The 51,455-nt window shown below is 66.7% G+C and carries 82 protein-coding genes and 1 pseudogene (1 of these 83 running past the window's edge); 6 read left to right on the top strand and 77 right to left on the bottom strand.

Going from position 1 to position 51,455, the window contains the following annotated elements:
• Both AB0B94_RS30720 and AB0B94_RS30715 read right to left on the bottom strand, forming a co-directional pair.
• A protein-coding gene (locus tag AB0B94_RS30720) for a carbohydrate binding domain-containing protein (RefSeq protein WP_357288546.1) crosses the window boundary here: on the bottom strand, nt 1-696 show its start. The gene continues 1,038 nt to the left of window position 1, outside the view; 696 of the gene's 1,734 nt are visible here — the first part of the coding sequence; the start codon lies at nt 694-696; the stop codon falls past the left edge of the window.
• A 115-nt stretch (nt 697-811) separates the two neighbouring features.
• Entirely contained in the window at nt 812-3,106 is a 2,295-nt protein-coding gene (locus AB0B94_RS30715; protein ID WP_357288543.1) for a hypothetical protein, read from the bottom strand.
• 57 nt (nt 3,107-3,163) lie between these two features.
• Between AB0B94_RS30715 and AB0B94_RS30710 the strand changes: the two genes are divergently transcribed.
• A complete protein-coding gene (locus AB0B94_RS30710; protein ID WP_357288540.1) occupies nt 3,164-3,550 on the top strand; it encodes a hypothetical protein in 387 nt (128 codons plus the stop codon).
• A gap of 1,267 nt (nt 3,551-4,817) precedes the next feature.
• On the opposite strand, the gene AB0B94_RS30705 is transcribed toward AB0B94_RS30710, so the two are convergent.
• The 24 genes from AB0B94_RS30705 to AB0B94_RS30590 form a co-directional block, all read right to left on the bottom strand.
• Complete coding sequence (locus AB0B94_RS30705; RefSeq protein ID WP_357288536.1) at nt 4,818-5,432, bottom strand: hypothetical protein; 615 nt, start codon at nt 5,430-5,432, stop codon at nt 4,818-4,820.
• A gap of 26 nt (nt 5,433-5,458) precedes the next feature.
• Complete coding sequence (locus AB0B94_RS30700; protein WP_357288533.1) at nt 5,459-5,959, bottom strand: hypothetical protein; 501 nt, start codon at nt 5,957-5,959, stop codon at nt 5,459-5,461.
• Between the two features lie 398 nt (nt 5,960-6,357).
• Nucleotides 6,358-6,681 (bottom strand): hypothetical protein, encoded by a 324-nt coding sequence (locus AB0B94_RS30695; protein ID WP_357288530.1) that lies wholly within the window; start codon nt 6,679-6,681, stop codon nt 6,358-6,360.
• Complete coding sequence (locus AB0B94_RS30690; RefSeq protein WP_357288527.1) at nt 6,681-7,127, bottom strand: hypothetical protein; 447 nt, start codon at nt 7,125-7,127, stop codon at nt 6,681-6,683. Before AB0B94_RS30690 ends, AB0B94_RS30695 begins: the two co-directional genes overlap by 1 nt.
• Nucleotides 7,120-7,479, bottom strand: coding sequence for an HK97-gp10 family putative phage morphogenesis protein (locus AB0B94_RS30685; protein ID WP_357288524.1), 360 nt, complete (start codon nt 7,477-7,479; stop codon nt 7,120-7,122). The genes AB0B94_RS30690 and AB0B94_RS30685 overlap by 8 nt, the downstream gene beginning before the upstream one ends.
• A gap of 12 nt (nt 7,480-7,491) precedes the next feature.
• Nucleotides 7,492-7,938, bottom strand: coding sequence for a DUF6093 family protein (locus tag AB0B94_RS30680; protein WP_357288521.1), 447 nt, complete (start codon nt 7,936-7,938; stop codon nt 7,492-7,494).
• Nucleotides 7,939-7,943: 5 nt separating this feature from the next.
• A complete protein-coding gene (locus AB0B94_RS30675) occupies nt 7,944-8,582 on the bottom strand; it encodes a hypothetical protein (RefSeq protein WP_357288518.1) in 639 nt (212 codons plus the stop codon).
• Nucleotides 8,583-9,035: 453 nt separating this feature from the next.
• Complete coding sequence (locus tag AB0B94_RS30670) at nt 9,036-9,365, bottom strand: hypothetical protein (protein WP_357288515.1); 330 nt, start codon at nt 9,363-9,365, stop codon at nt 9,036-9,038.
• Nucleotides 9,366-9,374: 9 nt separating this feature from the next.
• The gene (locus AB0B94_RS30665; protein WP_357288512.1) at nt 9,375-10,193 is read right to left on the bottom strand and encodes a hypothetical protein; all 819 of its coding nucleotides are present in this window, start codon (nt 10,191-10,193) and stop codon (nt 9,375-9,377) included.
• A gap of 2 nt (nt 10,194-10,195) precedes the next feature.
• Nucleotides 10,196-10,816 carry a hypothetical protein gene (locus tag AB0B94_RS30660; protein ID WP_357288509.1) on the bottom strand — a complete coding sequence of 207 codons (621 nt, stop codon included), beginning with the start codon at nt 10,814-10,816 and terminating at the stop codon, nt 10,196-10,198.
• A 9-nt stretch (nt 10,817-10,825) separates the two neighbouring features.
• The gene (locus AB0B94_RS30655; RefSeq protein ID WP_357288506.1) at nt 10,826-11,104 is read right to left on the bottom strand and encodes a hypothetical protein; all 279 of its coding nucleotides are present in this window, start codon (nt 11,102-11,104) and stop codon (nt 10,826-10,828) included.
• 9 nt (nt 11,105-11,113) lie between these two features.
• Nucleotides 11,114-11,566 (bottom strand): hypothetical protein, encoded by a 453-nt coding sequence (locus AB0B94_RS30650; protein WP_357288503.1) that lies wholly within the window; start codon nt 11,564-11,566, stop codon nt 11,114-11,116.
• Nucleotides 11,566-12,810, bottom strand: a complete 1,245-nt coding sequence (locus AB0B94_RS30645; RefSeq protein WP_357288500.1) for a Mu-like prophage major head subunit gpT family protein — start codon at nt 12,808-12,810, stop codon at nt 11,566-11,568. Before AB0B94_RS30645 ends, AB0B94_RS30650 begins: the two co-directional genes overlap by 1 nt.
• Before the next feature lie 13 nt (nt 12,811-12,823).
• A complete protein-coding gene (locus AB0B94_RS30640) occupies nt 12,824-13,171 on the bottom strand; it encodes a DUF2190 family protein (protein ID WP_357288909.1) in 348 nt (115 codons plus the stop codon).
• A 1-nt stretch (nt 13,172) separates the two neighbouring features.
• On the bottom strand, nt 13,173-14,780 hold the full coding sequence (locus tag AB0B94_RS30635; protein ID WP_357288497.1) for a hypothetical protein: 1,608 nt from the start codon (nt 14,778-14,780) through the stop codon (nt 13,173-13,175).
• Nucleotides 14,781-14,813: 33 nt separating this feature from the next.
• On the bottom strand, nt 14,814-15,902 hold the full coding sequence (locus AB0B94_RS30630; protein ID WP_357288494.1) for a hypothetical protein: 1,089 nt from the start codon (nt 15,900-15,902) through the stop codon (nt 14,814-14,816).
• 4 nt (nt 15,903-15,906) lie between these two features.
• Nucleotides 15,907-17,562, bottom strand: a complete 1,656-nt coding sequence (locus tag AB0B94_RS30625) for a hypothetical protein (protein ID WP_357288491.1) — start codon at nt 17,560-17,562, stop codon at nt 15,907-15,909.
• 110 nt (nt 17,563-17,672) lie between these two features.
• On the bottom strand, nt 17,673-19,001 hold the full coding sequence (gene terL / locus AB0B94_RS30620; RefSeq protein ID WP_357288906.1) for a phage terminase large subunit: 1,329 nt from the start codon (nt 18,999-19,001) through the stop codon (nt 17,673-17,675).
• Nucleotides 19,002-19,215: 214 nt separating this feature from the next.
• Nucleotides 19,216-19,812: a hypothetical protein gene (locus AB0B94_RS30615; RefSeq protein ID WP_357288488.1), complete on the bottom strand. Its 597-nt coding sequence runs from the start codon at nt 19,810-19,812 to the stop codon at nt 19,216-19,218.
• A 101-nt stretch (nt 19,813-19,913) separates the two neighbouring features.
• Nucleotides 19,914-20,273, bottom strand: a complete 360-nt coding sequence (locus AB0B94_RS30610; protein WP_357288484.1) for a hypothetical protein — start codon at nt 20,271-20,273, stop codon at nt 19,914-19,916.
• A 76-nt stretch (nt 20,274-20,349) separates the two neighbouring features.
• Complete coding sequence (locus AB0B94_RS30605; RefSeq protein ID WP_357288481.1) at nt 20,350-20,559, bottom strand: hypothetical protein; 210 nt, start codon at nt 20,557-20,559, stop codon at nt 20,350-20,352.
• Between the two features lie 434 nt (nt 20,560-20,993).
• Nucleotides 20,994-21,791, bottom strand: a complete 798-nt coding sequence (locus AB0B94_RS30600) for a hypothetical protein (RefSeq protein ID WP_357288479.1) — start codon at nt 21,789-21,791, stop codon at nt 20,994-20,996.
• Between the two features lie 357 nt (nt 21,792-22,148).
• Nucleotides 22,149-22,406 carry a hypothetical protein gene (locus AB0B94_RS30595; protein WP_357288476.1) on the bottom strand — a complete coding sequence of 86 codons (258 nt, stop codon included), beginning with the start codon at nt 22,404-22,406 and terminating at the stop codon, nt 22,149-22,151.
• Nucleotides 22,403-22,591, bottom strand: coding sequence for a hypothetical protein (locus AB0B94_RS30590; RefSeq protein ID WP_357288473.1), 189 nt, complete (start codon nt 22,589-22,591; stop codon nt 22,403-22,405). Before AB0B94_RS30590 ends, AB0B94_RS30595 begins: the two co-directional genes overlap by 4 nt.
• 372 nt (nt 22,592-22,963) lie before the next feature.
• Here AB0B94_RS30590 and AB0B94_RS30585 point away from each other — a divergent pair, with 372 nt between their 5' ends.
• The gene (locus AB0B94_RS30585; RefSeq protein WP_357288470.1) at nt 22,964-23,281 is read left to right on the top strand and encodes a hypothetical protein; all 318 of its coding nucleotides are present in this window, start codon (nt 22,964-22,966) and stop codon (nt 23,279-23,281) included.
• A gap of 290 nt (nt 23,282-23,571) precedes the next feature.
• Here the strand turns inward: AB0B94_RS30585 and AB0B94_RS30580 are convergent, their stop codons facing one another.
• The 11 genes from AB0B94_RS30580 to AB0B94_RS30530 form a co-directional block, all read right to left on the bottom strand.
• Nucleotides 23,572-23,808, bottom strand: coding sequence for a RyR domain-containing protein (locus AB0B94_RS30580; protein WP_357288467.1), 237 nt, complete (start codon nt 23,806-23,808; stop codon nt 23,572-23,574).
• A gap of 233 nt (nt 23,809-24,041) precedes the next feature.
• Nucleotides 24,042-24,362 carry a hypothetical protein gene (locus tag AB0B94_RS30575; RefSeq protein ID WP_357288464.1) on the bottom strand — a complete coding sequence of 107 codons (321 nt, stop codon included), beginning with the start codon at nt 24,360-24,362 and terminating at the stop codon, nt 24,042-24,044.
• Nucleotides 24,359-24,613, bottom strand: coding sequence for a hypothetical protein (locus AB0B94_RS30570; RefSeq protein ID WP_357288461.1), 255 nt, complete (start codon nt 24,611-24,613; stop codon nt 24,359-24,361). The genes AB0B94_RS30575 and AB0B94_RS30570 overlap by 4 nt, the downstream gene beginning before the upstream one ends.
• 23 nt (nt 24,614-24,636) lie before the next feature.
• The gene (locus AB0B94_RS30565; RefSeq protein ID WP_357288457.1) at nt 24,637-25,395 is read right to left on the bottom strand and encodes a hypothetical protein; all 759 of its coding nucleotides are present in this window, start codon (nt 25,393-25,395) and stop codon (nt 24,637-24,639) included.
• The gene (locus AB0B94_RS30560) at nt 25,392-25,913 is read right to left on the bottom strand and encodes a hypothetical protein (protein ID WP_357288454.1); all 522 of its coding nucleotides are present in this window, start codon (nt 25,911-25,913) and stop codon (nt 25,392-25,394) included. Before AB0B94_RS30560 ends, AB0B94_RS30565 begins: the two co-directional genes overlap by 4 nt.
• A gap of 206 nt (nt 25,914-26,119) precedes the next feature.
• Entirely contained in the window at nt 26,120-27,736 is a 1,617-nt protein-coding gene (locus AB0B94_RS30555) for a DNA methyltransferase (RefSeq protein ID WP_357288451.1), read from the bottom strand.
• 344 nt (nt 27,737-28,080) lie between these two features.
• A complete protein-coding gene (locus AB0B94_RS30550) occupies nt 28,081-28,413 on the bottom strand; it encodes a hypothetical protein (protein ID WP_357288448.1) in 333 nt (110 codons plus the stop codon).
• 16 nt (nt 28,414-28,429) lie between these two features.
• Nucleotides 28,430-29,770 (bottom strand): replicative DNA helicase, encoded by a 1,341-nt coding sequence (gene dnaB, locus AB0B94_RS30545; RefSeq protein WP_357288445.1) that lies wholly within the window; start codon nt 29,768-29,770, stop codon nt 28,430-28,432.
• A complete protein-coding gene (locus AB0B94_RS30540; RefSeq protein WP_357288442.1) occupies nt 29,767-30,438 on the bottom strand; it encodes an ATP-binding protein in 672 nt (223 codons plus the stop codon). The genes dnaB and AB0B94_RS30540 overlap by 4 nt, the downstream gene beginning before the upstream one ends.
• Nucleotides 30,419-31,357 (bottom strand): hypothetical protein, encoded by a 939-nt coding sequence (locus tag AB0B94_RS30535; protein WP_357288439.1) that lies wholly within the window; start codon nt 31,355-31,357, stop codon nt 30,419-30,421. The genes AB0B94_RS30540 and AB0B94_RS30535 overlap by 20 nt, the downstream gene beginning before the upstream one ends.
• 97 nt (nt 31,358-31,454) lie before the next feature.
• Nucleotides 31,455-31,652: a hypothetical protein gene (locus AB0B94_RS30530; RefSeq protein WP_357288436.1), complete on the bottom strand. Its 198-nt coding sequence runs from the start codon at nt 31,650-31,652 to the stop codon at nt 31,455-31,457.
• Between the two features lie 128 nt (nt 31,653-31,780).
• On the opposite strand from AB0B94_RS30530, the gene AB0B94_RS30525 reads away from it, so the two are divergent.
• Nucleotides 31,781-31,984, top strand: a complete 204-nt coding sequence (locus tag AB0B94_RS30525) for a hypothetical protein (protein WP_357288433.1) — start codon at nt 31,781-31,783, stop codon at nt 31,982-31,984.
• Nucleotides 31,985-32,790: 806 nt separating this feature from the next.
• Here the strand turns inward: AB0B94_RS30525 and AB0B94_RS30520 are convergent.
• The 24 genes from AB0B94_RS30520 to AB0B94_RS30405 all read right to left on the bottom strand — a co-directional run bounded on the left by AB0B94_RS30520 (nt 32,791) and on the right by AB0B94_RS30405 (nt 43,543).
• Nucleotides 32,791-33,555 (bottom strand): hypothetical protein, encoded by a 765-nt coding sequence (locus AB0B94_RS30520; protein WP_357288430.1) that lies wholly within the window; start codon nt 33,553-33,555, stop codon nt 32,791-32,793.
• A complete protein-coding gene (locus tag AB0B94_RS30515; protein ID WP_357288427.1) occupies nt 33,552-33,767 on the bottom strand; it encodes a hypothetical protein in 216 nt (71 codons plus the stop codon). The genes AB0B94_RS30520 and AB0B94_RS30515 overlap by 4 nt, the downstream gene beginning before the upstream one ends.
• Before the next feature lie 82 nt (nt 33,768-33,849).
• Nucleotides 33,850-34,065 (bottom strand): hypothetical protein, encoded by a 216-nt coding sequence (locus tag AB0B94_RS30510; RefSeq protein ID WP_357288424.1) that lies wholly within the window; start codon nt 34,063-34,065, stop codon nt 33,850-33,852.
• Entirely contained in the window at nt 34,065-34,550 is a 486-nt protein-coding gene (locus AB0B94_RS30505) for a single-stranded DNA-binding protein (RefSeq protein ID WP_357288421.1), read from the bottom strand. The genes AB0B94_RS30510 and AB0B94_RS30505 overlap by 1 nt, the downstream gene beginning before the upstream one ends.
• Before the next feature lies 1 nt (nt 34,551).
• Nucleotides 34,552-34,716 carry a hypothetical protein gene (locus tag AB0B94_RS30500; RefSeq protein WP_357288417.1) on the bottom strand — a complete coding sequence of 55 codons (165 nt, stop codon included), beginning with the start codon at nt 34,714-34,716 and terminating at the stop codon, nt 34,552-34,554.
• 296 nt (nt 34,717-35,012) lie between these two features.
• A complete protein-coding gene (locus AB0B94_RS30495; protein ID WP_357288414.1) occupies nt 35,013-35,678 on the bottom strand; it encodes a hypothetical protein in 666 nt (221 codons plus the stop codon).
• Between the two features lie 173 nt (nt 35,679-35,851).
• Nucleotides 35,852-36,388, bottom strand: coding sequence for a hypothetical protein (locus AB0B94_RS30490; RefSeq protein WP_357288411.1), 537 nt, complete (start codon nt 36,386-36,388; stop codon nt 35,852-35,854).
• A complete protein-coding gene (locus AB0B94_RS30485) occupies nt 36,385-36,756 on the bottom strand; it encodes a hypothetical protein (protein ID WP_357288409.1) in 372 nt (123 codons plus the stop codon). The genes AB0B94_RS30490 and AB0B94_RS30485 overlap by 4 nt, the downstream gene beginning before the upstream one ends.
• On the bottom strand, nt 36,753-37,070 hold the full coding sequence (locus AB0B94_RS30480) for a WhiB family transcriptional regulator (protein WP_357288407.1): 318 nt from the start codon (nt 37,068-37,070) through the stop codon (nt 36,753-36,755). The genes AB0B94_RS30485 and AB0B94_RS30480 overlap by 4 nt, the downstream gene beginning before the upstream one ends.
• Nucleotides 37,067-37,249, bottom strand: coding sequence for a hypothetical protein (locus tag AB0B94_RS30475; protein ID WP_357288404.1), 183 nt, complete (start codon nt 37,247-37,249; stop codon nt 37,067-37,069). The genes AB0B94_RS30480 and AB0B94_RS30475 overlap by 4 nt, the downstream gene beginning before the upstream one ends.
• On the bottom strand, nt 37,246-37,572 hold the full coding sequence (locus AB0B94_RS30470; protein ID WP_357288400.1) for a DUF4326 domain-containing protein: 327 nt from the start codon (nt 37,570-37,572) through the stop codon (nt 37,246-37,248). The genes AB0B94_RS30475 and AB0B94_RS30470 overlap by 4 nt, the downstream gene beginning before the upstream one ends.
• A complete protein-coding gene (locus AB0B94_RS30465) occupies nt 37,572-37,823 on the bottom strand; it encodes a hypothetical protein (RefSeq protein WP_357288397.1) in 252 nt (83 codons plus the stop codon). The genes AB0B94_RS30470 and AB0B94_RS30465 overlap by 1 nt, the downstream gene beginning before the upstream one ends.
• Nucleotides 37,820-38,266, bottom strand: a complete 447-nt coding sequence (locus AB0B94_RS30460; RefSeq protein WP_357288394.1) for a RusA family crossover junction endodeoxyribonuclease — start codon at nt 38,264-38,266, stop codon at nt 37,820-37,822. The genes AB0B94_RS30465 and AB0B94_RS30460 overlap by 4 nt, the downstream gene beginning before the upstream one ends.
• Nucleotides 38,263-38,703, bottom strand: a complete 441-nt coding sequence (locus AB0B94_RS30455; RefSeq protein WP_357288391.1) for a hypothetical protein — start codon at nt 38,701-38,703, stop codon at nt 38,263-38,265. Before AB0B94_RS30455 ends, AB0B94_RS30460 begins: the two co-directional genes overlap by 4 nt.
• Nucleotides 38,700-39,227: an SLOG family protein gene (locus tag AB0B94_RS30450; protein WP_357288388.1), complete on the bottom strand. Its 528-nt coding sequence runs from the start codon at nt 39,225-39,227 to the stop codon at nt 38,700-38,702. The genes AB0B94_RS30455 and AB0B94_RS30450 overlap by 4 nt, the downstream gene beginning before the upstream one ends.
• A complete protein-coding gene (locus tag AB0B94_RS30445) occupies nt 39,224-39,688 on the bottom strand; it encodes a hypothetical protein (RefSeq protein WP_357288385.1) in 465 nt (154 codons plus the stop codon). The genes AB0B94_RS30450 and AB0B94_RS30445 overlap by 4 nt, the downstream gene beginning before the upstream one ends.
• Nucleotides 39,685-39,999 (bottom strand): hypothetical protein, encoded by a 315-nt coding sequence (locus AB0B94_RS30440; protein ID WP_357288382.1) that lies wholly within the window; start codon nt 39,997-39,999, stop codon nt 39,685-39,687. The genes AB0B94_RS30445 and AB0B94_RS30440 overlap by 4 nt, the downstream gene beginning before the upstream one ends.
• A 164-nt stretch (nt 40,000-40,163) precedes the next feature.
• Entirely contained in the window at nt 40,164-40,463 is a 300-nt protein-coding gene (locus tag AB0B94_RS30435; RefSeq protein WP_357288379.1) for a hypothetical protein, read from the bottom strand.
• 68 nt (nt 40,464-40,531) lie between these two features.
• Nucleotides 40,532-41,575, bottom strand: a complete 1,044-nt coding sequence (locus AB0B94_RS30430) for an AAA family ATPase (RefSeq protein ID WP_357288376.1) — start codon at nt 41,573-41,575, stop codon at nt 40,532-40,534.
• A gap of 39 nt (nt 41,576-41,614) precedes the next feature.
• Nucleotides 41,615-41,884, bottom strand: coding sequence for a hypothetical protein (locus tag AB0B94_RS30425; protein WP_357288373.1), 270 nt, complete (start codon nt 41,882-41,884; stop codon nt 41,615-41,617).
• Entirely contained in the window at nt 41,881-42,573 is a 693-nt protein-coding gene (locus tag AB0B94_RS30420; protein ID WP_357288370.1) for a hypothetical protein, read from the bottom strand. The genes AB0B94_RS30425 and AB0B94_RS30420 overlap by 4 nt, the downstream gene beginning before the upstream one ends.
• 229 nt (nt 42,574-42,802) lie before the next feature.
• The gene (locus AB0B94_RS30415) at nt 42,803-43,051 is read right to left on the bottom strand and encodes a hypothetical protein (protein ID WP_357288367.1); all 249 of its coding nucleotides are present in this window, start codon (nt 43,049-43,051) and stop codon (nt 42,803-42,805) included.
• A gap of 4 nt (nt 43,052-43,055) precedes the next feature.
• Entirely contained in the window at nt 43,056-43,280 is a 225-nt protein-coding gene (locus AB0B94_RS30410; protein ID WP_357288364.1) for a hypothetical protein, read from the bottom strand.
• Nucleotides 43,277-43,543 carry a hypothetical protein gene (locus AB0B94_RS30405; protein ID WP_357288361.1) on the bottom strand — a complete coding sequence of 89 codons (267 nt, stop codon included), beginning with the start codon at nt 43,541-43,543 and terminating at the stop codon, nt 43,277-43,279. Before AB0B94_RS30405 ends, AB0B94_RS30410 begins: the two co-directional genes overlap by 4 nt.
• A 183-nt stretch (nt 43,544-43,726) precedes the next feature.
• On the opposite strand from AB0B94_RS30405, the gene AB0B94_RS30400 reads away from it, so the two are divergent.
• Nucleotides 43,727-43,912 (top strand): hypothetical protein, encoded by a 186-nt coding sequence (locus AB0B94_RS30400; RefSeq protein WP_357288358.1) that lies wholly within the window; start codon nt 43,727-43,729, stop codon nt 43,910-43,912.
• Nucleotides 43,913-44,113: 201 nt separating this feature from the next.
• Here AB0B94_RS30400 and AB0B94_RS30395 read toward each other — a convergent pair whose 3' ends face one another.
• From AB0B94_RS30395 to AB0B94_RS30325, 15 genes are all read right to left on the bottom strand, one after another.
• On the bottom strand, nt 44,114-44,503 hold the full coding sequence (locus AB0B94_RS30395; RefSeq protein WP_357288355.1) for a hypothetical protein: 390 nt from the start codon (nt 44,501-44,503) through the stop codon (nt 44,114-44,116).
• Nucleotides 44,500-44,847 (bottom strand): hypothetical protein, encoded by a 348-nt coding sequence (locus AB0B94_RS30390; protein ID WP_357288352.1) that lies wholly within the window; start codon nt 44,845-44,847, stop codon nt 44,500-44,502. The genes AB0B94_RS30395 and AB0B94_RS30390 overlap by 4 nt, the downstream gene beginning before the upstream one ends.
• The gene (locus tag AB0B94_RS30385; protein ID WP_357288349.1) at nt 44,844-45,242 is read right to left on the bottom strand and encodes a hypothetical protein; all 399 of its coding nucleotides are present in this window, start codon (nt 45,240-45,242) and stop codon (nt 44,844-44,846) included. Before AB0B94_RS30385 ends, AB0B94_RS30390 begins: the two co-directional genes overlap by 4 nt.
• The gene (locus AB0B94_RS30380) at nt 45,239-45,532 is read right to left on the bottom strand and encodes a hypothetical protein (RefSeq protein WP_357288346.1); all 294 of its coding nucleotides are present in this window, start codon (nt 45,530-45,532) and stop codon (nt 45,239-45,241) included. Before AB0B94_RS30380 ends, AB0B94_RS30385 begins: the two co-directional genes overlap by 4 nt.
• A complete protein-coding gene (locus tag AB0B94_RS30375; protein ID WP_357288343.1) occupies nt 45,529-46,176 on the bottom strand; it encodes a hypothetical protein in 648 nt (215 codons plus the stop codon). Before AB0B94_RS30375 ends, AB0B94_RS30380 begins: the two co-directional genes overlap by 4 nt.
• Entirely contained in the window at nt 46,173-46,439 is a 267-nt protein-coding gene (locus AB0B94_RS30370) for a hypothetical protein (RefSeq protein ID WP_357288339.1), read from the bottom strand. The genes AB0B94_RS30375 and AB0B94_RS30370 overlap by 4 nt, the downstream gene beginning before the upstream one ends.
• A complete protein-coding gene (locus AB0B94_RS30365; RefSeq protein WP_357288335.1) occupies nt 46,436-46,624 on the bottom strand; it encodes a hypothetical protein in 189 nt (62 codons plus the stop codon). Before AB0B94_RS30365 ends, AB0B94_RS30370 begins: the two co-directional genes overlap by 4 nt.
• Entirely contained in the window at nt 46,617-46,946 is a 330-nt protein-coding gene (locus tag AB0B94_RS30360; RefSeq protein ID WP_357288332.1) for a hypothetical protein, read from the bottom strand. Before AB0B94_RS30360 ends, AB0B94_RS30365 begins: the two co-directional genes overlap by 8 nt.
• On the bottom strand, nt 46,943-47,275 hold the full coding sequence (locus tag AB0B94_RS30355; protein WP_357288329.1) for a hypothetical protein: 333 nt from the start codon (nt 47,273-47,275) through the stop codon (nt 46,943-46,945). Before AB0B94_RS30355 ends, AB0B94_RS30360 begins: the two co-directional genes overlap by 4 nt.
• On the bottom strand, nt 47,272-47,490 hold the full coding sequence (locus tag AB0B94_RS30350; RefSeq protein WP_357288326.1) for a hypothetical protein: 219 nt from the start codon (nt 47,488-47,490) through the stop codon (nt 47,272-47,274). The genes AB0B94_RS30355 and AB0B94_RS30350 overlap by 4 nt, the downstream gene beginning before the upstream one ends.
• Nucleotides 47,491-47,590: 100 nt before the next feature.
• Nucleotides 47,591-47,851 (bottom strand): hypothetical protein, encoded by a 261-nt coding sequence (locus AB0B94_RS30345; RefSeq protein WP_357288323.1) that lies wholly within the window; start codon nt 47,849-47,851, stop codon nt 47,591-47,593.
• A complete protein-coding gene (locus AB0B94_RS30340) occupies nt 47,848-48,108 on the bottom strand; it encodes a hypothetical protein (protein WP_357288320.1) in 261 nt (86 codons plus the stop codon). Before AB0B94_RS30340 ends, AB0B94_RS30345 begins: the two co-directional genes overlap by 4 nt.
• An 83-nt stretch (nt 48,109-48,191) precedes the next feature.
• Nucleotides 48,192-48,974 carry a BRO family protein gene (locus tag AB0B94_RS30335; RefSeq protein ID WP_357288317.1) on the bottom strand — a complete coding sequence of 261 codons (783 nt, stop codon included), beginning with the start codon at nt 48,972-48,974 and terminating at the stop codon, nt 48,192-48,194.
• Nucleotides 48,971-49,168, bottom strand: a complete 198-nt coding sequence (locus AB0B94_RS30330) for a hypothetical protein (protein WP_357288313.1) — start codon at nt 49,166-49,168, stop codon at nt 48,971-48,973. The genes AB0B94_RS30335 and AB0B94_RS30330 overlap by 4 nt, the downstream gene beginning before the upstream one ends.
• A 1-nt stretch (nt 49,169) precedes the next feature.
• The gene (locus AB0B94_RS30325; RefSeq protein WP_357288310.1) at nt 49,170-49,442 is read right to left on the bottom strand and encodes a hypothetical protein; all 273 of its coding nucleotides are present in this window, start codon (nt 49,440-49,442) and stop codon (nt 49,170-49,172) included.
• Between the two features lie 205 nt (nt 49,443-49,647).
• Here AB0B94_RS30325 and AB0B94_RS30320 point away from each other — a divergent pair, with 205 nt between their 5' ends.
• Nucleotides 49,648-50,061: a helix-turn-helix domain-containing protein gene (locus tag AB0B94_RS30320; RefSeq protein WP_357288306.1), complete on the top strand. Its 414-nt coding sequence runs from the start codon at nt 49,648-49,650 to the stop codon at nt 50,059-50,061.
• Nucleotides 50,062-50,071: 10 nt separating this feature from the next.
• On the opposite strand, the pseudogene AB0B94_RS30315 reads toward AB0B94_RS30320, so the two are convergent.
• Nucleotides 50,072-50,257: pseudogene (locus AB0B94_RS30315) on the bottom strand (MBL fold metallo-hydrolase); the annotation flags it as partial.
• 32 nt (nt 50,258-50,289) lie between these two features.
• Here AB0B94_RS30315 and AB0B94_RS30310 point away from each other — a divergent pair.
• Nucleotides 50,290-51,455, top strand: a 1,166-nt coding sequence (locus AB0B94_RS30310; protein ID WP_357288303.1) for a recombinase family protein, incomplete at its 3' end; no start/stop codon positions are given.

Below are 51,455 nucleotides of genomic sequence, written 5' to 3'. Positions count from 1 at the left end.
CTCCACCTCAGTCCACGTGGTCGCCGCGAGCGACGTAGCCACAAGGGTTGACGACACGAACGCCCCGGCTGCGGTGTACCAACCGATCCCAACCGACACCGACCGGGCGGCGGCGCACCGCTGCCACGCCGACGCCCGATACACCACCCCAGCTGTCACCGGGACCAGTTCCGATTGGGCGGTCACAGTAGCCGTCACACCATCCGGAGTGAGAAGCAGAGACCCGGTGCCCTCGTGTGCTTGGCCCGGATCACGGGCGACTGTTCCACCCGTACCAGTCCACCCCGACGCGCTCAACGACGTAGTAAAGAACGGGTTGGAGTTGAGAGTCGTTCCCTCCGCCGGGTCGTTGTAGACGATCACCGGCGGCAGGTCAACCCGAAGCCCAAGAGCGAACGGTTCCGCCGGGACCTGCGCGGTCACTACCCGCTGAACCGGATCCCAGGTGACCGCATCAGGGGTGGTTCGGAAGGTGCGGAAGTGCACCCCCACGGAGGTACCAGGCCGGTACCGGAGGATGTTGCGAGGTCGGTCCAGTTCGCGGAACAGGGCTTGCAACGCGGCGGCGGTGTCGTCGTCACTGACGTCCCAGATTTGCAGGACCAGGGTGATGGTCCGGTTGGTGTACGCGGCGGCGGGGTACCGGTCCCCGTCAACCATCAACGTCGACACGACGGCGCGCCGCAGCTCGGCCATTCCGAACGTGGTTGCCCCTTGCGGTGCCCATGGTGCTGCCCGAAGATCGAGCCGCACCGTGGGGGTGGCCGAGATCGAGGACACGAATTGCAGGTCGTACGACACGGCCACCCCCTCAGGTTCGGTAGAACACGTCAGCCTCACGTCCGGTGATGTGCCCAACGGTGCGGCCGTCGAGCGTCACGGTCAGCCCGGACACCGCAGCCCTGACCGCCTGTGCAAAGTGCGCAGGTGTGTATACCGGGGAGTCCGGGGAAGCTGGCGCCGGTCGGGCCATCTGCATCGCCGCCTTCCACACGGCTTGCAGCGCACCCTTGGGTTGCACGTCGTACCCGTACCACTCCATTGCCTGCCTGCCGATACCCACCGACCGTTCCCGATCACCGAACCGGGGAATAAACGCCTCCCCGCCGGTGGCGGGCTCCGCGAACGCGTACCGGGCGACAGCGGCGGGGGAGTAGACACCTGCTTCGCGGAGATTCACAAGCCCCGTTTGGGCGTGTTCGTACACCCCACCCCACCGGTTCGCGACCCCACCAGCAGAGTTCTGCCCCGAGATACGCAACTCGCGGTAGACGCCGTTGATGTAGAACGTCTTGTTCGGGATCTTCCGCTGGTTGAGCTGCTGAATCGCCGACAGCGCCTGCGTTGTGTTCGCCGTGACCTTCGTCGTCACGTCCTTCGGCATCTCCGCGTAAGCACCAACCAGCCTGTCAACCTGGGCTTTGGTCAACCCAGACTGAGACAACGTCTTCCGCAACTGGGTGATGTACCCGTCGTACACCGCGTTCGCGTCCTTAACCGACCGGGTTTCTTCGTACTTCTTCGATGCGGCCTCAGCGGCAGCCTCAGCGGCACGACCAACCGCGATCCGGTTCTCCAACGCCGCAGCGGAGTTCCCTTCGATCTCCCTGCCGTTCTCCCGGAACGACTCCGCTACCGCGTCGATCGCCTCCTGCGTGGCAAGCATCTGCTCATCGGCGGTGAGCTGCACACCATGCAGGGCACGCCACGCCTGCGCGTACCCGCCCGTGACCTCAATCGCCTGCTCCATAGACCCGTTGAGCAGGTTCTGTTCACGGGTCAGACCATGCGCTTCGGCCTGGGCGTCCTTCATCCACTGCGCCGTAGCAGGCAACAACTTGTTCAAGGAGGCGACGTTGAGCCCAGACTTCAACAGGATCTCGTTGTACGCCCGCGACACCCCGTCAAGGTTCTTCGTTGACTCGGCCACGCTCAACAGTTCGGCGTCAAGCGCCCTGAATCGGTCCGCCGACCCGGTGAACGATCCCCCGGTCATCAACTCGTTCAGCGACTTGACCGGCGGGATGATCCCCTCGATTGCCCTCCCGAGCTTCGGGAACCAGCCGTCACTAGCACCAGCGGCGGCCTCGTTCAGCCGTTCCAAGTCGGTGCCGAATTGGCGGGTTAGTTCCCCGCCGACTTCGCCGCTGAGGGCGAGTTCCCGCAGCGACCGGTTCAACGCGTCGACCTTCACAGCCGAGTCGTCGAACTGGTCGAGGACCACCCCAGCGACCTGCAACCCGATCAGGGCGGTCGCGGCCTTGCCGGCGTAGTCAACCGTTCGAGACAGGCCACGTCCGGCGCGTTCGCCCGCCGGGCCCATCCGGTCCAGAGCGCCGGTCGCCCGGTCAGTCACCGTGGCGAGTTTCCCGCCGACGGTGTTGAGTTTGCCCCACAACAGTGCGAGCGCCGCACCGGCAAGGAGGACGGACTGTAACCCGTCGGGTAGGGCGGTGAACGCCCCGGCAACGTCCTGCACAACCTCGGCGCCAGCGGTGAGGACGTTGAAGAACAGTTCGACGGCGTCTCGGGTGCCGGGGTCGGCGAGGGTGTCTCGTAGGGTCGCGCCGAGGACGGTCAGGACGTCAACGGCGCCTCGGATCGCGGCGTTGCCGGTCTCGATAATCCCGGCCACGTCGCGGGTGGTTGACGCACTGTCGTTGAACCGCTCCAGCGCATCGGCCATGTCCCGGAAGAGCGTTGATCCTTGCTGCATCCCGCCGATCCGACCGACCAACACGAAGATCTCTTTGCCGATGTCGAGTAGCGCATCAGCCTGGCTGGCGGCGTCGGCGAAGAACCGTTCAAGGTCACCGTTCGCGGCTGCCTGGTCGATCCAGGTGTTGAAGTCGTCAAGGTACGACAGGAGACTGTCGCCGAACTGGTCCACGAACGGCGCGGAGCCGATAAACATGCGGCTGAGGGACTTGGATGTGGGACCGATCCGGGCGTTGACCTTGTCGAAGAACCGGTCGGACGAGTCGAACGCCACATCCAGCCCGGCGAGGAACTGCGGGTCGCGGCCAACTTTGAACAGTTCACGGAACGTTTGGTTCCAGGTGTCGCCGAACCTGATGACCTGCTTCCGGGCGAACGGCAGCGCCACCTCAGCGGTCTGCCGCAGCTCACGGTCCAAGCCGGCGAAGACCCGGTCCTGGGCGAGTTGCTGCAACCCGACCAGATCCGGGCGCAACCGCTTGATCTCGTCCACGAACTTCTTCGCGTTCTTGCTGAGCTTGTCGTACGCGGTCGCCGCCGCAGCAGCCCCACCGCCACCACCGGCGGCACCCGCAGCCATCGCCTCCTGCGCTGCGGTGACGGCGTCAGTGGCGTCCCGGACCTGGTCGGCTGCGTCGGCTTGCCGCCGCAACGCCGCCTGCACCAGCTCGGATCCCTCAACCCCAGCTTTGGCGGCTTCGGCCTGGTCCTGACGCAGATCCTTTGCCTGCGCCCCGACTTCCTTCACCGACTGCTTGGCCTGCTCATAGGCAAGCTGCGCCCGCTCCAGTTCGAGGCCGGTCACCGATGCCGGGTCAAGCCGGTCCTGTGAGATCAGCTTGTCGAGTTCGGCTTTCGCCTCACGCACCGACAGGGCGGCATCGCGTTCGTCGAGGCTGATCCGGCCGAGAGCGATACCCATGTCCCGGAGTTGCCGGGTGGCATCACGGCGGGCCCTGGTCACTTCCTGCTGGGCGAGGCGGGAATCCCGCTGGGCGCGGGTCAGGTTCCGTTCCGCTGCTTCGAGCGCCCTCGCGTTCGAAGCGGCCTGTGACGCACCGCCCCCACCACCACCGCCCCCACCGGACGACGGCGGGTCGAACACGTCGCCGATGGCGTCGCCGATACCCATTCCGCCGAGGGCGAGAGTGCCAAGAGCCCCAAGGGCGCCAGCGGCCAAACCGGGGATCGCGGCGAGGGCACCACCGATCGCGGCAATAACCGGCGGGACACCTTGGAGTGCGGCGGACGCGGCTGCCGCCCCACCGGCCAACCCCAGCAGCGGTGCAGGGCTGATACGGGACAGGCCACCGGCCACACCCGCTGCCGCGCTACCGCCGGCAGCCGCACCAAGACGACGCCCCTCGGCAACGAACCGGCCACGGGCGTCACGCAGACGCCCATCGGCACCACGGACGAACCCGTCACCGAACGCCTGCCCGCCGGCAGCACCAGCGGAAGCGAACTGGCCTCGGGCGTTACGCAACTGGGCGGAAGTACCACGGGCAACATCCTGTGCCGCCCGCTGCGACGCCACCCCAAGCCGGGCAACCTCCGTTTGGGCACCACGGGACTCATCCCGCAGCCGGCGGACGTCGTCGGCGCCGCCCTTCATGTCCCGGCGGAACCCGCCCACTTCGGCAACGAACTCAACAGCAACACGGCGACGGGCCACCGGGGTCACCCCCTGCGTTACCAGTCGATACGGGGTGCCGGATCTCCACGGCGCTGCTTGACAAGCTGCGGAATCAACGCCCGATGGTCATCCGCTTTGACCTTGGCCTGCCATTTACGGGTAGCTGTACCGACATGACACACCCGAGGTAGCTTCGGCCAATACACCCACTTCCCGAACGGGTTATCGGCGTCCGCATCCGGGGACTGGCACACTTCCGGGTCCCCACCGCAGACCGGACAACGGGACGCCTCCCAGTCCGCGTGGGCGAGGACCAGGCCGCGTTGTTCCTCGTCCCACTCCGACTGCACCCACTCACGCGACCGCACCAAACGGCCCTGGTCGTCGTACTCGTAGTCCGTGACCCGTTCCGGCACCCACCCGTCGAGCACACGGGGGGCGACACCAAGTTTGATTGCCGCCGCTACTCGTTCTCGGAGGGCCGGAGAATCCGAGAGGCGGCGTACGAGTTTGGGAGGGAAATCCGTCGCACGTTCAACGCCAACACAGCCTGGTACAGGTCGTTGAACTGCTTCGCGGTGAGTTTCCCTTCCTCGACCTCGTCTACCTTGCCGGCGGCAACGAGTTCGGCTTTCCTCTCCTCGGTATCACCCAGGAGTACCCGCCAGTCGTCGTCGTCCAACACCGGGTCAACGGCGCACGCTTGGATGGCGGCGTCGTAGAACGTGTCGATGTTGTGCCCAACAACCTGATCTTCTTCGTTGCCTTCACGGGGCGGGTGCTCCCGCAGCAGGTCATTCCACCTGCGCTGCCCGACCGCTTGCAACTTGAACGTGATGACGTAGTCCTGCATCTCGGCCCGCAGGGCTTCGATCTGCTCGGCAAGCTGCCGAACCTCCGCACCCGAACCAAGCCGCTTGTCCCGACTCGTTGCCGCCGACGCCTCGGCAAGTTGCTGCTCCAACACCTCGAACCGGTCCTGCAACTCGGTCTCAAGACACAGATCAACACTGCGGGTCGGACGCCGAGCCGAACGAATTTTGTCCTTGATGCTGACCGTCGTCGGCTGCTCGACCACAACACCCTCCCCAGGGATCTCGGACATCAGGCAGCTACCACCGCGTCGTCGATCGCCTCACCGGTGATGAACAGCTTCTGCGTCACCGTCAGGACCGCGTTCTCCGCCGGAGGGTTCTTCATCGGCTTCCCCGCCTGGATCGGGTACACGTCCGCGAGGTCGTCCTCCGCCCACGGCTGCTCGTACGGCACACCCCACCTCGCGACGACGAACCCCGTCACAAGGTAGGTCAAGGTCAGGTACATGACGTTGTTCGTCGGCGACGCCGGGTTGTGGACGTACGTGGTAGTCATGGTCTTCTGCCAGCGGCCCGGTCGCTCGTACGTGGCACGGGAACACAGCCGGTTGTCGGCAACAACCTGCTCATCAAGGCTGGTGGCGAAACCGTCACCGGTGATGTAGCAACTGAAGTCTTTACTGGTACCAGCGTTCAGTTCGGCGAGGGTGGGGGTGGTCGGGTCGGCGAGCGTCGCCACGTAGGTGACCCGGAGGTTACCGTCCGCTGGGATCGAGACCGGCTGCGTCACTGGGGTACTCCTTCACTGGTGGCCGTCGGCGCAGCCGTGGCCTTGTTGTTGCGGGTTCTGCGGGCACCGTCGCCGTTGTCGGTCTCCGGTTCACCGGGGGAGGCGCCTTGCTGTACTGCTGGCGCAGCCGTTTGCGGCGGGGTACCGAGCAGGCCACCGTTCGGCTTCGCCGGTCGGGGCGACTGGTTCGGCCCCTCGTTCACCGGGTAGTTCGGGATGACCTCAACAGCGCGGGCTTTGAGTAGCCGAGGCAGCGACCGCTCATCCACATCGATGTGGTGACCGGTGCTGGTGTCTCGGCACCAGATCCAACGGCGGTACACGGCGACTCCTTCAAGGCATGCGGAAGTAGCCGGCGCGCGACGCGCGGCCGGCTCGGGTAGTCGGGGTGTGGGTGGTTAGTGGCGCACCACGACGCGGGTCACCGTCGTGGTCGATTCCCAGGTGATGTGCGCCAGCCCGTCGGTCGGGTCCGCGTACACGGCGAGGAGCGGGATCTCCCACAGTTGGCCCGCTGGCACGGCGAAGACCTTGTCGGGGGCGGCGACACCGTAGGAGGTGTTACCGGGCACCGCGATCGTCACGTCGATTTCGCCGCCGGAACCGTTGTTCACGAGGAGCGAGTACCCGGGGCCACACTTCGCGGTGTCGTTTGCGGCGGCGGCCTGCAAGGACAGGTTGAGGCCCTGGAAAGTCGGGTTGCGGACGGGAATCTCAGCCATCAGGGCTCCTGGGGTGCGGCGCTGGAGTTGAACGTGACTCGCACGAATGAGTAGAAGATTGGACGCTCAGGGGTGGACACCTGCTCGTCGCGTTGCGGGTCCGGGATGTTCCCGGCCCCCAGGGGTTGCGTGATGAGGCCGCACACCCTGCCTGGGATGGTTGGCCGTCTGCGGTGCAAGGCGGCGCCGACTCGGTCAAGGGCGCTGATGACCTCGCGGGTACTGCGACCGGCGGCGGTGATCTGCGTAGTTGTGGTGCCCTCACCGCCGTACCCGGCCATGGTGATCGTCAGGCGGTCCGCTGGTGGGGGCCACAGGACAACGTACGGATACTCCAGTTCGTCATCCTCGGCGGTGATCTCGCCGATGTAGACGGGGTACGGCAGTGGGTCGAGGAGCGCGGCGATGCCCTCGGCGTGCGCCCATCCGATGTCGGTGTCAGCCACGACCGGGCCCGACTGTTGATGCGATGGCGGCGGCTCCGGCGTGGAACTGCGGTTCGACTACATCCGCCGCCCTGTCCATGAATGGGTTTGGGGCGATTCGCGAAGTTCCGTCGTGCGGAAAGTGCGCGTACGAAACCGTCGGCCCGGTCTCGCCTCGGATCACGTCGTCACCGGGACCACCATCGAAGTCGGAGGTAATCGACGCGCGCATGGCGCCGGTTCGAACGTTCGCTCCCGCCTTGCCTAGCGCCTCGGCCTGCAACGTGCTGACCCGAACAAGCTTGTGCACTGCTGCGCCAAGTTCGTCCCCGGCAGACTCAAAGTCGGCAGCGAGCCGGTCAAGGTCGTCCACGGCAGCCTCCCGTCAGCGGGTCGTGGGCTGCTGCATCTGTACGGCGAGGACCCGCTCCCACGTGAGCGCCGACCTGCGTGCGCCGGTCACCTGCAGCGGTAGACCGATCAGGTCCGGGTCGCCTTGGCAGGCGGTGATGGTGACGATGTCGTTGACCTTCACTAGGTCGGCGGCGGTCGAGATGGTGACGTCGTACTGCCCGAGGGCAAGCACCCTGTCCGCAACGGTCCGGGCGCTCGCTTCGGAGCCACCAGCGGGACCGCCGCGATGCACCCGGCAGATTCCCTCGTACACCACCATCGGCGCCGGGTAGGTGTTCTGCCCGGTTGCGTCATCCCACGTCGCTGGCCCGGACGATGGGCGGGTGATGCGGCATTCGGCAGTCATGCCGGACTCACTGACCGGCCTGTGATGGGCCTCGAAAGCAGGGTGGATGACGCGGGTGTTTCGGAGCGGCATTCTCATCACCGCCGGTACGCGGCGTACGGGTCAAAGTCGATTACGTCGAAGCCGAAGTCAGCGCCCTCGTCCAATTCGGTTGCTGCCTGGTCCCGCAGCGCTTTTGCCCGTGCTCGGAGTTCGGCGGCGACGGCGGGTCCGTCGGTGGTGAGACCATCGGAGGTCCGCAACTTCTTGGAGATCAACACCTCGGAGACGGCAACAGTCTCCAGGCCGAGGGCAGCGGCTTTCTTGATCCCGCCCTCGATCGACAGGAAGGCGTCGATTTGCGGGTCCTCGAACAGCGGCTCAATCTCGTTGGTGTCCGTGATCAGGAGCCGAATCATGCCGATGTCGGCGGTCGGATCCAGGGTGATCGGCGGTGCGCCAACCTGGGAGCGACCCACGATGAACGTGCCCTCGTAGGCGTCAACCCCGGTACCGGACGCGGCCAGGGCGAACCCGTGCGTGCCGGCTGCCGCAGCTTGGTAGGTGGCCGTGTAGACGTTGTCAACAGTCTCGACCGTCATCGGCGCCGTGGCGCCGTCGGGAAGCCGTACCTCACCGGTGACGGTTGCCCCGGTCAGCGGGTCACCGGTGGTGTCTCGCAAAGTCCACTCGGCAACGAACATGGAGCCCACCCAGTAGGTCCGGGGCGCGGTCATCGGATCCTCACCACCGATCGGGTCGGAGTCCGGAGACTGCTGGCCGATACCAGTCGAACGGTTCCGCGCGCCGCCGGCCCACTGGTCGGAGTGGTGGTGCCTGCGCCAGTGCCGGTGGCGAACACTGCGACAGGGACAACCCCTGTGCTGCTACGCCTAGCCGCGCTACTCGCGCGGGCGAATCCGGTGAGGGGAACGAGGCCACCGCCGGTAACAACCTTGGTGGAAGTGCTGCCCGCGAACACCGCGAGAGGGATCCGTGAGGATCCCTGCGACACCCTCGCGGCGGTAGCCGTCGCCAGGACACCGAACGGAAGCCGACCGTGCGCGGCGGTGACCTTGGTAGTTGCGGCGTGCGCGAGGGCCGCGATCGGCACCCGTCCTGATCCTGCAAGGGCGGCAACCGCCTCACGGGGCAGGTACGCGGCCAGACGCCGGGTGTAGCTCACCGGGTCACCCGAACGCGTAGACAGCCCACGGGTACGTGCGCCCCGTGCCGGCGGTCTGCTGCAACGTCACGGTTCCACCGGTCGGCATCGGCACCGGTGGGGAGAAAGCAATCGGCACAGCGGTGGCCCCCGCGAAAATGGCGGTGTACGCCACCCGTTCCGTGCCACCTGCCCGGACCGCTGTTTTGATCCGGAGGGTGACGCTGTCGCCGGCAACCATGGGGGACAGGTCCACCACGAGTACTCGTGTGTCAGCGCCGGTGATCGTGGCGAGGGTGTGTTCGGTGCTGATCGTCGCGGCTTGATCCCCGTCGTATTCGATCTCCAACGCCACCGCCGCCCCCTAACCAACACCGACGAGGATCACGCCGGGGCCTTCGCTGACCAGCGCTGCCTGATAGCGGGCCACAAGGCGAGTGCCCGACGGGATCGAGACCGGGACGGTGACCGGGTAGTACAGCAGCGCCTCGTTGTTGAACGCCCCATACCCGAGGTTCGGGATGATGACCGCCTCGGCGCCTGATCCGCCAACACCAATGTCGAGCAAGCCCCGGTGGTTAGCCGCCCACGCCACGTCGGTGGAGTTCCCAACTAGGAGCGGCACCAGCCACCTGATCGGGGCGGTCGTGCTCGCGGTGATCTGCGTCCACGCACCCTTGATGTGATTGCCGGGCGGCAACGTCAGGTTGGTGCCTGCCGACGTGGCCGTGTCCGCCCCGTACGTGACCGCTACAGACCCGGCCTCGGGTGGGTTCCACCCGGAGCCGCCACCGAGGATGACTGCCAACTCGGCTGCCTTGGACACCACGATTGACCGCAGACGTGTCGTGATTCGGCTGCCGGCGGGAACAATGATCGGGATGCGGATGGTTTTGCCTGCACCGCTGTGCCCGATGCCAATGCTCGACACCAGGGGTGTCTCGGAGCCGCTGGCACCGATCCCAATGTCGACGAGGGTGCTGGTGTTAGTTGCCGACGTGGCGATGGATTCCAACAGGATCAGGGTGATCTCGGCGTAGTCGCGGCCCGTGGAGGTAACCATCTCGACCCACGGCCCTGGGGTGTGAGGTGTTGCCGACGCTGTGACGGTTACGAACCCGTTCGAGGTACTGATGTCGGCGGTGCCCTGCGCCCCGGACGCGTCGAGAAGAGGCCACTGCATGATCAGATGCCTGTGGCGTCGAGGACCAGCGCCTCATCAGCGGTGACGAGCTGCCCCGCGCTGGCGAACGTCTCCGGGATGCACCGCATCCAGAACAGTTCGCCCTGGCCGGTGATCCCAACCGGGGACCCTCCGAGAGTCAAAGACACCTTGAACGTGTCCGTGGCAGCCTGCACCACGTAGTACAGGGTGTTCTCGATGAGTCCCGTCGGCAGGCTGGCACCGAGGACACCGAACAGCGCTACCCGGTCCCCATTGCTGAGGCCGTGCGCTGCTGACTGGATCGCGTCCGCTGTCACCCCGGCGGCGTCGACACTGCCGTACCCGTACTGGTCGGGCTTGATCGGCGACCACCCGTAGTACGTGCCGCCCGAAAGTGCGGACCACAGCCCGTACGCCACAGCGGTGCTACCGGCGGGCATGTTGTGCGTCAGGGCGCCGTCATTGGTAGCGGCCCCACCCGCAGGGGGGTGCCAGTCAACCACCACCCGGGCGTACGAACCGCCGGTAACCTCATCCGTGCCGGTATCGCCAGGGATGGCGTCATGGACGGACACGTACTGGATTGCGTTGGTGAGACCACCGAGCAGACATGCCGCCCGGCCGGCGTCGTTGAGCGGCATGCCCTACTCCTAGGTGTCGATCACGCCGGCGGTACGCAGCGCCGCGAGGAGCGCGTTGAGCTTTGTTCGGATGTTCGTCACATCCGTCCGTAGAGCGTTGTACTCCGCTTCGGTGGGGGCGTCACCACCAGACGCGGCGGTCGAGGTCAGAGCGACCGTGTCAGCGACCGCGATGGCCTGGCCGGTGATGTTGGCAAGTCCGCCGGGGATCTGGTCGGCGGCAAGGGTGCCGTCCGCGTCGAGGGTGGCCAGCCCCAGGGGCTGTCCCTTGGTGGTCAGTGGTCCCATGTCGTGCTCCTACTGAGCTGGATCGATGACGCCCGCGCGTTCGCAGGCGGTGATGATGTCGTCCCGGCGGGCACCGTCGGGGATGGCGACCTCCGCTGCGGCGGCGAACTCCCGCCACGGTTCGAGTCCGGCGCCGCGACCAGCCCGAGGTGGCGGGCTGGGTAGTGCGGGGCTGGCCGCAGGGGCGGGCTCGGTCACTGCGACCAGCCCGCCCTCCTCGTCCTCTTCGTCGTTGGCGGTGACCTCCGGGGCCACGACCGGGGCAGGTTCCGAGATCGGAACCGCCTTAGTCGGGGCCGCCGGAGGGGCCGGTTCCTTCACCTGTTCCGGCTCGCCGGTGCCGGCTTTGGGTAGCCGTTCGTCGAGCAGGTCGTGAAGGTCGTACAACGCGTGGAGGATCGCCGACAGGTGCGGCCCGTCCGGACTGAACTGCGGGTTCGGATTCAGCCGGCGGCGGGCCATCAGGCGTTCGCGCCCGTGCTGGCGACCGCGCTCTTTGCGTCCATCAGCGTCCCACCAAGGACCATGCGAACCCGGTACTCGACGCTGTCGTGGTCGAAGTCGCCCTCTTCCGGGGCGACCGGTCCACCACCGACGCGCATGGCGTCCGGGGACTTGACCCACAGTTCCGGGGTCTCGTGCCCGATCAGGAAGCCGATCTCCATCGCGGGGCGGCCCACGTTCGGGTTCGCGAACAGGTACCAGGCGCTGTTGCCGTTGGTGGTGTTGATGATCGGCAGCCACGGGTTTACCACGACGCTGACCCGGTTGCGCATCCAGTTCGTCACCCGGAGCTGGTCGTTGCCGGTCCCGTCGCCGCCGCCGGACGCGGCCACGATCTCGGTGGCGTTGATGATGTTGTTCGCGACGACTTCCAGCGCCGGGGGAACGACCAGGGTCGTACCTTCGACGTAGATCGGGCCGCCGTCGGAGTCCTTCTGCTGGCCCATGACCTGCATGGCCTGCTGAAGGGCGGTGATCGACAGGGCCGGGTTCGGGGTGATGTCCGACCCGATGACCGCGTCGGTGATGACGTTCCGGTTGGCCTCGGAGAAGAACGTGCCGTTCGGGCCGGCGGAGCTGGTGAACAGTTCGGCGGCGAACTTCTCCTCGGTGCGCCGGGCGGCGTTCCCGAGCCGGGTCGGGAGGTCCGACAGGGCGTCGAGGTCGTCGTTGATCAGCGTCTCCCACGAGATCGCGATCTTGTCGCCGTACTTGACCACGCTGTACTCGTAGCCGCCGTCGGTGACCTGACGGACCTTGTACGGCGCCAGTTCCTTGACCTTGTTCAGCGCCGCCTCGCCGCCGTCAAGAGTGAACCGCTTGACGGTGCGGAAGTCCCGCACCCGGCCACGCTTCGCGAACGACGGCCACTGCACCGGCCGGGTCTGGTACGCCGACAGAAGCTGCCGGTCGATGATGTCGCCGAACAGGAAGTTGAAGTCGCTGCGCGACATGGCCTCCTGGAAGGCGATTGCGGCACGGCGGTCACCGCGCAGCACACCCTGGTACATGTTCGCGACCTGGGTCAGCCGGGCACGGTAGTCCCGCTGGTTGCTGCGCCGGGTCTGCCGGTTGCCGCCGAAGAGCTGGCGGCCATCGTTCGAGAAGATGCTGTCGGTGCCGGCGGACTCGCTGCCACCGGTGTACGTGTTGAGCGTCCCCAGAGCGGTCAGGGGGCCGCCGTCGAGCAGAGCGTTCGTCATCTCGGCGGTCTCCTCAGTAGCCGATGCGGACAGGGATCGTGGTGGTCGCACCGGAGTTCACGCCACCGAGGGCGTATCCGAAGCGGACACCGTTAGTGTTGTCCTTGTTCAGGACCCCGGCGTCGTAGTAGATGATGTCGCCGGCCACGACCGCGTTGTTCGTGGTCGTCTCACCCTTCACCGGCAGGCGGAACACGCCGTTGAGCGCGACGGTGGTGAGACCGTCGGCCGTGTCTTCGTCGGTCAGAGCGACGCCGGGGATCTGCCCGCACAGAACCGGGTCACCGGAGGCGGGCGTAGCGGGGGCGGTGCAGACCAGAGACAGGGACTCGGTCCACATGATTTCCGTGTTGAGAGCCATCTCAGCCACGTCCCTTCATTGCCACGGCGGTCTGCGCTTCGCTCATCCCGATGGTGTTGAACAGTCCGTTCAGGGCCTCGTTGAGACCGTCCTGCGGCGCCTCTTCGACGGTGCTGGCGCCGAGGCCGTAGACGCTGCCGACACCGGCGGATTCCAGTGCCTCTGCACGGAGGTTGCGGACGAAGGCGGCCTCGTCGGTGACTGCCTGGGCGATGGCCTCACCGAGGGCGTTTTCGTCCACGGCACCGTTGTCGGCGGTCGGGATCGCGGCGAGGACCCGGCTGGTGACACGCGGCCCGATCTGGGCGGTGACGTCAGCCAGGGCGGGGGCGCGGAGCGCGGCGGCAACGGCCTCGTTGGCGCGGTTGGTGTTCCGCATGGCCTGGTTCTCGGCGTCACGCTGGTTCGCGCGGGCGGTCGCGTCGGCGAGCTGCTGCTGCATCGGGGCGAGCGCGGTAGCGAGCGCGGCCTGCACAGCGGCGGTGATGGCGTCAGCGGTCGGCGCCGCTTCGGCGGTGGGGTTGGTGACGGGGGCGTCGGCGACCGTTGCCGTCCCCGCCTGCACCGGCGTGCCGGTGTCGGTTCCCGACATGTCGGGCTCCTGTTCTGTGGGTGGGTTGGGTGCGGTCGGCGGGACACCGTCCGTCACGTCTTCGGTGGGGTGGGGGGCGGTGCCGTCGTCGGTCGGCTCCGCACCCTCGTTGGGGGCGCCATCGGGGGCTGCCTCGCTGGTCTGGGCCAGGGCGGGCACCTCGGGCTCCTGCCACGGGTCGCGTTCGTACAGGTGCGGCGCGGCCAACTCGATGCGGGCGGCGAACGCGGCCAGGGCGTCACCGACAGCGTTCGAGAGGATGATCCGTTCGTCGCGGGTCAGGTAGCCCTCGCCGAACATGCGATCGGCGACCTCGGTGAACGAGGAGTGGATCCGAGACTCGAACCAGTGGCCGGCGTTGCGCGCCTCGGCTACAGGCCGATGCCCGACTGCTTCGAGGACGGAGACGATGCCGCCGCCAGCAGCGGGCACGGTGACGAAGTCGACCGAACGACCTTGGGGGATCGAGTCGATGATTTCGCCTTCGCGGCCTTCCGCCTCACCGGCGCTGCACGTCACCCACGCCCGGATGGACATGCCGATCGCGTCGGCCATGTCGGTGATTGTTTCCCGCCAAGGATGAAACAGGCGGGCCTCAGCAAACAGGGCCTGCTCGGCGTCGTCCCAGCGGGCGTCGGTGGTGAGGACAGCGGCAAGGTTCCGGATGGAGCCCGACGGGTACGCCTCTTCCTCGCCCTCGGGGGCGTGGTCGATGTAGGCGAGGGTGCCTTTCGGCCACGCGGTCGGTCCGTCTCGGCGCAGCACCTCAGCGGGCCAGTAGTTGGAGTTCAGTGACCAGCCGGCCCGGATGAGTCGGATGAGGATCCGGCCGGGGGAGGTGACGGTGGCGCCGCCAAGAGTGGCTTCACGGACGTCGGCACGGTGGGTTGAGGGTTCAGCGACGGCGGCTGGGGCGGACTCGGCGACCGCTGTTCGGAACGCCTCGTTGGAGTAGGGGGTGGGGGTGGCGCGCACCAGTGGCGTCGACCGGTGCGGGCGCGGACGGCGCTTGGACATGGTGGGGCCTCCCGTGTTCCGGGGTAGTGGTGGTTAGTTGCCGCGCCGGTCCGCGATTCGTCGAAGGTCGGCGACTGGGCGGGGTGTGTAGGAGCGCCGCCATCCGGGGTTGTCGCGGGCCATTGGGATGTCGTCCCAGGTGATGCGCCCGGAGCGGAGTAGGGCGAGCCGGTCGGCGCCCATGATCGCGACCTGGTCGGCGTCGGAGAGCGCGTCGAACAACTCGCGGGCGTCGGGGGTGGCATCAGCGGGTTCAGTGTGGTCGAACCCGAGGTCTGACCACGGCTTCACCCGTGGGGCGCGACTACACCTACCTTGTTGGTGGTCGTCCGGTCCTGATTCGGATAGGGCATGCACGGTCCCGTGCATGGCCCAGCACGACGAACATGTTCGCCGAGCGGAAGGGCCTGTGACTGTCGCCAGCCACGTCCACCCTTCAAGCACATCCGCGTTAGCGGCGTGCGCGTACCGGGACGCGGTGCGGTAACTGTCTAGTAGCTCCGTTCGGGCGATGACCGTTGCCCGTACCAAGCCGCCCTCGAACTGCCCGTTGACGCGTTCGACCATCCGCCGAGCCACAACCATCGGGTTCGCGCCAACCCGGATCCCGCGTATCAGTTCGTGGCGCATCGCGGCCTGCGCCTCACCGGACAGCGGTCGGGTTTGGGTCACGATCGCCTGCTGCACCCGTGTGGTGATCGCGTCAAGCGCGGACGGCAGGATCACCGCCGCCGCCTGTGCAGCGAACGCTGCTTGCGCTGCGGAGGGCACCTGGGAGGCGATGATGGCCGGTTCCGCCGCCGCTGTCGCCGCGACCGTGACAGCAGCTCCGTTGGTGACACTGGTTGTTGTTGCGGCGGCGAGCGCGTCAAGTTCGACAGCGGCGGCGCCGAGCGCCTGCCGGACGCTCCCGTGCTGAGCTATCTCCCGCTGATTGGGCCACCTGCCGGTAGCCTCAGCCCACGTGACCAGGTCGGTGATGGCGGCCTGCCAGTCAGGGCTGATCCGGTCCCATGCCGCCACCCACGCCGTGGTGAGGTCTCTGACGGTGGTGTCGGCAAGGGTGCCGACCGTGGCCCGGAGGTCGCGGATGAGTCGGAGGGTGTGGCGGGTGATGGGCACCCAGTCACCCCCTGCGGTTCCTCCGCCGCGAGCGTTGCGGGACAGGGAAGTCGAACGCCAACTGCTTGACGCCCTCGGTGGCCGGATCGTCCGGGGGTTCGTCGTGCCCGTCGTCGGGGGTCATCCGCCCCGGTCCGGTGTCAGCCGGATCCCGCCCCTGCCGGAACGCGTCACCGAGCACGGACCCACCCTGACGGGTGGGCCACTTGAAGGTGCCGTCGTCGTCGAGCATCGCCTCGACGAGATCTTCAACGTGCCGCACACCGAGCGCGGTCAGGAGGAGGCGTAGTACCTGCTCCGGTGGGAGGGTGCCGGTGCTGTCGGCGTTGACGATCGCGTCAACCAAGGTGAGCGGGTCAACGTCATCGATTTTCGGCCAGGCAATGTCGATCGTCGGATCGGTGTCACCCTCAAGAGTGAGCACTTCGCGGCCGGTGTACGGGTCCACGCTGATCGCCCCCCGCAGGGGGCCTTTCGTTGCCCGCACCGACTCGGTGATCACATACCGGAGGATGCGGCCCATGACCGTGGCCCACAGGTCACGCCGCTGATTCATCGCGTTGACCGTCGGACGGTCGAGCGTTTCAGCGGTGGCACGCGCCCCGGTCACACCAGGGTCGCCAAGGATCATCGTGACTGGCATGTCGAGTGCGGCAGCGACCATCGCGGCGAGCGGGCGCCCGGAGTCGGAGTCGAGGGTGGCACCGGACTTACCGACCGCTTCGAGAGTCACATCCGGGGACATGATGGCGGTCGCGCCAGCCAGGTTCGCTTCCCCGGTAACCGGGTCACGCGTAGCCGGCTGGGCAAGCCTCGTCTTGACGGCCGCGTTCTTACGTCCGGGGGCGCTGGCTTTCCACGCGTACCGAGACAGGGACCGCATCAGGCGGGCCCAGTCCTCCAGGAACTCCTTGTACGCCTTGGCCCAGTCGATTGCCGCGTACGCGTCCGGGATACCCCACTGCCAGTTCAGTGGCTGATTCACCGACGCGTGTAGGACCGGTGCGGCCCAGTCGACCTTCCGGCCCCCGTAGGTGGCGGGTCGGTTCTTGGGGCGGTAGTCGATCGCCGGGTACAGAATTTCCCGGTTCTCCCGGATCAGGTTCCCCCGGTCGTCGCGCCCGTCGTACACCCACCGGCGGTGGTAGAACCAGGGGGTGGCTGAGTCCTCCGGGTCGCAGATGATCTCGGCGATCTCATCCGCTGGCAGTACCCGAGCCTGCACATGCCCGGTTGTCGGGCGGGTGAACAAGGCGACGAAGAACCCGCCGTCGCACCCGAACCCGAACGTTTCCAACTGGTTCCGTGCCTGCGCACCGGTCAGCGTCCGCTCGTTCCCAGGGTCGGTCAGGAAGGCGTTGACGACCGCTTGGACGTCCTGCTCGCCAGTCTTCTTGCCATTCGCGCGGGCGGCGATCTCAACACCCTGACCCCACACGTACGACGACCGAAGCCCCAGACCGCGCTTGATCAACGGGTTCTTGATCGCGTACAAACGGCAGATAGCGCGCATCTGCCGCAAACCCTCAGGGCTGAACTCATGCTCGCCGTACCCGGTGAGCTGGATCCAACCAGGCTCGAACAAGGCCCGCTGCAAGTCGGCAACCGACTCCTGAAGCAGTTCGTTGTTGTTCGTCTGCTGCGACAACTGGGTGATCAAGTGCTCGACCTGGCCACGCAGGTCACCAGCCTCGGCGAGCTGAGACAGGTCCATCGCGTCACGGGTCTGAGCTTCGGTGAGTGCCAACATCACGGCCTCCCCGCTGGTCATCAGATCGAGGAGATACCGAACCCGTCGTCCTCTTCATCCACGTAGACGTCGTCACCGAGCAACAGCGGATTCAGCAGTAGCCGGTTCAGCGCCTGAGACATGGCGTCAACGCGGTCGTCGTGGGCGCCGTTCGGAAAGGCGGCGGCTTCCTCGATCACGTCGTCGACCCAGGGCGCCAACTCGGGCGCGGGCAGGAAGACGTTGCCGGCCTCAATAAACGGGGACACCGCCGCAGCTCGCGCCGACTTTGACCCGTCTGGCTCGACCGGGATCAGACCAGGGACGGTGCGGGACAGGAAGTTGATGACGGCTGTGCCGTTGGCCTTGTCCTCCACCAGCTTCGCCGCCGACTGCGGCCACCGTGCGGCGAGCATCCGGACTGCTTGGCAGGTTTCGACGAACGTCATCCGCCGGTGGACCTGGTCGAGCAGATATGCGTGCGCGCCGCGCCGCGCCCAGACCTGCCCGCACACGTAGTCGGTGCCGTCCGTGTCTTTGAACGTCATGTCCCACGAGGTCAGGATCTCGTCGAACGAGTGCGCGATCCGAGAACCGTCGGGGCGTTCCAACCATTGCGGTTGCTCGTAGAACTGCCACCAGTCCCGCTTGAGCATGCCGCCCTCAGGTGGCGACGGGTGGCCTTGGTACAGGGCCTGCCAGTCGCGAGACCCGGCCTGGATGCGGACCTGCTCCCATTCGGCGGTTGACCGGGGCAAGCCTGTGCGTTCGTTGATCCGAGCGGACCTCATGTACTCGCCCGGCTCGCGACCGAGAGGATCAACCTCGCCCTTGGCCGGGTTGTGGTCGGCCTGGGCGGGGATGTTGATGACCCGCCACCGGTGCCCGTCCTCACGACCGAGAAGCCAGCCGGCGAGGTCGTCTTCGTGCCAGCGGGTGAGGATCAGAACCACAGGAGCGCCGGGGGCGAGACGTGTTGAGCCGGTCGACGTCCAGAAGCTCTTGGCCTGCCGCCGGTACGCCTCTGACTCGGCGCGTTCCCGGTTCGCGATCGGGTCGTCGATGAACAGCCAGTCGGCGGGGCGGCCGGTGATGCCGCCACTCAGGCCGATGGATCGGACTCCGCCTCGGTGGCCGGCGATGCGCCAGCTTGAGACGGACCCGTTGTCGGGGGCGATCCTCAGGCCGAGGTCGAGGGTGCCGTCTTGGCCTTGGTTGTTGGTGATGTGGGAACGGATGTCGCGGCCGAACTCGTTAGCGAGGTCGGCGCTGTAGGAGACGACGACAATGCGCCGGTTCGGATTCTTCGTCAGCGCCCACAAGGGTCCGATTTTGGTAACTCGGGTAGATTTCCCCTCTTGGGGTGGCATTGAGATGATGAGCCGGTCGCACTCGCCGGCCTCAACCTCCACCAACGCAGAATCGATCAGGCTCAAAGCCGGCGTTTGGATCGTTGTCGGATCAACCGCCCGAGCCAACTCACCCGGAGACCCCCACGGACAATCCCGAAACCGAGGCGCCTCGAACAACCGGGCCGCAGCCTCCCACGGCGAAACCGGGGCGATCGTCACCGAACGCCTCCCGTCAACTCACCGACCTCAGATGCCGCGATGCCGCCTCTGACGCCACCGCCTGCTGCTCCGGCGACAGGTTTAGGTCATCGAGGATCGCCCGGATCACCGAGAAGATCAGTTCACCTTGGCGTTCCGCCAACCGAACCTGCCGCTCCGCCAAACCAGCAGCAACAGCCTTCGCAGCGAAGTTCGCGGCCCGATCGCGCTCATCGGCCTCAAGCTTCGTGATCGCCCGCACATACTCACCGGTCTTCACCGGATCACCCTCAGCGGTAACGGTGTAGCTGTCGCCGGTGAGCGCCTTTCGGAGGTCCCCGTCAGTCTCGGCCACAATTCGGGACAGGTCGGCGGCGTACGCGTCGGCACGGATCGCGGCCTGTGTTACCAGCCGCAACAGCAGCTCGCCCGGATCGACCGTGGCGTCACCGAGACCCCACCGAAGCACCTCATCCCGTACCGCGACCTGCGCTCGCACCACGGCCAGTGATTTGCCCGCGTGCCGGCGGCAGGAGTCAGTGCCCCGAATCGCGTTGGCCTTGCAATGCTGACCGTCGGCGCGTCTCTTGGTGCACTTTGGGGCGGCAGCACGCTTCGCATCATCGAGCATGGTCACCGCCTTGGCATCAGGGATGATGTTGGCTTTGGGTGGTGGGTTCCCGGCCCGGCGACGCTGGGGAGCATCACGCTGGGCCGGGAACGATCGGGGTGTCAGCGGACGTTGTCGGTGCCCGGCTCGACCGGCTCAACCGGCGGGGTATCGGAGCCGTCGGCGTCGCCGACCTCCACCTCCAGTTCGCCGAGCCGAGCAATGTGGGCGTCGAGTTTCGCGTTGGCCTCGTCGATCGCGGCCTGTTCCGCTTCGGTCGGGTTTTCCAGGTCGGCGAGCATGGCGTCCCGGAAGGCGCGGAAGTCGGCGAGGATGTCAGTAGTGACGGCGCCGAGGGCGTCGAACTTGTTCCCGAGTTCGGTGATCTGTTCTGCGGTGGTGGCCATGATGGTCTCCGTTCGTTTCACGATCAGCGGCATGGTGATCAGGAGCCTCAGGTAGGTGAGGGCGCGGGACAGCATCGGTGCCTCCCGTTGGGGGTGCGCCGGGTAGGTGCGGGTGGCCCACGACCAGCGGGCTAGGAACACCTCGTGGGGCTCAGTTGCCACTCACGTCGTCGATGACGTAGTCACCGGTGTCATCGTCCCAGCGGGCGGCGAGGGTTGGCCCGCCTTCCCCGATCTGGACTTGGAAGGGCCCGTACGCGTCGAGCCGAACGTTGTAGTCGTTCGTGGCTTTGGTGACCGCCGCGAGGAAGTAGCCGAGGTCGTGGAGTTGCTTCGCGGTGAGCTTCAGTGGGGCGCTCATGCGTGCACTTGCCTCCGATCGGGTTTGCGGCTGATGTCCGCCCATGAGCCGGGACCGGAAGCGGGGCGGCGTTCGTAGGTGATGCCGCGCCGCGAGTTCGGGTTGTTCCGGGTGTCGGACTCGGCCTGCACGAGGTCACCCCACCGGTAGTACCGGCCTCTCGCGGTGTACCTGACTACCCGCACCGTGTGGTGGTTGCCGTCGCGGTCGGTCCAGCCGTCTTTGACCCACATGGAGATTGTGTGGGGGGAGACTTTGAGGCGTTCGGCGGCGAATGCGCGCGGGACACCGACGTCGTCTCCGGAGGGCATTGTCACCCCCGGTATAGCGCAATGCCCCAGACCGTGATCGGCGCTGGGGCGTTGGGCAGATTTCTTCACCGCGAGAGTAAGGCGGACGTGATCGTTTGGCAAGTTGGTGTGTGCGACACGCCGTCACATCACCTGAGCTGGTGTCCGAGAACGTAGGAGCTCTTTGATGTCTTCCGGGGTACGTCGCCCACGTTCGCGGTTCGCGAGTTCCCGTGTCCATTCCTCGTACTCGGCTTGCCGGTACACCTTGCGGCAGTTTTCGTTGCGGCAGACGATGTCCCCGGAGCCGTCCTGGGCGCGGAAGAGTTGCCGTCGGTCGCAACGGGAGCATTCGACACCGTCGCAGGACGGTGCGGGTGGGTCGAATTCGCCGAGGACGGCCATTTCGGCGCCGCGTACGGAGCGAATGCTGTCGGTGAAGTCGCCGATGGGTTCGTAGTTGTCGCACGCCCAGTCGAGCCGGTGGCCGAGCCAGTCGATGAGGTGGGGGACGGTGGGCGTGGGGCGGTGTTCGCGCATCTGCCGGGCGTCGATCCAGTCGCGTACCCACCCGTCGAGGACCTGGGCGACGGGGAGGTAGCCGATCTGGTCGTTGGCGGGGCGGAGGAGTGGTTGCCCGTCGAGTCCGGTCACAACCTGGCGCTGTTGGAGTACGAGTTGCCTGCGGACGTGCTGGCCCTCGCGGTGCAGGGTGACCTGGTCGCCGTCCTCTTCGTGCCATTCGCGGACGTCGAACGTGTCGGCGTTGACGTTGACCGGGGTGAGGGCGGTCACCGGGACCATGGTGTCTGGGGTGGAGTCGACCGGGATGCCGCCGTTGCGGACGACGCGGGTGAGGAGGTCTTCGGCGTCAAGGTTCAGCGGGGCGGCTGGTTCGCGACTGCCGGCGACCTTGTCTCCGTTGGGGCTGTTTGCGGGCACGAGGGCGTAGGGGAGGCGGGTGTATTTCTCGCCGACGCTGTAGAGGGCCAGCGGTAACCAGTTGCGGCAGGGTTCGCAGACGAGGCCGTAGTCGGGGTCGCGGCGGTGGCAGGCGGGGCATGAGCCGGCTTGGTCGCGTCCGCATCCGGCAGTGCCGCATCCTCCGGGGATAGAGCAGCGGGTGTATGGGCCGGTGTGGCAGGCACATTCGGCGGGGCAGGTGATAGCCATCGGGGTGATCTCCGTTCGCGCTCGTCGGCGTACGCTAGCGGTGATCACGTTCGGCACTGTGGAGGTACGGGCGAGATCGTTGCGAGTAGTGGGGGCGTCTGTCCGGGGAGGGTAGGCGCCCCTTCGCTATGCGGGTGGGCCGGTGCGCGTCACGGTGCCGGTGGTCATCCGGCCGTTCAGGTTCATGGTCAAGTACGCCGGCCCTGCTTCGGTTCGGGTGAGGACGCCATCGCTGACGTCTCGGGTGTGCACGTCGAGCTTCCGGGAGATGCTGATCGGGTCGCCGGGGTCGGCTGCGAGTTCGTACACGGTGGTTTCGTCGCCGCGACGGATCTCTACCCGGACGTAATCAGCGGGCCGGTAGTCAATGTCGGATTCAGTCACGGTCGCCATCCCATCGGCCGATACCGTTCGGCGTAAGCCAGCATGTTTCGGATCATTTCGGACCGATTTGGTGTGCCGTCGGCGTTGAAGAAGCCCTCTTTCGCGGCCAAGGCGTCGATCACTGCGACAGCCGCCCATGAGATGAGAAGGTTGACGAGTCGGCGACCTTTCCGGGCGGTGGGCACACTCCACATTCTACCTGGTCAGCCCATAACATAGCCGCCGGGGTTCATTCGCGTAGCTGAGTCTGGACACAGCGAGAGCCCCGCCACAATTGGGGGATGGCGGGGCTCTCGTCTGGGTCAGCCGGGTGCTGCGGGCGCGCGGCTGACCCAGGTCTCATGTTTCGCTGACGCGGGCAGGTTGCCAATCGACCCGTGGTTGGCAGTAGATGGCTTGTCGGGTACTCCTGGTGGTCGTTTGGATCTTTGGGTGTGTCCGCTGGCCGGTGGTTCGCGCCGTGGTTGGTGGTTGTTGGCGCTATCGGCTCACCGACAGTACGGAACGAAATCACGCCGCTACGCTCGGTCGGACATCAGTACGAGATAGGAGCACCCGTGATCCGACGCATCCTGCTCTCCCTCGCCATCACCGCCGGCCTCGCCGTCACCAGCGTGGCCATCACCGCATCACCCGCATCGGCGGGCCAAGTCGGCAGCGCCGACATCCAGGGCTACTGCCAGGCGACGTACGGCAGCGCCTTCAACGCAACCACCGTCGCCCCACACGACGCCTGGTCATGGCGGTGCTACCGGGCATCAACCCAAACCTGGCACGGCATCAACATGAACCTCGTGTGCATGCGGCAGTTCGGCAACTTCGCGTACGCGGTCCCGTTGAGCAGCAACCCCTACAGCTGGCGCTGCTACGTCTAACGCCGAGGAAGGCGCGGCGGCAATCGGGGAAGATGCCACCGCGCCTTCCGCTTGCCGCTCGAACTCACCCACCGCTGCGTTTCTTTCGCCTGCGGTCCGGTGGCCAGCCCCGGAACCCGGCCGCCCGCAGGTCCCTGAGCATGTTCCGCGCGCCCCGGTAATCCGACGGGGACCCGGAGATCGTGGTAACGAGTCGTCCGCTGGGGGTGCGGATGTGCCAGTGCCCGGCGCCGCCCATCGTCACAGCCCACCTGGCCTGGGCAAGGGCGCGGAACAGTTGGCGTCTGGCACTAGCGTCCATGATCGGCTCGGGTCAGGTGGTAACCGAGATGCCCGGCGGCCGTGAGAACCGCCAGAACGCTGTTCCGGTCAAGGTCCCGCTGCGGTTCGGACAGGTGGTTGTACGGGCGCATCAGCTCCTCCCCGGTTTCGGAGCGGCGGGAGGTGACGCCCTGAGCGTGCTTGGTCGCCATCCATTGGTCGTGAACTGCTTCGGCAAGGAGTTCGACGAGGTCGGTGTCGGTCATGGTCGGCATGTTGTCTCCGTTGTTGATGAGGTCGAGCAGGTTGGGTTCGTCGTCAGGTGGTGCGGTGCGCGGTGTCGGGATGCGGACCGCCCGTGGGATGAGGCCCCGGTCCCCTGCGCAGGACTCGCCGTATCCGTCGTAGGTTGGGCCGACCGGAACGGGTCGTCCGCAGCCCCGGCAGCGTCGGAGTTGCCGGGGCTGGTCAGTGAGGAACAGGGCATCATCGGACACGGTTAGAGGCTGGCCTCGGTCAGGCTGTCGGGGTGTACCCAGTTCGCCCCGGTGCCTTCGAACCACTTGACAAACACGGTCGGCATCCCGTGTTGGTTGGCGATCACCTGCGCCACCGGCGGGTCGTCGGAGACACGCAGTTGGTGCGGGCTGGTCGTCGGCAGCGGAGCCTTGCAGACGCCGATCTGGCCGAGGCGACCGCTACTGCTGCGCTGGACCGGGGTGCCGACCGGCCAACGAGCGGCGGCGGCACGAAGAACCGCACACGGGGTGCAGGTGGCCAGGTCCGGGTGGGGCATCAGGTACAGGGCGGCTGCGTTCACGGCGTCGCCTTGGCAAGTCGGATGACAGCCGCCGCGAGCATGTCGACCACGTACGCCGTCGCATCCGCGTCAGAGGCCCCGGGGGCGTCAGTAATGCCGACGGTGACAGAGACCCAAGCACGCGTGGTGTCGGTCGGATCCTCGGCGAGTAGTTGCGTGGCGTGCTCGATCGGGCCGGCGAGGAGTTCGGTTGCAAGGGCGTAGTTCTGGTCGATGGTCGCCAGGTTCGCGGTAGTGTTGTGGTCGGTCATGGTTGCCTCCTCAGGCAGAGTGGTCAGGTCAGTGCGCCGGGAATCAGCGCGAATTTCGGTCGGGGTCTTGTCGGTGCAGCGGTGGGCGCCGGCTGCGACGCCATGTCCGGTGCGAGCAGCAGTCGGAGCGACGGGCGTTCCCACGTGCGGACCTCGGGTGGGATCACCCAGTTCGGGTCGATGCCACGCCACAGAGCAGCCCAGTCAATGTCCCGGATGTGGGGTGCCAGCCGACCGCCGATGTTCGCGGGCGGTTGAGGCACCTCGACGGCCTCGCACGCCTCACGGTTGGCTTGCACTTCGGCGATGAACCACTGCTCGTGCTTACGGCACCCGCCGCGCAACTTTTTCCTTCCGGTCTCCGGGTCGGTGAGGAACCCGGCGGCAACGGACGGCTTGCCGCACGTGGCGCGGCGAACCATCGGACCAGCACATAGGGTGCGCGCCCACCTGGGGCCAGGCTGGTCAACCCACGGGTCGTACCGGCGGATGTCCTTCTTCAGGACCTCGAAGACGTGCCACGCGTCCGGGCCGGTGACTTGAGGACGGCTCCATTCGCCGAGCGAGAACATGGCCGGCTTGGTCTTCATCGGGAACAGCGCTGCCGCCATGTCCGTGAGCTGCCAACCCGTCTTTGAGGGCTCGGGGGTGTTGAGGATGGTGGCGCGGGCCAGCCACATGCCGATCAACAGCAGGTCCCCGGTCACCTCCGGGTCCGACATCAGGCCGGCAACGCACCGGTCGTACTCGCGTAGCTTCGTGTACGGGTGCTCGCTGGTCATGTGGCCTCCTGCCACGGGCCGACCCACACCAGACGCTCAACCAACCGCGACGGGATCCCCGCACCCACCCAGTGCGCTACACGCTGCTCGGACAGTCGCCGGTTGGTTTCCGTCTCGAAGCGCCGAACACCCTGTGGTTCCCCGAACTCGTGCTCACTGGCGTACTCCCGACCGCGAACCTCGGCGCCTTCCGGTCGCACGCGGCAGGCAAGCTCGACCAGGACAAGATGCACAAGGTACGCCTCAGCGGCCTTCCCGCCGGACAACCCCGTCGTGTCCTGCTCCCACCCACATGCGCATCGAATGACCGGGGTAGGTGCGGACATGTCGAGCGTCGGCATGTGTGGCCCGAGGTCGTCGCCAGCCCGCCACAGCGGGGCGTGGTCGGGACACATACGCATACCGAGGGAGTTCCACCGCCGCCAGCCCTTTGCCGACTCACCGCCGGTTTCGATCGCCACGGCGTCGTACCGGGCAGGACAGGCAAGGTAACTACACCTGCGCGCGGTGCCGGTCACCGGATCACCTGCCCAGTCTCATCAGCGAGATCCTGGGCGTCCTCCCATGTCAGCCAACACCCACACGGGTACACGGCCACGATCCGGTCAGGAGTGCCCTGAAGATTGCAGACGGGGGCGGCACAGGTGGGGCACGGGGGGCGTTGCGACTTGTCCATTGGTGCCTCCTCAGGCTGCAAACAGGTCAGGGGTACGGGCGGGGGTGGTCACGCGGCACCGCCGAACAGGTCCAGGGCGGGTTGCAGGGGCTTCGACAAACGGGCATCGATCAGGGACAGGTACGGGGCGTGGTTCTCCATGCCGATACACCGGAAGCCCTCGATTACGCATGCCTCGGCGGTGGTCCCGCTGCCGAGGAACGGGTCGACGACGGTTCCGCCAGGCGGGGTGACAAGTCGAACCAACCAACGGATCAGACCGAGGGGCTTCACGCTGACGTGCCGGGTCCCGTCCACGCCGCGAGGCCGTTCACCGCTCGATGCTTTCGTCTCGAACCGGAACACCGGCAGGAACCGGGATGCGCCGCCCGCGTCGTCGTACTCGGCCCCGGTGTGCGTGGTTCGCCACCCGGCGCCAGCTTTACCGGACCGTGGTTGGGCGGAGCGGCTGGTTGTGGTACCGCTCTGCTGGTCAACCTCGGCGACGGGGCAACCCGGAACGCACCCTGCAACGCAGGCATCCCCGTCGACCTGGCCGTCGACGTCGCCCAGCGGAGCGTGACTCATCACAACGTTGGTGGGCCAGCGACCCTTGTCGGAGTCGAAGTCGGCCGAAAGTGAGGGTGCGCCGAACGTCGCCCCACGGGACCTGGTGGCGATGCCGAGACCATAGTCGGTGCGGTCCCGACCGGGAATCCGGCAGCCGTCAATGTTGAGCCCCCCGGTGTCGTGTTCGAGGACGTTAGCGACAACGGAGTTGAACCCGGTGGACTTGCGTGCCACCACGATCGGCTCATGTGCTGGCTTAAGGGTGGTGTTCCAGCCCTGCCAGCGGTGAGCTGCTTCCGACGCAGCGGACGTAACCGCTACATGTCCACGCTCGTCGCGACCAGAGGCGCCCCGAAGGAAGATGGATCCGTTCCCGGAGGAAAGACCGGCATGACGAGAGCCGATCACCTCACGGGCGGCGAAGTTCTCCCCAACTGACCCCTTGCGTGCGTTTAGGCGCCGCACCTCGGCGGTCATTTCGTCACCGAACCCGAGGAGGAGCTGGAGTCGGTCCCACTGCTCGTCGGTGGGGATGATCGCGGCTTTGCCCTTCAGGGTTGTCCAGTGCGACGCCATCCCGTTGAAGCCGAACTCGGTATCGATCTGCTTGTGGGTAACACCGGCAGCCAAGCGGGCGGCATTCAGCCAGGCAGTGACCTGTAGAACGTCGGCGCGGTCGGCGCGCATTCGGTCGATGGACTTGCCGAGGTCCTGACCCTTGGGGAACCCCTGGGCAAAAACCCAGTTGATGCTGTCGCGGATCTCGAACCCGGCTAGGCGGATCGACATCGTCATCAAATCGGCGGTGCGCGGCGCAGCGAACGCCAGCAGGTGACCGCCCGGCTTTAACACCCGCAAGCACTCATCCCATACAGCCGGCGGCGGAACGAACCGGTCCCACTCCCGGCCCATGAACCCCTTGCCATCCGGTACGTGCTCACGGTCGCCGTTCAGCCACGCCCTTAGCGCGGCCTCGATGACGCGGGGGTGGTGGTCGGCGAGCCCGTACGGTGGATCGCAGACAACGGAGTCGACCGACGCGTCGGGCATGGCCCGGAGGACGTCGAGGCAGTCGGCGTGGTGTACCTCAACAGCACCGTCGGCGTACGTCTTCACGGTGCTACCTCCGTCCGTGGGGCAGGGCAGGGCTGGGGTGTGGTGGGCGCTCGTCGGTGAGGTGGAAGCCGTGGGCGAACCAGGTCAAGCAGGCATCCATCACGTAACACGCAGCCATGTGCAGCAGCTCTCGCAACGCGGCGCCCCATACCGATCGCGGTTGGTGGTCGGTTCCCGGCACGTCAGGCACACCTCCGAGGCGACCTGCTCCGGGGTGAGCCGAATCGACCTCTCAGCCGTAGCCCAATACGTCGGGGACAACGGGCAGAGTCCACACGCGTTCACGAACGGCTGCCCAGCCACACCGGCAGGCGTCTCACCGCAGCACACCTCGCGACCGGCCATCACGCGGTACGCCTCAACGCAGCCGTGCAGACCGCGTCATACAGCCACACCACGGCAACCTCGTACGCCTGGCTCGAGCCGAGGAGTTCATCGTCAGCACCGAACACGGTGCCGGTAATGGCCTGGGCGAACCGGTGCTGCAACGCGGACGGGCGCTCGACCAGGGCGGGGAGGCCACGGCGCCAACCGACAAGAGTGGCGAGGAACGGCTTCGCGTCGGTGTAGACCACGTCCGGGTTGCTGCCGGTCATCGTGGCAAGGACGGCGGCTCGCTCAAGGAGGACAATGCGGGGGTCGGCAGCCTTGAGGTCTTGCCAGGTCAGATTGCTCATGTTGGCCTCCTTGAGGTCAGACAATGGCGGTGGAGACGAAACGGGAGCGGTGCAACTGGGCGGCGACGATGAGGGTGTCTTGGCGGCCGTGCCGGTTCTTCGCAATGATCACGTTGCACTCGCCGGCCTTTGGTGACTCCGGGTCGTCGGCGTCCTCGCGGTGCAGCAGGATGACTTGGTCAGCGTCCTGCTCGAGCGAACCTGACTCGCGAAGATCACCAAGCTGTGGCTTCTTGTCGGTCCGCTGTTCCGGACCACGGTTGAGCTGGCACGCCGCGACAACCGGCACCCCGAGTTCTTTCGCCAACAGCTTCAAGCCCCTCGAGATGTCCCCAACCTGTTCCTGCCGTGACGCTCGAGGGTTGGTCGGGGGCATGAGCTGTAGGTAGTCAACGATGACAAGATCGAGTGACCCGTTTTCCTCGAGAATCCGCCGAGCGCTGGCCCGGATATACGCCAGCGATGCTCGGGGTGACGCGTCGATGTGCAGGGGGGCGTCGGTGGTGTCAGCCAAGTGGTTGGCGAGCTTCACCCAGTCGTTGTCCTCCAGCGTTTTTGCCACCCGGATCCGGGTCAGCGGCACGCCGGTGCTCGCGGAGAACATGCGGGTGGCGACTTCGGACTCGGACATCTCGAGTGAGAACAAGACGACGCGCTTGTTGAGAGTCATCGCCGCATGCTGGGCGATGTTCAGCAGCAGGACCGACTTCCCGACACGAGGCCGGGCGGCAACCAGGGTGAGTTGGCCGGGGCGTAGTCCCTCAAGAACTTCATCTACGTCGTGAAGACCAGTGGGAACACCGACTGGGCCTTCGTTTGCCTCGGCAAGTAGCTCAATCTCGTCGTATGCGCGGCTGGCGGCTTCCCACCACAGGGCGTCGCCGCGTTTCGAAGTTGTCACCGTCAGGTCGGCGAGCCAGCCTCGGGCCTGCTCGAGCAGAGTGTCAGCGTCGGAGTGATGTGCGGTCAGGGCGGCTTGGGTGATGCGTCGCCCTTCGCGCTCGAGAAACCGCAGGGCAGCGTATGAGGCGATAATGCGGGCGAAATGACCGGCTTGCGCGGCTACGGGTACGGCGGCCACACACTCGTGAAGGTATGGGGCGCCTCCCACTCTCGAGAGTTCCCCGGTGCCGAGGAGGTGCGCCGCGACGGTGATCGGGTCAGTGGGTTCCTGCCGGTTTCGAAGCTCGAGCAGGGCCCGGTAGATCGTGGCGTGCTGCTGCCGGTAAAACCCGTCACCTTTGCCGAGGAGGAGTTCAACCTCGGTAAATTCCCTGTCGCTGACCATCAGGCAGCCGACCAAGGCTTGCTCGGCCTCAAGGTTGAACTGCTGCGGTCGCTGCTCGTTGTCGGTCACGCGGGAATCTCCCGGTTGAACCGGCGGTCCGGCCCGTCCAGTTCCACGAGGGTCGCGTCAGCGAGCCGGGACAGGACCCGTTCGCCCACGATCGGCTCGAGCGAGTCTGCGTCGAGGTTCGTCGTGTACACCGTGGCAAGCCGGTTTGACCACCGGTAGTCAACAAGGCGGGTGATGTTCTCCTCAGTGAACCCGGAGCCCTTCCCTGCGCCAACATCGTCGAGGATGAGGAAGTCAACCTCGAGATACCGATCGAGGGCGTAGGTGTGAGACTCGTCCGGCTTCGGTCGCAGCATCGCGTTCAGGTCCGGGTGGGTGACCACAAGCCACCGGTAGTTGCGGTTCGCTCGCGCAGCAATCCCCACGAGGTGCCGAAGAACTCCGTAGGCCAGGTGGGTTTTGCCCGTGCCGGTGTTTCCGGACAGAACCAGCCACGGGTCGGTGGCCGGGTCGGCGATGTGCCGCTCGAGCCACGCCCGAACCTGAGGGTGGTCCGGCTGGGCGCTGGCAAAGGTCACCGGAACTTCGGCGGCGAGAAGGGCACCGTAGTGCTCGAGTCGCCACGCGATCGGGTCGAACGGTGGTTCGGGGTCGATGCTGTGGTTCGGGTTGATGCCCCGGCGAGCGAGTAGCTCGAACACGTTAGGGCTACTGCTGCTGTTGGGCATGCTGGCGCCTCCTGTCCCAGGACGCCTTGTGCGCTCCTGGCTCGTCGTGATTGACCTTCTGGGCGCGGTAACCGGCGCCGTTCATGTGGGTTGATCGAGGAGTGAGCCCAACAAGTTCGATCCGGAGGGTTTCGACGCTGACCCCGCGACCTTCTTTCGCTAGTCGCAGTACGGCGTCCCGGATCTCGTCGTCGGTGAACTTGTTCGAGCGGATGGCCTTCCGGACGACGCCGTTGACGGCGTTCCAGTTGCTCATCGGTTCGACCTCGTAGTAGGCATCGGTGATGACCTTGGAGCGTTGCGTTTCGGTGCGCGGCTCAGAGGAAGGAGCCGTCGGCGGCGAAGCCGTCGCGGCAGACACCGAAGGTGTCTGTAGGTTCTCCTCTCCTCTCCTCTCCTCTGCCATCGGTTTGCCATCGGTTTGCCATAGGTTTTGCTGACCATTTGCCATGGCACTTGCCATAGCATTTGCCATCTCGGCCGGATCTTGCTTCGGCTTGCGCTGCCCAGGCACCTGCGGCTTCTTCGCGGACGGCTCGTTCTTGTCCTTCCCCCATCGGGCACTGGCACCCTTCTTGCCCGCGTTGCGTCGCTTGTCGGCCAACTCCTGCACCGAGGCAGCCGACCGGTTGTGCTGGAGGTAGTCGTGGATGACCGCCTGCCCCTGCTTCGGCTGGTCGCACCGGTCACAGTCATGCCCTGGCATGTGCCATAGCCCCTGCTCGGCAAGTGCTATGGCAACTGCCTTGTCGACGTTGGCGATGCGGAGCACCGTGTTCACGTGGAAGTGTCCGTCGGTGTACGAGCCTCCGGAGTGGCACATCGACGTGACGTACGCCCAGCCGGCGGCTGGGTCGTCAATCGCCGTCAGCTTGGGGTGCGTGGGAAGGTCGATCGACACCCGGACGAAGTTGCGCATGTCGGCGGGGGGCTCACTACGGGGGATCACCCGACACCTCCAAGGTTGGCCACGTCGTTCTCCGTTCGAGTGCTGGTGCTGCGCGAGGTGTGTCGGGTCAAGCGGCCTGCTGGTCGGCGGCGATGTTCGCCCACCGGTCTTGCGGAGCGGGTTCGGCGGCGACCGCAGGCAGGTGCGATTCGAGGGCGCCGACAAGGAGCCGGTACAGGCTGACCTTGTTGCGGGTGGCGACTCGTTGAGCTGCCGCCCAGAGAGGGGTGTCCTGTTCGGGGATGTAGAAGGTCTTGTTGGGCACGTGTGCCTCCCATCCATGAAAGATCTTCGTGGCTATCCACGTGGCTATCCACACCGTATCTCCTTGTGGATAGCCACACAAGTTGTCCGGTTTGCGCGAGGGGATATCCACGCCTTACCGTGATCGGCATGACCGACGGCGACCGACACACCACACCCCGCAGGGTGATCTCTGCTGGTGACGAGCTGTGGGACCCCTTCGGCGAACGCGTCGGCACCCGCAACCGATCGGCAGTCCTCCGACAGTTCATGGCCTGGTTCCTGCGCATGCCCGGCGCGAAGCTCCCGGAGCGACCGCCCGCCCCAGGTAAGCCCGGCAACCCCGACGACTGACCGCCTCACACTGCTTCACCTACTCGCGGCATCGGACCCTCTGTCTGGTGCCGCTGTTCCGCGTCCAACCGTGCCCGTGTTGCCGCCGGGGAGTGGGGGTTGCACCGGATTCCGCACAAGTACGGGCGCCCCGGCTGCCCGCATGGGGTGACTCCAGCGTTGCAACGCAGAGTTGGCGGGTCGGCAACAAGGCGCAGGGTGGGACAGGTCATCAGGCACCTCCGGTGGACGCGGGCTGGATCTGAAGCCCAGGAGAGCCGAGAGGGGTGACAGCTTTTTGGCGCCCAAGCGGCCATTGGCGGCTCAGATCAGGCACATACCGGGCGCCACTGGGGTCTGGCATCTGTCCGAACGGCACGACACCAGCCAGTGGAGTCCTTCCAGTGACACCGGTGTTCTCGACCGCGTCATTCGGTCGGCACTTCCTGCGACAAGATGCGGTCGTCATGCTGCGTCCGCCCGTGTCCGGCTGGCCCAGGTCGCGGCGGCCGGCTCGCCGTCGACACCGCAGACGATGCACCCGTAGCCGTGGGCCAGGTGCCGGCGGCGAGCCGAGTCACTTGGGCACGCCACCACATCGTTGGGCCCGTAACGGGGACGCCGCTTCGCCGGGATAAGCCCCCGTTCGATCGCGGTCGCAACGGCCCCAGCCCCGTTCGTCACACCCAGGACTGCGTACAGGCGGCTTACCGCCATCGTGACCGCCCCGGTAGTCCGGTTGAGGCGGAGGCCGATCGCCGCTCGGGTGTGACCGTCAGCGAGAAGTTCGAGCAGGTGGATGTCGTCGTCATTCAGAGGCAGGGTGCTCACGCGGCACCGACCAAGGTCCGGGCAGTCTGAGCGCGGCGGCGGCGACCGGCAGCGTCCGCCACACACCGGCGGCACTCACGTTTCCCATTGGCTCGTACCGCCGTGTTCTGGCGGTCAAACAGGTGGCCGCGTCCGCAGTGACCCCCGAGGTGTTCCGGGGCGGTGCGGTCGACGTGAGGTCGACCCGATCCGGGGCTAGAGCGCCGCCATATACCGCGTGGCGGTGTGCCGCCCTCATGCCAGGCGCCGAGGACGCGTTTACGGGCGGCCTGCAACCTGGTTGTGACGACCGACCGGTTGACGCCCAACGCGGCGGCGGCGGCATCCACATCCCCGTCGTGTGCGGCGACAGCCGAAAGAGCCTGATGTTGGTATGTGGTTAGCAGGGGCAGCACCTGGCGCAATGCTGTTCGTTCCACAATCGCGTCCTCGGGGGAGGATACGACGGCGTTGTACGCCCACCAGTACCGTTGGAAGGCAGCCATCGAACCTGGCTCATAGTTCGCCCGTGACGACCCGCCGTGCTCCCGCTGCTCGACCCGCACGGAATCCCACACGGCTCGCTTCCCGGCCTCAATGAGGCGGTGCTCCGGAGGCCAGTGGTCGGCGGCGTACAGGTACTCAACAATCGCGGACCAAGCCCACGATGTCAGGTCGGTGTAGTCGGCGGCGAAGGTGCCAGCCATGCGGGTAGCAACCCGAGATAGGCGGCTGACGTCGGCGAGGGTGTAGCCGTGGCGGAGTTCGGCGTCGGTAATCACGGGCTCACCGCCCAGTCGACGCAGCCACACGCGTCCCACAACGGTCCGTCGAAGTCGTGTCCGTGGACTTGCTCAACAGTGCCGGCCTTGGTGCACCGGCGGTGGGTGTCGTCGCTGGCTCGCGCTCCCCACGGGGCCGCCTTGCACTGGGTGTGGATGCCGTTGTAGTGCAGGTCCTCGGCGCGACTTGGTCCTTCGGCTCGGGCGGCCATCGCAATCACCTCCGTCGATGATGGGTGGGGGATGGGTCCGGCGCGGCCCGCCAGGGAGCGGGACCGCGCCGGAAACAGCAGGTCAGCGGCGACTACGGGAAGAACCCGAGCCCTTCGACTTGGACTTCGACTTGCTCTTGGACTTCTTGCCACCGCCGAGGTCGCAGTCCTCGTCGCCCTCAAGCAGGTCGTCGGCGTCGCAGTCCTCTTCGTCGGCCGGACCGCAAGCGGCCAGTACCGGCAACGCGAGGAGGCCGGCGAACCCGGCCAAGGCGCGGCGGCGCGTCACGGCGCCCATCAGAAAGGAGGTTCAGAGTCGAAGGAGCCGGCCTGTCCGTTACCCGTCCCCTGAGATGCCCAGGGGTCATCGAACCCGCCACCCTGAGGCGTGGTGCCCGCCGAGGTGTTGCCGCTGGACCGGGCCATCTTCTGGACCTTCGCCGTGGCGTACCGCAGCGATGGGCCGATCTCGTCGACCTCCAGCTCGATGACGGTGCGCTTCTCACCCTCGCGGGTCTCGTACGACCGCTGACGCAGCCGACCCGAGACGATCACCCGTGCTCCGCGCTGCAACGACTCGGCGACGTGCTCAGCCGCCTGCCGCCAGATGTTGCACGCAAGGAACAGGGGCTCGTCGTCAACGAACTTCTGCTGCTGCTTGTCGAAGTGACTCGGGGTGCTCGCGATGCGGAACTTCGCCACCGCCGCACCCGACGGGGTGAACCGAAGTTCCGGATCGTCGGTCAGGTTCCCGATCACGGTGATCGTCGTGTCTCCTGCCATTTCAGGCCGCCTTTCGTTCGGAAGTTGTGTCGTTGCGGGTGATGCCCCACTTGTCCATTGCGTTGCGGACGGAGGTGGGGTGGTAGCCAAGTTGCCGGGCGATGCGTTTCGCCCCGTAGCCCTTCTCCTCAGCCCAGGTGGTGATCGTGAGCCGGAACCAGGACATCGGCGGGTCGCAGTGGTGGCACAGGGTGTTTGGTCCGCCGTGGCCCGTGAGGAATGGGTAGCCGCATCCGCAGATGCCGAGGGGGTAGCCGGCTTCGGAGTAGGCGACACCGGCGCGGATGACGCCGTGGGGGCGAGGGTCAGGTGTGCCTGCTGCGCAGGTGGTGTCCGTGCGGGCGGGGCAAACACGGCACAACATGAGAGCGAGTCGGTTTCCGTCGTCGCCGGTCTCCCAGTACTCCGGGATCCGCCCCTCGCACAACGGGCGGGGCGCAGGACGGTGAGCTGTGGTCGACATCAGGCCACCAGTTCGTAGATGCCGGGAAGAGGAGTGCCCGCGAGCCTGCAAACCTTGTCCCTGGACATCCCCAACCGGATGCTGATCCGCGTGATGCTCATGCCACGGTCATGGCCGACGTGTACGGCGTGGTGTTCCTCCAGAGGCGACAGGTGAACCTGTTCGCCGGCTAGGGCACAGTCGATTGCAACGTCATCAACGAGCGCGTCGGGAGCTGGCCCAACCTCGTACGGTTCAGCGTCCGGGTCGTCGATGTTGTCATCCCACGCCACCGGCGGCACCCACCCGTTCCTCCGGGCGGTGTTACGCGCCCGAACTGAGGTCCCGGGGTTGTCAGACAGTCGCTCGTATAGGTCGGCAACAAGTTGGTGCGTGTCCTCGGTGACGGTTGGGCGTTTCGCCCACGCGAGGTCCAGTACCGGTTGAACCCACTTGTTGAGCGCGCGGGCTATGCCACTGAGGCTGTAGCCAATCGCAACGAGCGCCCGTATCCGACGGGTAGCGCCGACGCTGTGGACGAACCCGGCCGGCAGGCTTGGTTGGGGGGTGACGCCGAGGATGGCGTGACCGGTCGACCCTTGAAGCCAAAGGCGCGGGGTGTGCATCGCTGACCACAGTGTTCGGGGGGCGATGTTCGCCGCGCGGGCAATGGCGGCGAGGCTCATTCCTTGCGCCTGTAGCTCACCGACGTGCGCAAAAACGGTGTCTGCGGGGACTCGGTGCTTCCAGATACCGGCGCTGATCATGCGGTCGCGGCGACGCCGGTAGGCCGAGTCGACCCGCCGGCAGTCGAGGCACCCGGCGAGACCTCGGTTGTGGGTGCCGCATCCGATAGCCATCAGGCTGCCGCCATCTGCTCGACGGGTAGTGGTTCCAGACCGATCCACAGCGCCCCGCCGAGTGCGCGGCAGTGCCGTTGGACGGTGCCGAGGAGGGTGTCGCCTCGGGCCGCCTCAAGTTCACGAATCCCGCTCTCGGCGCAGTCAAGAACCTCGCCAAGTTCTTCGCGGGTCACACCGAGAGCGATCCGTGCTGCGGTCAGTTCAGCAGCGAGGGCCGCTCGGGTGTACTCGTGTCCTCGGGTTAGGTCAGCGGGGCGCATTGCTGCGAGCGCCTGTACTTCATCGGGGGCGTCGGGCAACCCAACCGGTCGCAGGAGAAGCCGCCCACCTACGGCGGGCGCCCACCGGTACAGGGTGAACAGCATCCATGACTGCCCAGCTTCGTGGCGGGCAATCGTTGTTTGCGTGAGGTCGAGTTTGCGTCCGAGGGCCCGCTGGCTCAGGTTGGCGCGGTGACGGTAGTGAACGAGAAGGTCGCGAAGCATGAGTCTGGTGATGGCGTCGTCGGGGTGGAGGTCGATGGGCGCCTTCATTCGGTCACCTCCGGGGCGTGCCCGGCACCGGCGCACGGGTCCTTGGACCAGTACGGGCCGTTCCGGCCGATCCGGTACTCCCCGTGCGGTTGGATCATCGCCAGGTCGTTGAGGACGACGGTGCCGTTGCATTCCGGGCAGACACCCTCAACCTCGGGGGCCACCTGATCGGCGGTGACGTACTCGGTGCCCGTGTCGGCAAGGTTGGTGCAGTTCTGGCACACCGCCGCAGGGAACACGGGCTGGACCGTTGGGATGTATGACACCGCCGGCCCGCACAGGGTCAGCTTCCGACCGTCGCGCAGGTAGTGGGGAATTTTGCCCTGCTCCGTGTACCCGTACAGCGGGGTAGAGGTTAGGGTGCTCATGCCGCCTGGCTCCCGAGGACACGAAGGCCACCACGACGCTTGACCGCCCGGCGTTCCTCCTCATCCATACCGCCCCAGACACCGTCATCGACTCCACCTTCAAGCGCCCACTGAAGGCACTCGTCGATCACGTCACACCGGCGGCACACGGCCTTGGCTTGCTCGTTCTGGATGAGGGCGGGGCCGCTGCTACCGACGGCGAAGAACAGCTCGGGATCTTCCTTGCCGCCACCACAAGCGGCCCGCTCCCGCCAGTCGTCAACGGGCGCTGACCGGTGGTCGGACACGAAACTGAACGCGCCACGGTGGCTCATCGGGTGCCGCCGGTGGTGTTCGCCGGAACGCGGTCGTCGGAGTGGTCCTCGGTGGTCGCCTTGGGGGTGGTGAACCCGGGCCCGTCGAGAGTCAGTGGGTTCCGGTACCCGTACTGGTGGGCGGAGCCGGCGTCGAGGTCGATCATGGGACGGTTAGCGGCAGGGCGGGTGGCGGTCATCGGGCACCTCCAGTGGTGGCGAGAAGGTTCAGGGTGTGGATGTGGCGAATCAGGGCGTCGCCGTGGCAGGGGCCGTGGTGGTTGCAGGCGCAGGCGAGGTCGTAGCCGTCGAGGTCGCGGACGATTTCGTCGTCGGACGGGTAGGCAACCTCGGGGTGCTGCGACCGGTCGGCAAGGTAGGACTCGAACCGGGCCACAACGTCTTCGCGCGTGGCGCCGTCGCCGACCTTCCATGGGTTGCCGTACTTGCCAGGCCGCGTGATGAGCTTCGTGTTCGGCGGGAGCGGCTGGCCGGCGTACCGGGTCCACTGGATGCGACGCATTACGACGCCTGCTTGCTGGCAGCCTTGAGTTGGGCACGCAGCGACACCCGCTCGATCGACCCCATCGTTAGCCCCTCAAGGAGGGCAGCAGCCTGCCAACCGAGGCTGGTTGCGAGTCCCCGCAACTCGGTTGGGTCGGTGCTGGTCGCGACCCGTTCCAGGTTGTCCTGGATCTCGTCCCGGATCAGGTTGATGTGTTCCTGGGTGGCGGCGTCGAACCGGTCGGTGGCGTGCGTGTCGGTGATGGTCATGAGAGGTCTCCCGTCAGGTCGGTGTCAGTAGCGGGCCGTACGCAGATCACCGCGCCGGGCTGTTCACCGGGCAGGCAGTGCCGCTTACGGCCTCGGAGGTCAACCACCCGCGAGTCGTCGGCGAGGATCCCGCCGTCAACGAGGGCGTCGAGAATGTTCCTGGCATGCTTGTCGATGTCTCCGGAGGATCGGGTGGCGGGCCAGATGATGCGGCGCTTCGGGGCCGATTTCGGCAGGGCCACGCGCACCTCGAACAGCACTACGGCAGGGTCAGCAATCGGGTCGCCGTGGTGCTGGCTGCGGGCGGCCCACGCCACGGTTTGCCGCCACGGGGTAGACCCGGTGACCTGCTCGACCAGGCGGCCTCGGCCGATGTGCTTGAGGCTGCCCTTTGGCTTCGGCGTGCCGATCACGGTGATCCGGATTCCGGTTGCGGTCGTCACAAGGCCACCGCCGTGGCGAGCTGGGCGTGTACCGCGAGGTCCACCGCAGGGGACAGCTCCCACAACCCCAGTGCTCCACCGGCGGGTACCGGGGTCAGGGGCCGGTTGTGGGACAACTCCCAGTGGTACAGGGGCTTGGCCCCCGGTTCGGCAAACATCGCCCACGGGGAACAGCCGCCGAACCGGTCGCACTCCGACTCGATGTGGTGGCCGTCAACGTGCACCACCGCGACGACGACGCTGGTTGGCAGGGTGTCGGGCAAGGCCAGGCCGAGGCCGGCGATGAACTCCGACGCCGTGTGGCTGCGGGTCGAGCCGACGTGGATGGCAAGGTCACCGGTGAAACCCTTCGGCGGGTACCAGACCCGGTTCTCCACCGTCTTGCCGAGGTGGGCCACGGCGTAAGCCCACTCAACGCGCAGTGTGATGGCCTTCATCGGGACGTCTCCTTGGCGGTAGTCAGGTTCGCGGCGGCCAAGACCGCTTCGATAAGTGCGTCGGTATCGTCGGCGTCCGGCGTCGGCACGACGGATGAACCAAGGAACTGGTGAACGCGAATCCCGGCGGCCTCGGCGAGGTCGGAGCAGCCGGCGGCGCCGTGGGATCCGTGACCTTCGACGCGGCGGCACCTCGGGTCGGAGCAGGCGTCGATGAACGCCAAACACAGGCCGGCGCCGAGGTCGACCATGTTGCCGTTCCGTAGCGGCCCCGCGCCGCGCCCGTGGAGACGCCACTTCGCGGGGTGTCGTTCCGACGTCACGGGCCAGCCACGGCGGCGGCGGCCCCTGACCCACTCGTACGCCATCGCGTCCCCGCCCGTGGGGCAGGCGCCTTCGACAACGGTCAGACCGGGGAAACCGGCGTCACGGGCGGCGAAAGCAACGATGTCGAGGGCGTCGTGGACCGCGTCACGGTTGGACCAGGTACGAGAAGAGGTGACCAGCACGCGCAAGGGGCTCATGCCGCCACCGCCTTGAACGGCAGCACAGCGCCGTCGTCCGCGAGGTACACCAGCACGCCACGGCGAACCACGGGCTCCAGCGTCGGCTCCTGGCCTTCGCGGAGCATCAGCCCCAGTTCGTACGACTCCGCCGGCCGCGCTTCCGACCAGTCGTGACACCGTCGACACGCCCACAAGGCGTTCGACGGACGGTCGTTCGCGGCCTTCGCAGCACCCTTCCGACCACCAGCTTTCCGGGCGAGCCGGTGAGCAGGGTCCGTGCCGGTACCGAGGCAACCGGTGAGGGCCATTTCGCACCACCCGCCGGACCGGTCCAGTAGCACCGTACGCACGCCGGGCGAGACCGCCGGGGCAACACGGGCACGCTTCACCGGGGTAGCGGCGCGCTTCTCCGACACCTGACGCAACCGGGTCTTCCGAGCAAGCGGCGTGTACGTCTTCAACGGGGCGCCGCGCTTCACAACGACACCTCCGACGGCAATTCCAGCGGACGAAGACCGGCCACGATCTCATCAGCGTGGGTACCGATGAGCGCCTTCGTGGTCGCGTCGACCCGCAGCGAAATACCGCCGAAATCGCCACCGGGGCGCCATTCGAGACCAGGGACCGTTTCGCCCTGGTCGTCGCAGGCCGGCTCACCACGAGACGCAACACCGGTAAGGAATGACGACTGCCACGCCGGTCGGGCCCGGGTGATAACAACCGTCTCAACCTCGGTCGGGTACCGCTCGGCCACCCAGGCGAGGAACGCGGCCTCGTCCACGATCGCCACAGACGGGTGCGTGGTCGACCCGGACACGGTGATGCCGGGCAAGCGCCACGTCGGCACAGTGCCCTGCTCGCGGAACTCGTTCTCAGCGTCGGCGACAAGGGCGGCACGGAGGCGCTTCGCGATGGTTTCGCAGGCGGCGATAGCCCGCGCGGTGTCAGCTCGGTTCACGGGGTGCCGTCCAATCCACCGAGGTTCATCTCGGTCTTCAGTGCGCTGTTCACGGACCGGCCGACCTCAACGCGGGTGTTGATCGCGGAGATGCGGCGTTGGAGGTGGCGGAACGCCGCATCAGCAACGTCCGCCTCCACCCGCAAGTCGTGGGTTGCGATGACGGCCTGGTACTTCCGAATGTCCATCGACCCTTCGGCACCAAGGAACGCCTTCGCGTGGGCAAGGTCGAACTCGGCGCGTTTCTGAGTGCGGTCAAGGTCGGCGCGTTCGACCGCCTTGACCGCCTCGTCCAACTCCCGAGCCAGGGCGGCAAGTTGTGCCGCTACCTGGCTCGGGGTGAGCTGACCGCTTGTGGTGTTCATCAGGCGACGGCCTCAACCGGCTGGCGCTCGTTCGGTGTCGCGTTCGGGGTCACCTCAGGGGCGACCTGTGGCTTCCGGTCGTTCACCAGCGCCCAGAGGGTCGCGGCCTCAGCCTGGCTGATGTCGCCCTTGTCGAGCGCCGGCTTCACCTTGCCGTGAGCAGCCCGCAACTCCCGTTCGGTTGTCGCGGACGTGATCGCCAGATCGATCACCGACGCGGCCACCGACAGTGGGGCGTCATCCCCGGCGGCGAGCGGAACAACCTCCCGGTCCCCGGCGGTCGCCGGGTCGTACTGCAACGTCTCGAAAATGAACTTTTCCAGCGTGAACCCCGGGAGTGCGCGGGGACGCTGGTTGGGCAGCACGGCGTTGTGAACCGAGCGGCGCTTCACGAGGACCGGGTTGCCGTCGCGGGTCATCCGCACCCAGACGGGCACGTCGAACGCCATGCCCTTCTGGCCCTCGACCCGGTAGTCCTTCTTCCCATTGACGGGCTTGCCGTTCTCGATCAGCGCCGTTTCCCGGCCACGTGCCAGCAGGACCACGATGCCGGGGAAGGTGAGTACGGTCGTCATGAGCTTGCGCCAACGGGCGGTGGCGTCGTTCCAGTAGTTCGACGTGATGTCGATCTCGGCGTTCGGATCGGCAGCGAGCTTCTTCACGTTCGACGTGGACCCCTTGGCCCGGTTGTACGCCCACTCCGACAGCAGGTCCCAGATCGCACCCATCTGGTCGATGACGAGGACGGTGGGCTTCTCACCGCGTTTCCGAGCCTGCTCAGCTTCGGTCTTCGCGTCGACCACGGCGCCGTAGATGGCCCGCCACGAACCGTCGTGTTCGATGATCTCGTAACGGACGCCCTCAATCAGCCCGTACTCGTCGGCGGTGACTTCGGTGCCGACCTGTAGCCAGAAGGTCCGACCAACCTTGTCGGAGGCGGACAGTATCGCGGCGGACCACGACTTGCCGGCACCTTCGTCACCTTCGACAAGGACAACGGGCGGCGGGATCTTGCCAGTCGGCTTACGTGTCTTCAGTGCCATAGGTGATACTCCTCTTCGCGGCAGGTTCAGAAGGGGTTGTCAGTCAGTGGTCTTGTCGCGGTACAGGTCGACCGTCGTGGCGGTCGGATACAGGCGCCGGATGATCGCGGCTGGGGTCGGCATGTATTCGCCGTCGAGCAACTGCCTCACGCCTTCCCGGATCGCGGCCCGCTGGGCGCGGAGGGTTGCGACCTCTGCGGCGAGGGAGTCGATCAGGGCGGAGGAGGTCTGGGCTGCGTACGAGGCGTTTGCGGTCAAGATCTGGGCGACCAGCGGCGAGAACGGCTGCTCCGTGTTCGGGGCGTTCATGCGGCCAGCTCCACGGCGTCGGCAGCGGGCATGTGGTCGTCGCAGTCCTCACCGGTACCGCCCGACTGCTGGGCGATAAACGCGTCGATCTGCTCATCCGAAAGCCGGTGAATGATCAGCCGGTGTTGGCGGTACACCTCCCACCCGAACGGGGTCAGCGTGTACTCGCGGTGGTACCCGTCATCGGTCAATTCGCCCTTGGCGAGGATGCCCTTCGCTGCCAACGCCTGAATGGTCTGCCGGGCATGGTGGTCGCCGTGGAAGTGGCTGGTCGGTGCCGCCGTCTTGCCGCCGTTGTACGCGGTTCGCTCGATCTCCTCAGCCTGGTTCTCGGAGAGCCGCACCCCCTTCGGGGTCGGCTGCTTCGTGTCCTTGGCCGGGATCGGCGCGGCGGCAGCCTCAGCTTCCGCGCGCACCTCGGCCGGGGCGTCCCACGGGGTACGGCGGTACTGCCACACCAACTCGCCGTACGTGTGCCGCTGCTCGGTCGACCATCCGGCGATCCGGGCGAGACGCGCCTTGTGGGTCGGCACGACGGCGAAGTTGCCGCCGCCGGTCGACTGGCACTGACGGCCGAATCCGCTCTTGCAGGTCGGGCAGATGACGGCTTCCGATGCCATGTAGTAGGCGCGGGTGCGCCGGTAGTCGACGTTGGCGTCCTGGTCGAAGCGGATCGGGGTTGTCGTCATCGCGGGTCACCAGACTGAGGGCCAAACTCCTCCATCAAGCCGGCGATTGTTGCCGTGCGCATCCCGTCGTAGAACCCCGCAACGGCGTCGCCTGTGGCGTCGTCGTGGCACCAGCATTCGCAGTCGATCCAATGCGACCGCTGGTCGGCGCGACAATCCAGAACGTGCTGGCGGGCGGTCGGTGCTGGTCCGAGGGCGGGGAGCAGAGGCCCAATGTCACCCAAGCCCCTCATGCCGACACCCCGGCGAGCACCAGCAGGTACGGGCCGTCGAGCCCGTCCATCTCTTTACACAGCCCGTCCCAAGTCCAAGGCATGTCGTCGGTGTCGAGCTGATCGACGCCGTTCCACCGCTCAAGGTCGTCGCCCTCCGAGGCGTACTTGTCGTCGCGGTGGAAGACGTTGAACGGGGAGTCGTTCGAGTCGAACCAGACCACGAACGACCGGTCGGCCGGCTCGGTTTCGATCTTGTTAGGCATGGGTTCAGCTCCGCTTGCTGGACAGGAAGGCGATGAACAGGTCAGCCGGGACCTCGCGGCAACTCCACTCGTGCCGCTGACCTGCCAGGACTCCGCAGTCCCAGCAGTTCGTCTCGGCGACCGGCCGGGTGTCGAGGCCCTTGGCGTCCGCCGGTGTCAGTTCGCACCAGCACTCGATTGGGTCGCAGCGGTGGAGGGCCCGACGGATCTTCGCGGTGATGGCCTTCACCAGCCACCCCCGACGATCGACGGGGTGACGCGGAGGGCGGTGATGGTCGCGGTGCCGATCGGGGTGAGGTCACCGGCGTCGGTGATCGTTGCGGTCATCGCGTCGAGGTCGACGGTGACCACCGCGTCGGCCAGGCCGCCGTCATAGAGCGCGGCGTGCACGTCGTCGGCGATGTCGTAGCCCGTGGGGCTGCCGACAACGACGGTGGTACCGGTGTTGAGGCGGACGACGGTGCGGTAGGCCGGGGTCATCGTGAGCGTCATGGCAGCTCCAGTTGATAGCGGCATTTGCCCTGCTGGGCTGGGGTCTGATTGACCTCCAACACCCATGAGCTTACCCTGTTCCTTAAGGAGTTACCAGAGCTAGACCTTAAGGAGTTACTGATGGTACTAACGGTCAGGGTCGAGCCGTACGGAAGTCCTGAAGGAGCCCTGTACGATCCGGACATGGCGAAGACCGAACGGATGGGCGTCGAAGCGGCACGGAAGGTGCTCGGACTACGCGTCGATCTCGCCCGCAACGAAGGTGTCCACACCGTCATTGCCAAGCACGCCAAAGACGAAGCTGTAGTCGTGCCGATGGAGTGGTACCGCCTGGCGCGCGAAGCACTCGGCGACCCCACCGACCTGTGACAGTGGGCCACGTCCCCCTCGGCCGTGGCCAACCGTGCAACCGCGCTCACTGGGCACCCCGCCGCGCTTGCAGTACTCCCGCAATCAGGAGCCCGAGCCCGCACCCACGCAGCGCCGCCGGCAGGAACGGCCACTCCATCAACGTTGCCCCGCCCGACAACACGATGAGGGTCACCCCGACGGCGACCAGGTCGGCGGCGTTCACCGGTTACCGCCCAACGTCCGGTCAGCCTCGGAGAGAATCTGCTCCGCGTCGAGAGCCGCTTGGCCGCGCTGGATCAGCACCTCAAGCGGCGGATCCGTTTCGGTTGCCTCGTTGCATCGTTCGCACCACCGCCACCGGTACCGAACTCCGTTCGTTTCCGTAGGGAGCCAGTCCGACCACGTGTGACTTGTTGCCTCACACTCCGCCACACGGGTACACACCGGGCACAACAGACGGGTATCAGCCACCAACCAGCCGTTGTCCCGCAACCATGCGAGGGCATCGAGTAGCCCATCGAAGTGCGGGGAGGCGCCGTCGATCCACGGCTTGCAGTCCGGCTTACCGTCGCAGGTGACGACCACGAAGGTCTTGCTGTCGAAACTCACCGGCGCCCCACCTGCCCGTAGATGCGCGGCAGGACAGCGGTCGCGTCAGGCTCATCCGTGTACCGGGGGATCAGTACGGTCACCGGCTCAACCGGGGTACCCCACACCATCGGCGGTAGGTGCGTTTCGTACTGCCGCTGAGTTGGTGCGGGGACCACGTCGACCCGGACCGGGGTCGGGCGTTGACGACGGGGGCGAACCCGCCGGAAGATCCGAAGAACGGACCGTTCGGCGCCGTACAGCAGGAACACCCCGACTCCGCCGACGATCATCAGCAGGCCAAATCCGGTGGCGGCCCGAGAACCCGAGAACATCTCGCCGAACGCGGCGTCCATAACGCTCATTGGGGATCACCGCCGACCGGCAGAGCCAACGAACGGCAGCCGATCATTGCCCCATCCAGGTTCCGAACCGCTTCGTACGCCACCAGCAGGTCGTGACGTTGCGGGTTCGCCAGTGCGACTACGAGCGCGACGAAGTACCAGACCCCCGGCCGACGCTCCGGCAGGTTCGTCGTATTCCCGTGACGAACGATGTACACCGGAATGTTCGCGGCGCCGTAGTTGATGCCGCCCTCAGCCCGACCAAGGTCCACGGTGCCGAGGCGCGTACGACACTCCTCCGGTTCAACCGGGATCACTGCGATCGGCTCGACGGATCCAGGCTCAATCCGGTCCGGGCAGTCAGGTCCGTAGATGTGCATCGGGTGCGGGGTGAGGTTGATCAGAATGTCGCTCACGACTGACCACCGCCGGCCAGCACCCGAATCCGGTCCAGGTCAACGGTCGTGTTCGCCGACGGGTCGGAGTGGGTGACGCCGGTCCGGTGTCGGCGCGACCGGTACCGGCCGTGGGGGCGGATCTCCACCGTCTGCTCCGGGTCGTCATCGGCCTCGGCCGGCTGGTGCATCGCCCACACGGTGCCGCCGATCGCAATCGCGAGCAGGAGGATCCACACCGCGAACGCGGCAAGGAACTGCCCTGGGGTGACGGTCACCGTTTCGATCGGCGCGACAGATGCCGTGATCACGCCGCCACCTCGGTTTCAGCGTCGGCGGGGATCCGGGGCAGCGGTTCGGTAACGTCGTGGTCGCCACGGGCGAGCTGGTTGAGGTACGTGGTTCGGCGGGTGATCCAGTCCCACGACGGGCGGGGGATCTCCGCCAACGGTTCGGCCGGCGGCTGGAAGACCTGCGGCACGTGCGCCGAGTTGATCAGAGCATCGAACGGCTTTCGGGTCGGAGCGTCCTCGGGGTCAACAACCCGCATCTCCGCCGGTGCCACAACCGGCACCACAGACTGCTCAACCCGCCGGTGCGAACGCCGCCACCGGTCAACCGGCCCCACCAGCAGTAGCCACACCCCGCCCAGCCACGCCTGCACATCCGACGCCGGGGCGCTCGCAGGGCGCCGGTGCCGTGCCGGTGAGTGCGACATCCGCGAGTAGTACGACGGGTTCACAAACCCGCCACCGGTGTTGTGGGCCGCCTGCCACTCCCGAGTAGGAGTCAACTTCGACTCCGCCCACTGCTCAGGGTCGGTGCCCTGCGGCACGCCTCGTTGCCGCCGGCTGTCCCACCAACCCAACCCAAGAAACGCCAGCGATGTCAGAATCCCGAGGGTGCTGACGGTGACCGCCACAGCCATGCCGTCGTCGGTGCCAGTCGCAATCATCGGAACACGCCCGCGTTGGTGGTGTTCGGCTGGTCTGCCTTCTCGTACATGCCGACCTGGACCCACTCGGCGTTCGCCATCAACCGGTCATCGGCGGACGTCGGCAGGCCCTCGTACGGGTCGTCGCCGTGGCCCCGAGCCCGACACCACATACGCACACCCGTCGCGACGGCCAGGCCGATCACGAACAGCACGATCAACGCACCGAGGACCGGCTGCGACCACCCCGCGAGCTGGTTACTGGCCTGCTCCACCTCGTTCACAGCCCCAGCGCCTCTCGCAGCGACCGGGCCGGGATCCGACGGGCAGGCACCGAATTGGTGGCGATGCTGCTGGCGGAGTACGACCGGGCACCGGCGTACCCGCGCCCATTCCGTTGGGCCGGGATCCGCAACACCAGCGTGTCCTCGTCGGAGGAAGCAACAGGCTGGTTGATCTGCTCAGGCATGGGTGGCTCCTAGCGAGGTGGTGGGGAGGGAATGTGCGGGTACGGGGACGTCAGCACCGGCACGAGGGGAGGAAAAGTTCGGGGAGATGTACGAGGGGTTGACACCCAACCGGCCGCAAACAGCCCGGTCGTGCTCAACCTCGCCAACAACAGCGAGAGCAGCCTCAGCGGCAGTGAGTTGCGCAGCCAGAGACGAGGTCTCCGTCTCAACAGCGGCGGCAACGACGGCCTCGACACGGGTGAACCCGCGCTGGTAGCCGAGCGAGAAGCCGATGACGAACACCAGGCCGGTGACGACAAGAACCAGCAGCGGGCGGATCACGGCCGCACCTCAATGGCGGCGACAATCCGCACCCGCAGCTCAGGCCACCCGTACCGCAGGCGGTCCATGATCCGGTGCGCCTCATCCGGGTCCGTTGTCTCGATCGGTTCATGGTCCGGGTGCGGACTCTCGGCCACGAGAAGCCCTGACGTCGGCAATCCGATCGCCATCCGGCGCAGCACCTCAGCCGGCCACACCGGGCGAGGCTGCGACACCAGCACCCGGTACACCGTCACCGGAGTTCCCCCGCCGAGGGCCATCTGTGCGCGCTGGCGGGCAGCGGGAGACAACTGCTCCAGGTCGCGATCGGCAACAACCGGGGCGGTCATCGCGCACCGGCCAGGAAGACCAGGATGAGCGCACCGGCGAATACGATTGGCAGCCCAAGCCACAGCTTGTCCTTGACCACCTCGTGCCAGTACGACGGTTCAGCCGCCCCGTGCTGCTGGAGGAGGGTCGTGTTCGGAACCTCGTCGGCGGGGCCGGGGTTAGCCAACGCCCGCTGATACCGGGCGGTCATCCGCTTGACGGCAACGTCGACCATCTGGCGGCTCACTGGCCACCCCCGGCAATCGCAACGACAAGCGCGACCAGCATCACGACAACGGCGATCACGGTGACGATCACTGGGTCGCTCCGGCGGCTCATGACGCCACCTGTCGCCAGTAGTTTTCGTTACTGCGATCCGGCGCCTCGCCAGCAGTCGGCGGGCAGAACGGGCAGTCGACCACCGGACGCGGGTGCGCCAGGGCGTGCGCCTCCGGGAACACGGTCCGCTCCTGGTACAGGGCGATGTCCCACACGGTGCGGGAGTCGTCCCACGCCGGGTCGGTCATCGTTGGCAGGGGCCGGCGGTCGCGGGTCTGGTCAACGGTCCGCAACATCGGCGGCATCACGGCGGTCACAGCGGCACCTCCGCCAGCGCCGCGACGCGGCGGACGACGGCCTGCGATTCGGCGAGCGGGTTCAGTGCCCGGTTGAGGCAGATCCGCAGGTCGTTCGCGGGTCCAGTGCCGGTTACGGCCACCCCGCTACCGGGGGCGATGCCCGTCTTGGCGGGGGAGCCGAGGAGGTAGCTGACACTCGCCTGCCCGTAGCGCACAGTGATCGGCGTGGTCGATTGGCGTAACAGCTTGACCGTTGGTACATTGGTCGACGTCATTAGTCCTGCCCTTCGTCGGGGGATCAGGTGATGGCGGTACGTGGAAGCGCTCGTCGGATGCAGCCGGCGGGCGCTTCGTTTTGTCAGGCGGCGACTTGCAGCGGGTCCGCCCCACCCAGGCGTTTGTGTAGGTAGCGCAGGCCGTCCGCTGTGATCCGGACCTGCTCGGAAACGCGGTCCTCACCCGACCGGGGGCTCTGGTAGGCGCGGGCGCGAAGCCGAACGTGAGACGCGTGGTCGGCGTACGGAATGTCGTTGGAGTCGATCAGCCGCCACTCGCGCAGCAGTCGGAAAAGCCGCTGCTGACCAGTGCTGATTGCCGGGTCGCGGTTCAAGATGAACGCGGCCTCGCGGACGCTGTAGTCACCGTGAGCGCTCGCGAGCACATCCCACGCCTCAGCCTTCGGTGCGGCGGTCTCAAGTTCAGCGCGGGCGAAGTCTCGTTCCTCGACAGTTGCGGCCAACTCCCGAAGCGCCTGCGCGTACGTCGTCGGAAGAACGTGCTGTGCGGGAAGCGCGTACCGTCCCGTCTTTCGCAGGGACGGCAGCACGTCGTGGGTGATCCACCGCTTGAACGCCTTCGCTCCGGGCGCTTGACTCGCCAGGGCCAGGGCGTAGAACCCGGACTCGGTGACGAACCACATCTGCGGGTTGATCGATGTCCGGTTTAGGTTAGGGCTGTCCGTTTCTCGGAGGTCGACCATGACCCGGTCGTCCTCGTCGATCAGCCGCATTGCCACCGACGGGTTGCTGTGCTGAAGACCCCGGCACACGTCGGCGACGCAGAAGATCGGCTCACCGTTACGAATGAGGGTCCGGATCTGCTGACCGGTAGCCGGGAACTGGAAGACCTCGACAGCGGTCATGCGGCCCTCCGAGGCTCGACCACGGTGCCGGTCGCCCGGACCGGCGCAGTACGAGCAACCTTCGGGGGAGCGAGCAGTCGAGCCAGGTTGGCAAGCTGTTCCTCGTCCGGGGCGGGCCAGCTCGCCGCACCCTCTTTGGCCTCCGCGCGCAGGGCGACCAGGAGTGCCGGATCGTCGAGGCTGTAGCGGGGCATGTCAGGCCGCCTGCGCGTCAACGACCGGGGTTGTGAACATCTCGTCCAGCGGCATTTCGAGAATTTCGGCGGCCAGAAGGACGACGCTGAGCTTGGTGTCGTGGCGGCCGAGGCGGAGCCCGTCGAGGGTGCTCGGCGACATCTGCATGAGGAAGGCGGCCTCGATGTTGGTGCTGGCGCCGAGTTCCTGGCAGCGGTGTTTGATGCGCGGCCAGTCGAGGGTCCGTTGTGCGCTACGTGTGGCGCGTCGGGTTCGCAACTGTGCGTTGGGCATGACGCACAGCCTGCCATGCGTCGGGGGTGACGCACAACCCCGGCGCGCAGGACTTGGGAGTTGTATTTATCGATGAGTAACGGAATGATGACGCCATGAATACGCTGGGGGAGCGCTTGCAACGGGGTGATGCGTCATGAGTGACGCACGACGCACGACGTACCTAACGCGTGATCAAGCGCTGATCAGCGCTTACGGTGTCCCCATGCCAGATCCGGATCGTGGTGCCGCCTTCGCGCGCCTCATCGTCGAAGGACGCAAACGACTTCGCTGGCGACAGGAGGACCTGGTCGAAGCCTCAGGCGTCAGTCGCCGAACTCTGACCAGATGGGAAGGCGGAGACGCCTCAACGGCCGACTCCGAGAAGGTGCGCGCCGTCTGTCTTGCGCTCGGCATCAACCCGGTCCATGCGGCTATCGCTCTCGGGTACGTCACAGAGGAAGAACTAGACCGACCGGTTGAGCCGGTTCAGCAGTTCGAACCGACCGTCGAAGAGATTATCGCGATGTTCAAGGACCCGAACGTGCCCGAGAAGGTCAAGTTCGCGGGCCTCCAGTACCTGAGGTTCCTTCGGAATGAAGACGGGCCCGGATCCGACAAGCAGACCCGGGCCAGCTAAGCGGCCGTCGTTACCAACCTCGGGAGCGCCACTCGCCGAGGTTCGGCCGTTCGGCGCCGAGGGTGGAGTCCCGCCCGTGGCCGGGGTAGAACCAGGTCTCGTCCGGCAGCCGCCCGAAGACCTTGGACTCCAGGTCGTTCATGATGCTCTCGAAGTGGGCCGGGTCCGTGGTCTTGCCCGGGCCGCCGGGAAATAGCGGGGGAGCACAGGGGCCAGTAGTCTACCCGCATGATGTTCGAGGACTACCTGTATGCCCGAATCTCCGAGGACGAAATCGGGCTGGAAAAGGGCGTCACCCGACAACTTGGTGAGCTGCGAGAACTCTCCGCCGCCCGAGGCGGCCGGATCGCAGGCGAATGGTCCGACAACGACATCAGCGCTACCAAGATGGCACCCCGGCCCGACTACGAGGCGCTGATGGCGGCAGTCCTTGCCCCGAACCCCACAGGCGTCCAGCGCCGCATCCTCATCGTCCATACCTCCCGGCTATGGCGCAACCGAACCGAACGCGCCGGGGGCATAGACACCCTTGGTGCCGCAAAGCTGATCATTCTGCCGAAGAACGGCCCCGAACTGGACCTACGCTCAGCGGCGGGTCGGATGGTCGCCGGGATGCTGGGCGAGGCCGACACCGGGGAGTCCGAAACCAAGGCCGAACGGATCATCGACGCGGCGAAGGAGCGCGCCGAGGAAGGCCGAGCGAACGGTGACGTGCTCTACGGGTGGACCCGCGAGTACCAACACGACAGCCGTGGCAAGGTCATCGGTTTTGAGGACGTGGAGAACCCGGACGAGGCGAACGTGGTTCGGGACATCGTGGAACGCCTCCTGTGCGGTGAGTCCCTGGCCCGCATCACCGATGACCTGAACGACCGTGGTGTTCTGCCCCCCAGGGCGGGAGACAGGCGCAAACACCGGGCCAAAGGCAACGAGGACGGCACCAAGTGGGGCAAGAGCAGTGTGCGGAAGCTTGCCCTGAGACCGGCCAACATCAGCCTCCGCATCTACCACCGGGGTCGCCCTGATGAGTGCTACCTACCTGCCGCCTGGCCCAAAATCGTTGACCCCGACGACCACGACCGGGTTGTTGCCCTGCTGACCGACCCTGCCAGGCAGACACATAAGGACGCGGCCCGCCGCCACAAGGTCACCCACGGCATCGGTGAGTGCGGCCCATGCGGCGGCATGCTCCGGGTCACTTGGAGGGGCAGCAGTCAGAGGGCAAAGAACGGTGAGCGCTACGGGCAGAAGTCGCTCCTGTACGTGTGTATGGACCAGGGCTGCGTTGGGCGAAATCAAGCAGCGGTGGACCTCAAGGTCGACGAGTGGATGATCGCCCTCTTGGAACGTGATGACATCCTCGGCCTGCTCGACGGGGACGCCGCCGAGCAGGC

It is taken from the genome of Micromonospora sp. NPDC048986 (assembly GCF_040649335.1).
In the GTDB taxonomy this organism is placed as follows: domain Bacteria; phylum Actinomycetota; class Actinomycetes; order Mycobacteriales; family Micromonosporaceae; genus Micromonospora; species Micromonospora alfalfae.
The sequence above is the reverse complement of the archived record's forward strand: the minus strand, read 5'-3'. Positions and strand labels throughout refer to the sequence as shown.

Bases quoted from the DNA above. Each gene is read 5' to 3' on its own strand.
- AB0B94_RS30695 (WP_357288530.1), bottom strand. From the start codon at position 6,681: ATGGCTGAGATTCCCGTCCGCAACCCGACTTTCCAGGGCCTCAACCTG.
- AB0B94_RS30680 (WP_357288521.1), bottom strand. From the start codon at position 7,938: ATGCCGCTCCGAAACACCCGCGTCATCCACCCTGCTTTCGAGGCCCAT.
- AB0B94_RS30675 (WP_357288518.1), bottom strand. From the start codon at position 8,582: ATGACCGCGCCCCGGACCTACTGGGTGGGCTCCATGTTCGTTGCCGAG.
- AB0B94_RS30665 (WP_357288512.1), bottom strand. From the start codon at position 10,193: ATGCAGTGGCCTCTTCTCGACGCGTCCGGGGCGCAGGGCACCGCCGAC.
- AB0B94_RS30660 (WP_357288509.1), bottom strand. From the start codon at position 10,816: ATGCCGCTCAACGACGCCGGCCGGGCGGCATGTCTGCTCGGTGGTCTC.
- AB0B94_RS30655 (WP_357288506.1), bottom strand. From the start codon at position 11,104: ATGGGACCACTGACCACCAAGGGACAGCCCCTGGGGCTGGCCACCCTC.
- AB0B94_RS30650 (WP_357288503.1), bottom strand. From the start codon at position 11,566: ATGGCCCGCCGCCGGCTGAATCCGAACCCGCAGTTCAGTCCGGACGGG.
- AB0B94_RS30645 (WP_357288500.1), bottom strand. From the start codon at position 12,810: ATGACGAACGCTCTGCTCGACGGCGGCCCCCTGACCGCTCTGGGGACG.
- AB0B94_RS30640 (WP_357288909.1), bottom strand. From the start codon at position 13,171: ATGGCTCTCAACACGGAAATCATGTGGACCGAGTCCCTGTCTCTGGTC.
- AB0B94_RS30635 (WP_357288497.1), bottom strand. From the start codon at position 14,780: ATGTCCAAGCGCCGTCCGCGCCCGCACCGGTCGACGCCACTGGTGCGC.
- terL (WP_357288906.1), bottom strand. From the start codon at position 19,001: ATGCCACCCCAAGAGGGGAAATCTACCCGAGTTACCAAAATCGGACCC.
- AB0B94_RS30615 (WP_357288488.1), bottom strand. From the start codon at position 19,812: ATGCTCGATGATGCGAAGCGTGCTGCCGCCCCAAAGTGCACCAAGAGA.
- AB0B94_RS30610 (WP_357288484.1), bottom strand. From the start codon at position 20,273: ATGCTGTCCCGCGCCCTCACCTACCTGAGGCTCCTGATCACCATGCCG.
- AB0B94_RS30605 (WP_357288481.1), bottom strand. From the start codon at position 20,559: ATGAGCGCCCCACTGAAGCTCACCGCGAAGCAACTCCACGACCTCGGC.
- AB0B94_RS30580 (WP_357288467.1), bottom strand. From the start codon at position 23,808: ATGACCGACACCGACCTCGTCGAACTCCTTGCCGAAGCAGTTCACGAC.
- AB0B94_RS30570 (WP_357288461.1), bottom strand. From the start codon at position 24,613: ATGACCGACCACAACACTACCGCGAACCTGGCGACCATCGACCAGAAC.
- AB0B94_RS30565 (WP_357288457.1), bottom strand. From the start codon at position 25,395: ATGACCAGCGAGCACCCGTACACGAAGCTACGCGAGTACGACCGGTGC.
- AB0B94_RS30550 (WP_357288448.1), bottom strand. From the start codon at position 28,413: ATGAGCAATCTGACCTGGCAAGACCTCAAGGCTGCCGACCCCCGCATT.
- AB0B94_RS30540 (WP_357288442.1), bottom strand. From the start codon at position 30,438: ATGCCCAACAGCAGCAGTAGCCCTAACGTGTTCGAGCTACTCGCTCGC.
- AB0B94_RS30535 (WP_357288439.1), bottom strand. From the start codon at position 31,357: ATGCGCAACTTCGTCCGGGTGTCGATCGACCTTCCCACGCACCCCAAG.
- AB0B94_RS30525 (WP_357288433.1), top strand. From the start codon at position 31,781: ATGACCGACGGCGACCGACACACCACACCCCGCAGGGTGATCTCTGCT.
- AB0B94_RS30515 (WP_357288427.1), bottom strand. From the start codon at position 33,767: ATGGCCGCCCGAGCCGAAGGACCAAGTCGCGCCGAGGACCTGCACTAC.
- AB0B94_RS30510 (WP_357288424.1), bottom strand. From the start codon at position 34,065: ATGGGCGCCGTGACGCGCCGCCGCGCCTTGGCCGGGTTCGCCGGCCTC.
- AB0B94_RS30505 (WP_357288421.1), bottom strand. From the start codon at position 34,550: ATGGCAGGAGACACGACGATCACCGTGATCGGGAACCTGACCGACGAT.
- AB0B94_RS30500 (WP_357288417.1), bottom strand. From the start codon at position 34,716: ATGTCCTGGTTCCGGCTCACGATCACCACCTGGGCTGAGGAGAAGGGC.
- AB0B94_RS30495 (WP_357288414.1), bottom strand. From the start codon at position 35,678: ATGAGCCTCGCCGCCATTGCCCGCGCGGCGAACATCGCCCCCCGAACA.
- AB0B94_RS30490 (WP_357288411.1), bottom strand. From the start codon at position 36,388: ATGAAGGCGCCCATCGACCTCCACCCCGACGACGCCATCACCAGACTC.
- AB0B94_RS30485 (WP_357288409.1), bottom strand. From the start codon at position 36,756: ATGAGCACCCTAACCTCTACCCCGCTGTACGGGTACACGGAGCAGGGC.
- AB0B94_RS30480 (WP_357288407.1), bottom strand. From the start codon at position 37,070: ATGAGCCACCGTGGCGCGTTCAGTTTCGTGTCCGACCACCGGTCAGCG.
- AB0B94_RS30475 (WP_357288404.1), bottom strand. From the start codon at position 37,249: ATGACCGCCACCCGCCCTGCCGCTAACCGTCCCATGATCGACCTCGAC.
- AB0B94_RS30470 (WP_357288400.1), bottom strand. From the start codon at position 37,572: ATGCGTCGCATCCAGTGGACCCGGTACGCCGGCCAGCCGCTCCCGCCG.
- AB0B94_RS30465 (WP_357288397.1), bottom strand. From the start codon at position 37,823: ATGACCATCACCGACACGCACGCCACCGACCGGTTCGACGCCGCCACC.
- AB0B94_RS30455 (WP_357288391.1), bottom strand. From the start codon at position 38,703: ATGAAGGCCATCACACTGCGCGTTGAGTGGGCTTACGCCGTGGCCCAC.
- AB0B94_RS30450 (WP_357288388.1), bottom strand. From the start codon at position 39,227: ATGAGCCCCTTGCGCGTGCTGGTCACCTCTTCTCGTACCTGGTCCAAC.
- AB0B94_RS30430 (WP_357288376.1), bottom strand. From the start codon at position 41,575: ATGGCACTGAAGACACGTAAGCCGACTGGCAAGATCCCGCCGCCCGTT.
- AB0B94_RS30425 (WP_357288373.1), bottom strand. From the start codon at position 41,884: ATGAACGCCCCGAACACGGAGCAGCCGTTCTCGCCGCTGGTCGCCCAG.
- AB0B94_RS30420 (WP_357288370.1), bottom strand. From the start codon at position 42,573: ATGACGACAACCCCGATCCGCTTCGACCAGGACGCCAACGTCGACTAC.
- AB0B94_RS30415 (WP_357288367.1), bottom strand. From the start codon at position 43,051: ATGCCTAACAAGATCGAAACCGAGCCGGCCGACCGGTCGTTCGTGGTC.
- AB0B94_RS30405 (WP_357288361.1), bottom strand. From the start codon at position 43,543: ATGACGCTCACGATGACCCCGGCCTACCGCACCGTCGTCCGCCTCAAC.
- AB0B94_RS30400 (WP_357288358.1), top strand. From the start codon at position 43,727: ATGGCGAAGACCGAACGGATGGGCGTCGAAGCGGCACGGAAGGTGCTC.
- AB0B94_RS30390 (WP_357288352.1), bottom strand. From the start codon at position 44,847: ATGAGCGTTATGGACGCCGCGTTCGGCGAGATGTTCTCGGGTTCTCGG.
- AB0B94_RS30375 (WP_357288343.1), bottom strand. From the start codon at position 46,176: ATGATTGCGACTGGCACCGACGACGGCATGGCTGTGGCGGTCACCGTC.
- AB0B94_RS30365 (WP_357288335.1), bottom strand. From the start codon at position 46,624: ATGCCTGAGCAGATCAACCAGCCTGTTGCTTCCTCCGACGAGGACACG.
- AB0B94_RS30355 (WP_357288329.1), bottom strand. From the start codon at position 47,275: ATGACCGCCCCGGTTGTTGCCGATCGCGACCTGGAGCAGTTGTCTCCC.
- AB0B94_RS30350 (WP_357288326.1), bottom strand. From the start codon at position 47,490: ATGGTCGACGTTGCCGTCAAGCGGATGACCGCCCGGTATCAGCGGGCG.
- AB0B94_RS30340 (WP_357288320.1), bottom strand. From the start codon at position 48,108: ATGACGTCGACCAATGTACCAACGGTCAAGCTGTTACGCCAATCGACC.
- AB0B94_RS30335 (WP_357288317.1), bottom strand. From the start codon at position 48,974: ATGACCGCTGTCGAGGTCTTCCAGTTCCCGGCTACCGGTCAGCAGATC.
- AB0B94_RS30330 (WP_357288313.1), bottom strand. From the start codon at position 49,168: ATGCCCCGCTACAGCCTCGACGATCCGGCACTCCTGGTCGCCCTGCGC.
- AB0B94_RS30325 (WP_357288310.1), bottom strand. From the start codon at position 49,442: ATGCCCAACGCACAGTTGCGAACCCGACGCGCCACACGTAGCGCACAA.
- AB0B94_RS30320 (WP_357288306.1), top strand. From the start codon at position 49,648: ATGCCAGATCCGGATCGTGGTGCCGCCTTCGCGCGCCTCATCGTCGAA.